Annotated in this window: 54 protein-coding genes (1 of these 54 running past the window's edge); 29 read left to right on the top strand and 25 right to left on the bottom strand. The window is 33.2% G+C overall.

Annotated features, from left to right (window positions below):
- The 5 genes from V6M85_RS01985 to V6M85_RS02005 form a co-directional block, all read right to left on the bottom strand.
- Positions 1–730, bottom strand: the 5' portion of a protein-coding gene (locus tag V6M85_RS01985) for a CoA ester lyase (RefSeq protein ID WP_338602327.1). The gene continues 89 nt to the left of window position 1, outside the view; only the first 730 of its 819 coding nucleotides appear in the window; it begins with the start codon at positions 728–730; its stop codon lies off the left edge, out of view.
- A gap of 30 nt (positions 731–760) precedes the next feature.
- Entirely contained in the window at positions 761–1,399 is a 639-nt protein-coding gene (locus V6M85_RS01990; RefSeq protein ID WP_338602329.1) for a GntR family transcriptional regulator, read from the bottom strand.
- Positions 1,400–1,557: 158 nt separating this feature from the next.
- Positions 1,558–2,691 (bottom strand): mandelate racemase/muconate lactonizing enzyme family protein, encoded by a 1,134-nt coding sequence (locus V6M85_RS01995; protein WP_338602332.1) that lies wholly within the window; start codon positions 2,689–2,691, stop codon positions 1,558–1,560.
- A gap of 1 nt (position 2,692) precedes the next feature.
- The gene (locus V6M85_RS02000; RefSeq protein WP_338602334.1) at positions 2,693–3,856 is read right to left on the bottom strand and encodes a UxaA family hydrolase; all 1,164 of its coding nucleotides are present in this window, start codon (positions 3,854–3,856) and stop codon (positions 2,693–2,695) included.
- Positions 3,841–4,140: a UxaA family hydrolase gene (locus V6M85_RS02005; RefSeq protein WP_338602337.1), complete on the bottom strand. Its 300-nt coding sequence runs from the start codon at positions 4,138–4,140 to the stop codon at positions 3,841–3,843. Before V6M85_RS02005 ends, V6M85_RS02000 begins: the two co-directional genes overlap by 16 nt.
- A 92-nt stretch (positions 4,141–4,232) precedes the next feature.
- Between V6M85_RS02005 and V6M85_RS02010 the strand changes: the two genes are divergently transcribed.
- Positions 4,233–4,760: an LOG family protein gene (locus tag V6M85_RS02010; protein ID WP_338602339.1), complete on the top strand. Its 528-nt coding sequence runs from the start codon at positions 4,233–4,235 to the stop codon at positions 4,758–4,760.
- A 46-nt stretch (positions 4,761–4,806) separates the two neighbouring features.
- Here V6M85_RS02010 and V6M85_RS02015 read toward each other — a convergent pair whose 3' ends face one another.
- On the bottom strand, positions 4,807–5,814 hold the full coding sequence (locus V6M85_RS02015) for a MupG family TIM beta-alpha barrel fold protein (RefSeq protein WP_338602341.1): 1,008 nt from the start codon (positions 5,812–5,814) through the stop codon (positions 4,807–4,809).
- Positions 5,815–5,850: 36 nt separating this feature from the next.
- Here V6M85_RS02015 and V6M85_RS02020 point away from each other — a divergent pair, with 36 nt between their 5' ends.
- The 9 genes from V6M85_RS02020 (at position 5,851) to V6M85_RS02060 (ending at position 17,515) form a co-directional block, all read left to right on the top strand.
- Complete coding sequence (locus V6M85_RS02020) at positions 5,851–6,297, top strand: alanyl-tRNA editing protein (RefSeq protein WP_338602344.1); 447 nt, start codon at positions 5,851–5,853, stop codon at positions 6,295–6,297.
- Positions 6,298–6,319: 22 nt separating this feature from the next.
- Positions 6,320–7,822: an RNA helicase gene (locus V6M85_RS02025; RefSeq protein WP_338602347.1), complete on the top strand. Its 1,503-nt coding sequence runs from the start codon at positions 6,320–6,322 to the stop codon at positions 7,820–7,822.
- A complete protein-coding gene (locus V6M85_RS02030; RefSeq protein WP_338602350.1) occupies positions 7,819–8,316 on the top strand; it encodes a hypothetical protein in 498 nt (165 codons plus the stop codon). Before V6M85_RS02025 ends, V6M85_RS02030 begins: the two co-directional genes overlap by 4 nt.
- Before the next feature lie 132 nt (positions 8,317–8,448).
- Positions 8,449–10,206, top strand: a complete 1,758-nt coding sequence (glmS, locus tag V6M85_RS02035; protein ID WP_338602352.1) for a glutamine--fructose-6-phosphate transaminase (isomerizing) — start codon at positions 8,449–8,451, stop codon at positions 10,204–10,206.
- Positions 10,207–10,499: 293 nt separating this feature from the next.
- Positions 10,500–13,214: an ABC transporter substrate-binding protein gene (locus V6M85_RS02040; RefSeq protein WP_422398112.1), complete on the top strand. Its 2,715-nt coding sequence runs from the start codon at positions 10,500–10,502 to the stop codon at positions 13,212–13,214.
- Between the two features lie 11 nt (positions 13,215–13,225).
- Complete coding sequence (locus V6M85_RS02045; protein ID WP_338602355.1) at positions 13,226–14,272, top strand: ABC transporter permease; 1,047 nt, start codon at positions 13,226–13,228, stop codon at positions 14,270–14,272.
- 2 nt (positions 14,273–14,274) lie between these two features.
- The gene (locus V6M85_RS02050; RefSeq protein WP_338602357.1) at positions 14,275–15,627 is read left to right on the top strand and encodes an ABC transporter permease; all 1,353 of its coding nucleotides are present in this window, start codon (positions 14,275–14,277) and stop codon (positions 15,625–15,627) included.
- Positions 15,628–16,566 carry an ABC transporter ATP-binding protein gene (locus V6M85_RS02055; RefSeq protein ID WP_338602360.1) on the top strand — a complete coding sequence of 313 codons (939 nt, stop codon included), beginning with the start codon at positions 15,628–15,630 and terminating at the stop codon, positions 16,564–16,566.
- Complete coding sequence (locus V6M85_RS02060) at positions 16,535–17,515, top strand: ABC transporter ATP-binding protein (RefSeq protein WP_338602363.1); 981 nt, start codon at positions 16,535–16,537, stop codon at positions 17,513–17,515. The genes V6M85_RS02055 and V6M85_RS02060 overlap by 32 nt, the downstream gene beginning before the upstream one ends.
- 19 nt (positions 17,516–17,534) lie before the next feature.
- On the opposite strand, the gene V6M85_RS02065 is transcribed toward V6M85_RS02060, so the two are convergent.
- The 3 genes from V6M85_RS02065 to V6M85_RS02075 all read right to left on the bottom strand — a co-directional run bounded on the left by V6M85_RS02065 (position 17,535) and on the right by V6M85_RS02075 (position 20,033).
- Complete coding sequence (locus V6M85_RS02065; protein ID WP_338602366.1) at positions 17,535–17,720, bottom strand: hypothetical protein; 186 nt, start codon at positions 17,718–17,720, stop codon at positions 17,535–17,537.
- Between the two features lie 336 nt (positions 17,721–18,056).
- Complete coding sequence (locus V6M85_RS02070) at positions 18,057–18,650, bottom strand: PIG-L family deacetylase (protein WP_338602368.1); 594 nt, start codon at positions 18,648–18,650, stop codon at positions 18,057–18,059.
- Positions 18,651–18,878: 228 nt separating this feature from the next.
- Entirely contained in the window at positions 18,879–20,033 is a 1,155-nt protein-coding gene (locus tag V6M85_RS02075) for a glycosyltransferase (RefSeq protein WP_338602370.1), read from the bottom strand.
- 513 nt (positions 20,034–20,546) lie between these two features.
- On the opposite strand from V6M85_RS02075, the gene V6M85_RS02080 reads away from it, so the two are divergent.
- Together V6M85_RS02080 and V6M85_RS02085 are read left to right on the top strand one after the other, a co-directional pair.
- Positions 20,547–21,827: an APC family permease gene (locus tag V6M85_RS02080; protein WP_338602373.1), complete on the top strand. Its 1,281-nt coding sequence runs from the start codon at positions 20,547–20,549 to the stop codon at positions 21,825–21,827.
- Positions 21,828–21,931: 104 nt separating this feature from the next.
- On the top strand, positions 21,932–22,507 hold the full coding sequence (locus tag V6M85_RS02085; protein WP_338602375.1) for an XdhC family protein: 576 nt from the start codon (positions 21,932–21,934) through the stop codon (positions 22,505–22,507).
- Positions 22,508–22,761: 254 nt separating this feature from the next.
- On the opposite strand, the gene V6M85_RS02090 is transcribed toward V6M85_RS02085, so the two are convergent.
- Complete coding sequence (locus V6M85_RS02090; protein ID WP_338602377.1) at positions 22,762–23,889, bottom strand: MFS transporter; 1,128 nt, start codon at positions 23,887–23,889, stop codon at positions 22,762–22,764.
- 172 nt (positions 23,890–24,061) lie between these two features.
- Between V6M85_RS02090 and V6M85_RS02095 the strand changes: the two genes are divergently transcribed.
- The 4 genes from V6M85_RS02095 (at position 24,062) to V6M85_RS02110 (ending at position 26,889) form a co-directional block, all read left to right on the top strand.
- Positions 24,062–24,538 (top strand): hypothetical protein, encoded by a 477-nt coding sequence (locus V6M85_RS02095; RefSeq protein WP_338602379.1) that lies wholly within the window; start codon positions 24,062–24,064, stop codon positions 24,536–24,538.
- Positions 24,539–24,581: 43 nt separating this feature from the next.
- Positions 24,582–25,448, top strand: a complete 867-nt coding sequence (locus V6M85_RS02100) for an SPFH domain-containing protein (RefSeq protein ID WP_338602381.1) — start codon at positions 24,582–24,584, stop codon at positions 25,446–25,448.
- Positions 25,429–25,848, top strand: coding sequence for a hypothetical protein (locus tag V6M85_RS02105; protein ID WP_338602384.1), 420 nt, complete (start codon positions 25,429–25,431; stop codon positions 25,846–25,848). Before V6M85_RS02100 ends, V6M85_RS02105 begins: the two co-directional genes overlap by 20 nt.
- Before the next feature lie 309 nt (positions 25,849–26,157).
- On the top strand, positions 26,158–26,889 hold the full coding sequence (locus V6M85_RS02110) for a DUF973 family protein (RefSeq protein ID WP_338602386.1): 732 nt from the start codon (positions 26,158–26,160) through the stop codon (positions 26,887–26,889).
- A gap of 120 nt (positions 26,890–27,009) precedes the next feature.
- Here the strand turns inward: V6M85_RS02110 and V6M85_RS02115 are convergent, their stop codons facing one another.
- Positions 27,010–27,138, bottom strand: coding sequence for a hypothetical protein (locus V6M85_RS02115; RefSeq protein WP_338602388.1), 129 nt, complete (start codon positions 27,136–27,138; stop codon positions 27,010–27,012).
- A gap of 450 nt (positions 27,139–27,588) precedes the next feature.
- Between V6M85_RS02115 and V6M85_RS02120 the strand changes: the two genes are divergently transcribed.
- From V6M85_RS02120 to V6M85_RS02130, 3 genes are read left to right on the top strand one after another with little or no spacing between them, the layout of a single operon-like run.
- A complete protein-coding gene (locus V6M85_RS02120; protein WP_338602391.1) occupies positions 27,589–27,711 on the top strand; it encodes a hypothetical protein in 123 nt (40 codons plus the stop codon).
- A 35-nt stretch (positions 27,712–27,746) separates the two neighbouring features.
- Complete coding sequence (locus V6M85_RS02125) at positions 27,747–28,175, top strand: hypothetical protein (RefSeq protein ID WP_338602393.1); 429 nt, start codon at positions 27,747–27,749, stop codon at positions 28,173–28,175.
- On the top strand, positions 28,172–28,678 hold the full coding sequence (locus V6M85_RS02130) for a hypothetical protein (RefSeq protein WP_338602396.1): 507 nt from the start codon (positions 28,172–28,174) through the stop codon (positions 28,676–28,678). The genes V6M85_RS02125 and V6M85_RS02130 overlap by 4 nt, the downstream gene beginning before the upstream one ends.
- A gap of 328 nt (positions 28,679–29,006) precedes the next feature.
- Here V6M85_RS02130 and V6M85_RS02135 read toward each other — a convergent pair whose 3' ends face one another.
- Together V6M85_RS02135 and cpsA are read right to left on the bottom strand one after the other, a co-directional pair.
- Positions 29,007–29,738 carry a glycosyltransferase gene (locus V6M85_RS02135; protein WP_338602399.1) on the bottom strand — a complete coding sequence of 244 codons (732 nt, stop codon included), beginning with the start codon at positions 29,736–29,738 and terminating at the stop codon, positions 29,007–29,009.
- A 663-nt stretch (positions 29,739–30,401) separates the two neighbouring features.
- Positions 30,402–31,583 carry a carboxypeptidase CpsA gene (gene cpsA, locus V6M85_RS02140; protein ID WP_338602402.1) on the bottom strand — a complete coding sequence of 394 codons (1,182 nt, stop codon included), beginning with the start codon at positions 31,581–31,583 and terminating at the stop codon, positions 30,402–30,404.
- Between the two features lie 374 nt (positions 31,584–31,957).
- Here cpsA and V6M85_RS02145 point away from each other — a divergent pair, with 374 nt between their 5' ends.
- Positions 31,958–32,956, top strand: coding sequence for a GH12 family glycosyl hydrolase domain-containing protein (locus V6M85_RS02145; protein WP_338602405.1), 999 nt, complete (start codon positions 31,958–31,960; stop codon positions 32,954–32,956).
- A 385-nt stretch (positions 32,957–33,341) separates the two neighbouring features.
- Entirely contained in the window at positions 33,342–35,342 is a 2,001-nt protein-coding gene (locus V6M85_RS02150) for a GH116 family glycosyl hydrolase (RefSeq protein ID WP_338602407.1), read from the top strand.
- Here V6M85_RS02150 and V6M85_RS02155 read toward each other — a convergent pair.
- The 4 genes from V6M85_RS02155 to V6M85_RS02170 all read right to left on the bottom strand — a co-directional run bounded on the left by V6M85_RS02155 (position 35,317) and on the right by V6M85_RS02170 (position 39,172).
- A complete protein-coding gene (locus tag V6M85_RS02155) occupies positions 35,317–35,754 on the bottom strand; it encodes a MarR family transcriptional regulator (protein ID WP_338602409.1) in 438 nt (145 codons plus the stop codon). The two genes, V6M85_RS02150 and V6M85_RS02155, sit on opposite strands and share 26 nt — an antisense overlap.
- Complete coding sequence (locus V6M85_RS02160) at positions 35,738–37,414, bottom strand: MFS transporter (RefSeq protein WP_338602412.1); 1,677 nt, start codon at positions 37,412–37,414, stop codon at positions 35,738–35,740. The genes V6M85_RS02155 and V6M85_RS02160 overlap by 17 nt, the downstream gene beginning before the upstream one ends.
- Before the next feature lie 70 nt (positions 37,415–37,484).
- Positions 37,485–38,294 (bottom strand): DUF1028 domain-containing protein, encoded by an 810-nt coding sequence (locus V6M85_RS02165; RefSeq protein WP_338602415.1) that lies wholly within the window; start codon positions 38,292–38,294, stop codon positions 37,485–37,487.
- 101 nt (positions 38,295–38,395) lie between these two features.
- Positions 38,396–39,172 (bottom strand): Zn-dependent hydrolase, encoded by a 777-nt coding sequence (locus V6M85_RS02170; protein ID WP_338602418.1) that lies wholly within the window; start codon positions 39,170–39,172, stop codon positions 38,396–38,398.
- Between the two features lie 224 nt (positions 39,173–39,396).
- Here V6M85_RS02170 and thiC point away from each other — a divergent pair, with 224 nt between their 5' ends.
- Entirely contained in the window at positions 39,397–40,686 is a 1,290-nt protein-coding gene (thiC, locus tag V6M85_RS02175; protein ID WP_338602421.1) for a phosphomethylpyrimidine synthase ThiC, read from the top strand.
- A 68-nt stretch (positions 40,687–40,754) separates the two neighbouring features.
- Here thiC and V6M85_RS02180 read toward each other — a convergent pair whose 3' ends face one another.
- Positions 40,755–40,946 (bottom strand): hypothetical protein, encoded by a 192-nt coding sequence (locus V6M85_RS02180; RefSeq protein WP_338602423.1) that lies wholly within the window; start codon positions 40,944–40,946, stop codon positions 40,755–40,757.
- Positions 40,947–41,141: 195 nt separating this feature from the next.
- On the opposite strand from V6M85_RS02180, the gene ilvC reads away from it, so the two are divergent.
- Positions 41,142–42,155 carry a ketol-acid reductoisomerase gene (gene ilvC / locus V6M85_RS02185; RefSeq protein WP_338602426.1) on the top strand — a complete coding sequence of 338 codons (1,014 nt, stop codon included), beginning with the start codon at positions 41,142–41,144 and terminating at the stop codon, positions 42,153–42,155.
- A 188-nt stretch (positions 42,156–42,343) separates the two neighbouring features.
- Positions 42,344–43,399 carry an ATP-binding protein gene (locus V6M85_RS02190; RefSeq protein ID WP_338602429.1) on the top strand — a complete coding sequence of 352 codons (1,056 nt, stop codon included), beginning with the start codon at positions 42,344–42,346 and terminating at the stop codon, positions 43,397–43,399.
- Between the two features lie 262 nt (positions 43,400–43,661).
- On the opposite strand, the gene V6M85_RS02195 is transcribed toward V6M85_RS02190, so the two are convergent.
- On the bottom strand, positions 43,662–44,273 hold the full coding sequence (locus V6M85_RS02195) for a hypothetical protein (protein ID WP_338602432.1): 612 nt from the start codon (positions 44,271–44,273) through the stop codon (positions 43,662–43,664).
- A gap of 350 nt (positions 44,274–44,623) precedes the next feature.
- Complete coding sequence (locus V6M85_RS02200) at positions 44,624–45,508, bottom strand: hypothetical protein (RefSeq protein ID WP_338602434.1); 885 nt, start codon at positions 45,506–45,508, stop codon at positions 44,624–44,626.
- A 63-nt stretch (positions 45,509–45,571) separates the two neighbouring features.
- Between V6M85_RS02200 and V6M85_RS02205 the strand changes: the two genes are divergently transcribed.
- The 4 genes from V6M85_RS02205 to V6M85_RS02220 all read left to right on the top strand — a co-directional run bounded on the left by V6M85_RS02205 (position 45,572) and on the right by V6M85_RS02220 (position 49,818).
- Positions 45,572–46,465, top strand: a complete 894-nt coding sequence (locus V6M85_RS02205; protein WP_338602437.1) for an ABC transporter ATP-binding protein — start codon at positions 45,572–45,574, stop codon at positions 46,463–46,465.
- Positions 46,458–47,291, top strand: a complete 834-nt coding sequence (locus V6M85_RS02210; protein WP_338602439.1) for an ABC transporter permease — start codon at positions 46,458–46,460, stop codon at positions 47,289–47,291. The genes V6M85_RS02205 and V6M85_RS02210 overlap by 8 nt, the downstream gene beginning before the upstream one ends.
- A 967-nt stretch (positions 47,292–48,258) precedes the next feature.
- Positions 48,259–48,543 carry a winged helix-turn-helix domain-containing protein gene (locus tag V6M85_RS02215; RefSeq protein ID WP_338602442.1) on the top strand — a complete coding sequence of 95 codons (285 nt, stop codon included), beginning with the start codon at positions 48,259–48,261 and terminating at the stop codon, positions 48,541–48,543.
- A gap of 342 nt (positions 48,544–48,885) precedes the next feature.
- Positions 48,886–49,818: a glycosyltransferase gene (locus V6M85_RS02220; RefSeq protein WP_338602444.1), complete on the top strand. Its 933-nt coding sequence runs from the start codon at positions 48,886–48,888 to the stop codon at positions 49,816–49,818.
- Between the two features lie 136 nt (positions 49,819–49,954).
- On the opposite strand, the gene V6M85_RS02225 is transcribed toward V6M85_RS02220, so the two are convergent.
- The gene (locus V6M85_RS02225; protein WP_338602446.1) at positions 49,955–51,067 is read right to left on the bottom strand and encodes a LamG-like jellyroll fold domain-containing protein; all 1,113 of its coding nucleotides are present in this window, start codon (positions 51,065–51,067) and stop codon (positions 49,955–49,957) included.
- A gap of 436 nt (positions 51,068–51,503) precedes the next feature.
- Positions 51,504–52,478 carry a glycosyltransferase family A protein gene (locus V6M85_RS02230; protein WP_338602448.1) on the bottom strand — a complete coding sequence of 325 codons (975 nt, stop codon included), beginning with the start codon at positions 52,476–52,478 and terminating at the stop codon, positions 51,504–51,506.
- A 364-nt stretch (positions 52,479–52,842) separates the two neighbouring features.
- On the opposite strand from V6M85_RS02230, the gene V6M85_RS02235 reads away from it, so the two are divergent.
- Positions 52,843–53,889, top strand: coding sequence for a hypothetical protein (locus V6M85_RS02235; RefSeq protein WP_338602450.1), 1,047 nt, complete (start codon positions 52,843–52,845; stop codon positions 53,887–53,889).
- 504 nt (positions 53,890–54,393) lie between these two features.
- On the opposite strand, the gene V6M85_RS02240 is transcribed toward V6M85_RS02235, so the two are convergent.
- From V6M85_RS02240 to V6M85_RS02250, 3 genes are read right to left on the bottom strand one after another with little or no spacing between them, the layout of a single operon-like run.
- Positions 54,394–55,152, bottom strand: coding sequence for a sugar phosphate nucleotidyltransferase (locus tag V6M85_RS02240; RefSeq protein WP_338602452.1), 759 nt, complete (start codon positions 55,150–55,152; stop codon positions 54,394–54,396).
- A 3-nt stretch (positions 55,153–55,155) separates the two neighbouring features.
- Entirely contained in the window at positions 55,156–56,373 is a 1,218-nt protein-coding gene (locus tag V6M85_RS02245) for a UDP-glucose/GDP-mannose dehydrogenase family protein (RefSeq protein WP_338602455.1), read from the bottom strand.
- Positions 56,370–57,287 (bottom strand): NAD-dependent epimerase/dehydratase family protein, encoded by a 918-nt coding sequence (locus V6M85_RS02250; RefSeq protein WP_338602457.1) that lies wholly within the window; start codon positions 57,285–57,287, stop codon positions 56,370–56,372. Before V6M85_RS02250 ends, V6M85_RS02245 begins: the two co-directional genes overlap by 4 nt.
- Between the last annotated feature and the right edge of the window lie 384 nt (positions 57,288–57,671).

Genomic DNA, 57,671 nt, shown 5'->3' on the forward strand with positions numbered 1-57,671 from the left:
CTCTTCCCTCTTTTTTAGCCATTTCGTACGCCTCTATTACCTTTTTAGCCCACTCTATTTCTTCTCTAGTCGGTGAGAAAACTTCATTTGCTATTTCAACTTGAGATGGATGAATAACTTGCTTTCCAACATAACCCAATTTTTTAGCTTCTTCACATTCTCTTCTAAATCCATCTACGTTCTTCAAGTCAAAATATACTTTATCAATGGCATCTACATCATACGCCTTAGCATTACTAACTATAAGAGTCTTAATGTACTCATTCCTCTCGTAAAAACTATAATCTCCGCCTAAAGATAAGGCTAAGTCTGCAGCCCCATAGCTTATACCAACTACCCCTTCTGATCTAATTACATCCTCTATCTTAACTATTCCCTTAGCGGTTTCTATTAATGGGATCAGAGACTTTCCAGTAGCCTTATAAAGAAATGATAGATCGTTCTCGGCCTTAGGGACAACAATACACGTTATCTTATCTTCTCTGGAGATTGCTACAATATCCTTGTAAGAATCTAATAATTGTAACGAATTTATTCTGACGCATAGTTCCCTTTTTCCCCAATCCAATTCCTTTAATATCTTACTCAATAGCTCCCTAGCTTTCTCCTTATCCTCTGGGGGAACTGCGTCTTCAAAGTCGAAAATAATCGAGTCAGCCTTTAACTCAACTGATTTCCTAATCATTTTTTCTGATATAGAGGGTACGTATAATTGAGACCTCCTAATCATAAGTTATTAATGAAAGTATAGGATAAAATTTTATCTAAATAATATAGGTAGGACGTTCTGTCTAACGTATTCTAATACTTTCTCCTCATGCATCTTCATCATATCGTAAGCCAAATCTGGGCTTCTATTTTTTATAGCGATTACAATACTCTCATGTTCTCTTAGCTCATCATCTCTCCTTTGGAAGCTAGTAAATAACGTCACTCTAATTATTTTTAGCTTTAATCTAATATTATCCAATATCTCTATTAAGTATCTATTGTGTGATGCTTCTGCAATCGCCCTATGAAGATTACCATTAAGGTTGGCTAAAGTCAAAGGATCTGTTACCGTAGTATCCTTTATCTCTTTCATAATCTTTAAGATCTTTTCCACTTCTTCATTCGTTGCTCTCATAGCAGCTAATCTTGCAGATTGTGATTCTAACGTTATCCTAACTTCGTAGAGTTGAAGTATATCATTCTCTGTTAGCGGTATAACCGTGAAAGATTTTCCATTCTTTGTCACTATCCCCTCTTTTTCCAACCTAACTAGTGCCTCTCTAATTGGCGTTCTACTGATCTTAAGGAGTGATGCGAGTTCCTCTTCTTTTAAAGTACTACCTGGTTTATATTTACCAGTGATAATGTATTCCAGAATTTTCTCATATGCTGTTTGTGATAATGACATGTGAAAATATCTTTTAGTGAACTTAAAAACATTACTACTACGCGATTATAATGCTAGTTGTTCCTTCCAATTTTATATATGAGTTTAAACCGTTGGTAGTTTGTTCTCCTACGAATTCATAAAGAATAGTTGTAAAAGATATAGATAGAAATATTTATCTATAGTATTTTTTCAGTAAGATCGCTGAACTTTAATAATCTCAGTTTTTTATCCTTTAATGAGTATTTATTTTTTAGTAGTTCTTTATCAATTGATATGTCATCTGGAACATTTACCATTCCATTAAATATCTTGAATTCAACTCCAAATAAGTCTTTAGGAATTTCAGCTAATGGAAACTCAACTTGTATTATATTATTCCTTGCTGAAGCTACTTGTAAAGTGTGATATAACGCTATAGCAGATCTTTGTGGTCTTAGATGTGGCATTATCTTAATGTTGTAAACCTCTGCCAAGTCTATAACCTTCAAGAACTTACTTATTCCACCTATTTTGGCTATATCTGGCTGTATATATAATACTCCGGTTTCTAATAATTTCTTAAATCCATGAAGAGTATACTCATTTTCACCACATGCTATTGGAAAGTCTTTCGTTAGTCTCTTAATGGTATCGTAATCATTAGGGGGATAAATAGGCTCTTCTACCCATTCAATATCATATCGTGAGATTTCCTCAAGAAATTTTAGAGCAGAGGCGTAATCAAATGGCGAATTTAAATCTACTGCTACCTTAATCTGATCGCCAAATGTATCTTTTATCTTCTTTAGGCTCTCAATTACCATATTTGGAGGTTGATGAAGCTTTATCAATTTAAAACCTCTTTTAATTGCTTTTTCTACTGCACTAACTACGTCTTCTAAAGTCTTGTATCTAGGGAAGCTAGCGTAAACTGGTACCGTATCCCTAATTTTACCTCCTAATAAATAATGTACTGGCTTATTAATTACCTTAGAATAGACGTGCCACAATGCAGTTTCAATACCACTTATTGAGCCTAAGGTTATGCTACATAATCCAGCTGAAAACAATAATTTCTCAAGAGTTTCATAAACTTCACTTATCGACCTTATTTCTTTTCCTTCTAAAAAGGGAATTATTAGATCGTTAAAAATTCCAATGTAAGCTGAAATTACTCCACTTCCGGCCACTAATACCTCTCCTAATCCTTCCTTATCTTCAACATTCACATTTATAAATAATTGTATTCCCCACTGTTCTACCCATTCTGGCATTGGATCATCTATATATGGAATTGACGCCGGTAATAACGTTATTTTATCTACCTTCATTTTAGGCACTTATGTAAAGTTTTGTTGGCGAGAACTCATCGTGTTGCAGTATCTCAGCAGAAGTTAGTCTACCGTTAGCAACTCTGATAGTGTAATTAAATATTCTCTCTCCAGCCTCCCTTAAGCTAACCTTTAGCTGAAGCAGATCAGACACATCCACGTCTATATGTTCACTCATGCTCGCTATCGTCTTTGGATTTGCAGATATTTTGACTACTGGAATTATTGGATTTCCAATAACATTACCCTGACCCGTAGTGAATAAGTGAAGTACTGAGCCTTTAGCTGCAAATAGCGTTACTGCTTCAGCAGCCGCTGATGAAGTATTCACAAAGCATAATCTAGATGATCCCTTAGGTAATAGATCTAAATAATCTAGAACACATGTAATTGGTTTTGTACCTAACTTCTGGATATTCCCTAATGCCTTCTCTTCAATGGTAGATAGTCCTCCCTTAATATTACCCTCTGTCGGTTGCGAACCCAATAAATCAACTCCTTGACTTTCAATAAAACTTACATACTCCTTGTAGATTTTCATGAATTTCTCTCTTAATAAAGGATCTATTATTTTGCTAGCTACTATATCTTCAGCTCCGGTCAGTTCTGAGGTCTCACCGAAAAGTACCGTTGCACCATAGTCTATTAGTCTATCAACAGCGTATCCCGTAGCTGGATTAGAAGCTAAACCGGAAGTAGTATCACTTTCACCGCACTTTATGCTTAAGACCAAAGATGAAAGGTCTACCTCAGTTCTCTGCTTCTCACTGGCCTCTTGAACAAATTCCTTAGCTTTTCTACTAGCTTTTTCAATTACTTTTAAATCTCCATTTCCCTCAATTGGGAAAACTTCTACGCTTTTACCGGTTTCAGCTATTTTATCCGCTATCCTATTAGCCCAATTTTCCTCAATACCAATAACTATTGCAGATGCCACATTAGGATTAGATCCAATACCAGAAAGAATATGAAAGAGTAATTCGAGATCTTTACCAAATTGAAGCCTACCATAAGGATGAGGAATTGGTACAGTACCCCTTATAAGTTTGGAAACACCTAAAACTGCGGTGTTAGATAAATCATCTACGGGAATTAAAGCAACGTAATTTCTTACACCAACGCTACCGTTCTCTCTAATGTAACCTTTTATCACGGGTTTTTCCATTTACTCCACCTGTTAGACTTTACGTTATGCACATGAACGTGTTCTCCCATCCTAATATCCCTAATTGCTGATCCTATCGGTCTGCCATACTTTATTACAAACTCGCCTTGTCTAATATCCTTTAGGGCGATTTTATGTCCCAACGGAATTTCGTCTAAAGCTTTTAGTTTAGGACCTTGTGACATATCTTCAATATAAACACCCTCAATTTCCTCTCCTCGCCTAATGTCAGTTATGGCTACACCAACGTTATCTTGCTTATTGTGAATTAGAAAATGAGGCATAAATTATTCTCTGAAAAAAAGTATATATACTTAACCGCATACAAAAACTATGTTGGCACTTATTTTATTAACTTGATTAATGAGAACAATTTATGATCATATCTGTAGCAGCTCATAGTGAGGAGCCAAGCAGGGAAATCGCAGAGAAAGCTAGATCTTTCGTCAGAAAAGTAAGTCCTTGTAATCCCACATTGCTTCTAGGAGGATATTGGGGATTGATGAAAACTGTGGTGGATGAGGCTATTAAACAAGGGCTTACAGTAGTTCTAATATTACCAATAGAAAGGGAAAATATAGATTTGCCAGCTCAAGTGATTCCTATTAGATCAGGTTGCGAGTTTAGATGCAGATCTGTAATTTTGGTTAGATCAGGAGACGTATTAGTATCTTTAGGTGGTGGGGTTGGTACTGAAATCGAAATAATGCTCGCCTATGCAATGGGTAAGCCCATATACGCAATTACTGAGACTGGTTTAAGTACTGACCATTTCGCAAGAGCGTTCCCAGAGTATATAGATGATAGGAGAGTAGTCAAAATAAGATATTTTAATGATCCCGGTGAAGTTGCAGAAGAAATTTGCAGAGGTAATATGAAAAGTGTCGAGACTAGGTTTGGATAGCTAGTGCCTATGTCTTCATTATGAGCTATGGTTATTATAATCGCCATCATTTTTTATCCATAAAAGTGACAGACTTTGACATTCTAAGTATCTCTAAATTGATATCATCGATTTCACCAATTAATGTATAGGGACCTATTCCTAAATCCTTAGTGAATATCCACAACTCCCTTCCCCTCACAGTCACAGCGTTCTTAAATATCTTTGTATAACATTGGCTTGTTACATTCCCACTATCCTTAGTGTAGCATACTACTGCATATTCTCTATAATTCTCCACGTGGAAGACTTTGTTTATAAAATCCTTAAATGCGTCATTATATAAAGTAATCCTTATTTTAGTAATCTCAGAGTTAGCGACATTAGCAACTTGCCTCAAAGTTTTCTCATCTGGAATGGGATCGCCTATAAGAACCCTATCCACAAAATTGAATAAGTAATTTGTGGAATCGAACGGTTCAGTAAATCTCAAAATCTCCAATGTTGTTCTTAAATTAAACTTTGGATTAGAGATAAAAGCTCCTATTTCAATTCCTCTTTCCTTGAAAAGTTTAGTCTTTTCTAGAAAAACCTCTTTTGATATTCCACTATAAAGTATTGGATAATAATTGTGTGTAGCCTTAATTCTCTCTGGATTTGAGAACTTTGTTACGTAATCTAGCTCATCAACGCTTATTTCAAACGGATTAAGTTCTACTATTACTTGCTTACTCATTTCTACTATTTCCTCTTTACTAAATCCATAATCTGCTCTGACTCCTCTGAAACCCACTTCCAGAAAGCGTGATAGATTCTTAGGTGAGGAATTCAGCTCTTTAAGTATTTCAGGGTTTATGTCAACGAAAGTGTAGTAATCTAATCTGTTTGCCTCTTTTAAAATCTCCTTAGCTATCTCGAAAGCGTCTTTAATTCCGGTTCTCCAATGAGTTCCAGGGCCAATACCCATAAAGATTTCTGAAAATCCTAGCTCCCTAGCTTTTCTCATTACTTGAATTTGCTCGTCTTTTATTTCCTTCCATCCTGGAAAGACCGATAAGCCTATTTTCCTTTTCATGTTAAAATATAAATAATCAAGATTAAAATTTTTCTTGTGATTGAGATAAGGACTCATACTGCCCTACATGTAGTTAAAGGTGCCGTGAGAAAAGTCCTAGGTGCAAAATGGACTGCAAGCACTTATGTCAGTAATGATCATGGGAGATTAACAGTGAAACTTGAAAGAAAGCCATCTGATGATGAAATGAAAAGGGTTTTTGAACTTGCAAACAACAAGATTAAAGAGAACGCTCCAATTTTAGTTGAAGTTTTACCTAGAGAAAATGCAGAGAAAAAGTACGGAGATGAGATCTACGACTTATTTCCAATACCCCCGGAAGTTAAGGAATTATACATTGTAATCATACCGGACTGGAATATTAACGCTTGCAATAAGCAACATACTAGGACAACTGGTGAAATAGGAGAAATAGTAGAGGATTATTGGAGATATAGGAATTCTAAACAAATATTAGAAATTGCGTTTAACGTTAAATATTAATTTTTAAATCAAATCTACAAATGTGTTAAGGAAGGGAATAAGCAAGGTCTTAGAGATTCTTAATTGTAAAGAAACAGAGAGAGAAATAAGTGGAAAGAAATTCTCTACGTGCGATGATGTCAATTTCATTCTTAACTTCCCAACTGTTTATGGAAAAACTGAACTAGCGTTGATTTTAGCTAATTATCTATCCAATCACGTAACTAATAATTTCGTCAGAGTCTCTCATGTAGTTCCCAATATAGTTGAACGGGGTGATGAAAAAGAGATCCTATCAACTAGAGTTCAATTAAAGTTCAGTAAATTCTTTTTTAACTTATACGACAGTTCTATAAGTGATCCCAGTTCTGAGTTACTAAAATTCTCAATACTTACGTCAATAGTAATTTTCGACGAATACCAACTAATGCCAGATCTTGGATTAGTCGCATCTGCTCACGAATTGGCTAAAGCTGGGGTAACTACCATATTCTCCACTTCGACCCCATCAACTCTTTTTGAAGAAGAGATCATAAGGAGATTTAGGAATTATGGTAAAAGGATGGTAGTAGTTTCAATTGTCAATAAGTATGGCCAAGGAATTCAGGGTAGAGAGTGCGTTAAAAAAGAAGAAGGTTATTATAATTGTAAATTAGGAGGAGTTTCTTATGAGACAGTGGAGGTTATAGATGATAACTTTAAAGTGCCAGATCTGGAATATGAACTTACAAAGGATGATATTCTTGAAATAATTAACAAAATTAATGATAGAGTTCTAGTTTTCTTAAACTCTGAGGATAAAGCAGTTGAGATATATGAAAAATTAAAGAAAAAAGAGGAAAATGTGTGTATATTTACGTCATTACGCTTTATAGAGAATTTCGATAATTGTAAGGTTCTTATAACTACAAAGCTTTTAGATGTAAACTATCCATACGTGATTAGTGAGATAGCACCTTTACCGTTAATAGTGGAAAGAGCAGGAAGAGCTTTAAGATTTTGGAAAGAGGGAGAAGAAGGTAAATTATACGTATGGATAAGTAAAGTGAACTATGATTCATTAACTGAACGCACTTATAACTTGCTCTCAAATATTAAAATATGTTTAAGACATCCCTTTGGGTGTTACAATAAAGAAGGATATGCCAACAAAATGGTCTTAAAGCCAAGTATTGATGAGGGATTAATAAGGAAATTAAGTGGTATAAATCATTTGATGGATAGAAGGGATTTAGAAAAAGCCTTTGAAGCTTTAGCAGACTTCGTGATGGCAGATTTACTAATTTCAGATCGAATAGTTAGTGTTACACCGGAGTTCCTTTATGAAAATAAGAGAAAATTATTGGAATATGGAAATGAATGTGTAAAGGTATATTTTAGGAAAGGTAATGAAATTATTGAAAAGTGTTCAAGAATAGCATATGATTGGTTAGAAAATGGTGGGATTTTAAGGTTTAAGAGGAGTTTAGCTAAGGGATACAAGAGTGAAATTGAGGAAGATGGAGAGAAACTAGTCTTTTTAGCCTTTAAGGTGAAAAATGAATGAGCATAGAGAACTTAAAACTATTTAGAGAAAGATACTCGTACATTATTCCAATAATTGCAAATAGAATGAAAAGAGATGAGAAACTTGTAAAAAAATATATTGAGCTAGCAATTGGATTACATGATTTATTAAGTAATGAGCTCCATGCAGGATATTTACTTTATTCTATCTATAGAGAGTTAGGTGATGAGGAACTAGGAAATCCTATTGTATTTGCAGTAATCAATAATAAGGATTTAACAAAAGCTAGAGCTCTTAAAAGTGTCTCGAATTATAATTTGTTAAAGAGCGTTGAGATAAATAAGATCGAAATTGAAAGAGTCATTAAAGAGATAGACGTGGATCTGTTGCCAAGAATTATAAAAGTTTTGGAAAATAATCCAGAACCAATGCAGATCAGAAAATTTCTTTCTACTCTATCTCTGATTAATCCTGAAGTTTATATCCTAGTGCTAATCGCGCTAAATCTGACGCAAAAAGAAGTTAAGAGATAAAAATTTCCATCCTTAGGAATTAATAAGTTTCAATACTAGAACTGGAAGTGATTTAGAATAGCTTACAAATGACCTTATGTGATCACTTTAATACTATTAAATATTTAAATGTTTACAAAAATTAGAAAAACGATGGGAGGAATTTTCGGATATGTGTGTAAGAGTCCCATTGATGTCTCTATTGTGAATAGAGGTTTAAGAAGACTAGTATACAGAGGGTATGATAGTGCCGGCATTGCTTATCTTTATGGAGGTTCATTAGTAGTTAAGAAGATATTAGGTAGTATTTCAAGACAGGAAATTGAAGTAAATGATATTTCAAAGATCGCTATAGGGCATACAAGATATGCTAGTAGAGGATGGCCGACATTAGAAAACGCACATCCAATATTGGACTGTAAGGGTAGATTAGCAGTTGTAATGGATGGGGTTATAGATGATTATGAGAGAATCAGAGAAAAATTACAAAAGGATGGACACAGATTTGTATCCACTACGGATACTGAGATTATATCTCATATTTTGGAGAACTCATCAGATTACTTCCAAGCATCACTAAACATTTTAAAAAGTATTAAAGGAGTTTTCTCTTTAGCCTTTATTGTTGAAGGTTTAGATAAGATATTTACTCTTAATAATGGTCAACCCTTAATGATAGGCTTAGCTCAAGAATGTAAATACATTTCAAGCGATTTACCCTCATTAAGTGGATTTTCTGAGAACGCTATGATATTGCCAGAGGGCTCAGTTGCAATAATTTCTTGGGATGATGTCAGAGTATATAATAGTGAAGGAATTGAAATAAAGCCAGAAATAAAAAGGGTTAAATATAAAGAGGAAATAGTCGAAAAGGGAGGATTTCCTCACTTCATGTTAAAAGAAATTTACGATATACCCTTAGCCTTAGTGAATTCCTTTACCTCACTGATGGAAAAATACCTTTCTTTAGCTTCTATGATAATTTATGGGGCAAAGAACGTTTATATTATAGGTAATGGTACGAGCCTTCATGCCGGCTTAATTTCCTCTTATTACTTTTCTGAGATCGGTATAAATGTAAATGTGGTTAGTGCAGCAGAATTTCCCTACTATGCTTTAGATAATATTTCAACTGGATCGGTAATTGTTGCAATTAGTCAAAGTGGGGAGACGAGCGATGTCATAAGAAGCGTTAAAATGGCTAAGCAAAGAGGAGCAGTAATTTTAGGAGTAACAAATTCAGTGGGTTCCAGATTAGCCTTAGAATCTAATGTGTATTTGCCAATAACAGCGGGGCCTGAAATGGCTGTTCCCGCAACTAAGACTTTTACATCCACGATAATTGTGTTAAAAACTTTATCAGTATATACAGGATTGCATTCTGGAAAAAACGATAAAAATGATTTAATAAATTTAAAAAGCGAAATCGAGAAACTATCTAAGCAACTCTCTACCAGATTGCAAGAAATGGAAAAAGAGGCTGAAAATTCAGTGGAGAAACTAGATAAGGAAAGTTTATATGTTTCAAGCAGTGGCATAAATTATCCTATAGCGTTAGAAGGTGCCTTAAAGTTTAAGGAAGCCTCAATGACTCATGCTGAGGGCATGCAATTGGGAGAATTGCTTCACGGACCTATAGTTTTAGCAAATAAAGGATATCCGATCATTTTGATTAAACCAGCAGAAGCTGAGGATCTATATAATAAGGTAGTTAAGGCTGTAAGAGATAGAGGGAGTATCATAATAACTATTTCCGATAATGATGGTGATATAAGGACTGTGAAGACAAGCAGAGATTTAAGCCCTATAAGTAATATAATTCCTTTACAACTTATGGCATATAAGTTAGGAGTCAGAAGAGGATTACCAATAGATACTCCACCGGGTTTGGTAAAAGCTGTGATAATTTAATGCAATGTGGAGTTAAGGAGGTAGAAGTCTCCATCCGTAACGACAGTCCCTAAAATCACCTCCTTAAAAATAAGTTAAGATTGCTAAAAGGAGTTTCCATAATTTTAATTCATCTCGGTATAAACTCATCTTATATCTTATTTACAAAAAGTAAGTAAAGCAAGAAAAGTTTGAAATCCATCTCTTAAAACCTTCATATACTGTTTAATTTTTATGAATCTAGCTATAATTAAATATCCATATAAACATTGTTATTCGCATAAACTTTATATTAAGGATACTAGAAACTATATATGGTGGATAGTGTGGGTAAAATATTAAATAATAGAAATATAAAGGTCATCTCTCTACTAATACTATTTGTAATGATGTCTAGTTCGGTTTATGTAATTTCACAGAGTGCTAATTCATATCCGGCTTCTACGAGTATAACGATAATTTCATATAATGGAAATGATGCCAATGGTATATTAGCATTTGAGCATGGTCAGGTAGCTTTTTACGCATATGCTGTACCTCCTTCTGAATATACTGCCTTACCTCCTGGGGCTAAAGCTTACTTAATGCCTTCTACATATTATGATGTATTGGTAAATCCTTTAAATACTACTTTTGGTTTTAATCCCTTCCAGTTTCAGCAAGTTAGATTCGCTCTCAATTTTATAGTTAATAGAACATACTTTGTAGATAACATACTTCATGGTTACGGAATACCATCAATTACGTTATATGCAGGAGAGCAATGTATACTTCATTTACAAAATACTTTAGCAAAATATGCTTATATACATTACAACTTTACCTATGCAAACGAAACCATTTATAAAGTACTAACTGCACATGGAGCCCAATATATAAATGGAAAATGGTACTATAATGGAAAACCAATAACCGTTTACGTATTTGTAAGGACTGATGCAACTGTGAGACGAGAATATGCAGAATACTTCATTACCCAGTTGGAGAGATTAGGTTTTACAGTGCAACAAGTCCAAGGTAATCTTCAAAAAGAAATTTCATTTGTATATGGTAGTGATCCAGCAAATACTACTTGGGATATATTAATTGAGGCGTGGGGTGGCACATATGGCTATTATGACGCAGGACTGCCAGAAGGACTTTATTCTACTCTTGCCGGCGATGCTCCATTTTCTTCATATTATGGTTTAACCTTTGGAACTTATAATGATACTAAATACGAATCCCCATTATTGCTTAGTGAGGCTAATGAGCTTGATAACTGGTCTTTAACTTTAATTCAAAGCAAATTTACTAGTGCCCAACAGTATTATCAACTAGTTAATGATCTAGTTAATGTTGGAATAAATATGTCAGTTAGAATAGGTTTAGGAATGAGTCTTACTCCAGAGTATGTATTGCCAAATATTAATGGTGTCTATCCTAACTACGCTCAAGGAACCTTATTAAACTTCCAGACCTATCTTTCTATAATAAATGGGACCTATCCTAACATTACAATAGGTGTGAGATATTTAAGCCAAGGATCAGCAAATCCTGGTGTAGGTTTTACAGATTCATATACTGATGAAATAGCAAACGGTTTATTTACTCCACAATACTTAACTATACCTGGTTCTGGATATCCAGTACCGTATATATATACTTATAAAATAGTTAATTTAACTCCTAACGCAGTAGTTCCTGTTCCCTCAAATGCCTTGTGGTGGAATCCTGTAAAACAAGAAATAACCAAAGTACCTCCTAACACTACTGCTCAAATGGCGGTAATATATAATTTAGCTCCATTAATCAACAATGATAAATGGGCAGACGGCCAAAACATAACCCTTGCTGATATTATTTATCAATACATCGTAGCATCTGAAATGTCATTAAACTCAAGTAACCCAATATACGATTCAGAAGCATCTTCGGCGTATGGCCCGAGTTTACAGACGATTAAGGGATTTAAGATAATTAACTCTACTGCAATAGAAATATGGGGTAATGATTGGTTCTTTGATCCCACTGAGGCTGTTACGAGTTTATTCTTAGCATTTAATCCATTAGGTTATGCTGAGGAACCTGCTGGAGGATACTTCCCATGGCAAGTATATGTTGGCATGAAGACTGTGGTTGCAGAAGGTAAGGCTGCATGGTCTGAGGGAACTGCACAATCAAAAGGAATTGATTGGCTAAATTTAGTTAGTCCAACTGATGTAGGGTATATAATCTCCGCTTTGCAAAACGTTTCCACAAATGGGTATATACCTAAGAGTTTAATAGAAGTAGAGAATCTAAGTAATATAACGCTGGTTACTCCACAACAGGCTATCGCTGGTTATCAAGCAGCAATTAACTTTATGAAAAGTTATGGTAATGCAATGATAGGTGACGGTCCCTTTATCTTAGTAGCATGGAATCCTAGTGCATCTCCACCATATGCGAAATTGGTAAAGAATCCCTATTTCCACTTAATGCCACCCTCAATAGCCTTATCAATGCCTGCAATCTACTCTGTGTCACTCAGTGTTCCATCTACTGTAACTGCTGGTGAGGTTCTTAATGGTACTGTAATGGGTACTACTGCTGGAAGTACTTTAGCTCAACCAGCACCTAATGTCGTGGTTCATCTAGAATTACTGTATACTAATGGTTCAGTTATAGCTAGCTATCAAGAGACTACTGGTACTAATGGTCAATTTAGTTTCATGATACCACCTAATTTATCGCCTGGATCCTATGTAGTTACAGTATCAGCTTATCAGAACACATCTATATTAATAAATCCAGTAACTTATACTCTTATAGTATTACCCGCGATAACTACCACAACTAGTACAACCACTTCTACTACTACCACAACTAGTACATCCACCTCTATCATAACTTCTACAACTACCTCTGTCTCTACTGTCATTAGTACTTTAATTAGTACTATAACAATAACAAAGAGCACCTCAACTATTGGTTATTTAGCAGGTATAATAGTATTAGTGATAATAGTAATAATATTGCTGGTACTTCTGCTTATGAGAAGAAGATGAGGTAAAAATATATGGGATATGGCACTTACGTGGCCAAAAAGGTACTTATCTATTTTTCGGTTTTAATCGCCACTTTAACAATTCTTTACATTTTTACTTTCCCAGTTTTGCAAGAAGTTATAGCTAAGAGTATTAATTTTCAAGTTTCTCAATTTGCCCAATCTTTATTAAAAAACTCCCATAATTTGAACACTACGCAAGTACAACTTTCTATAGAAAAGTATAGAGAAACTCTAATAGCTGCATATGGTCTTAATGAGCCTATTATTAATAAATATTTCATTCAAATGTATAATTTGTTACGTTTCGATTTTGGTACTGCATATTTCATTCAAGCTCCATCTGGTTCTAGAGAAGTTAGTGCGATTATTGCGTACTATTTACCAAATACAATACTTCTATTCACTACAGCTACAATTATATTCATATTAATAGGAACTATCATAGGCTTATTATCTGCGAAGTCAAGGTTCTGGGAAAAAGTAATAGCAATAATTGCGGTTATACATTCTAGTATTCCAACATGGTGGTTAGGTTTTGTATTAATTGCAGCTTTAGCCTATGCCGTTAGAATATTTCCATCTGGTGGGATGACTTCAGTACCTCCACCTAAAAATCCTTTCGACTATGGTCTAAGCGTTCTTTATCATATGTCTTTACCATTGATTACGATTTTTATTGTGAATGTTGGTGGTTTTGCATATATTGTTAGAAGTTTAGTTTCTTCTATTATGAAAGAGGATTTTGTGATTACGGCTAAGGCTAGGGGTCTTCCGGATTCAAGAATACTGTATAGACATGTTTTGCGTACTGCTTCACCATCAATAGCTACTCAAGCTATTCTAGCCATTGCGGGTTCATTAGGTGGTAGTTTAACTACGGAAGTAGTTTTTGAATGGCCGGGTGTAGGTTTATTAACTTATATTGCAATAACATTGAATGATTTGCCGGTAATATTAGGAGTAACTTATGTTTTGACAATAGTTTTGCTCATTGGGTTATTTTTAGGCGAGTTAATATATGGTATATTAGATCCAAGGATAAAAGTTGGTGAATAAATATGAGTAAAAGAGATATTGGCTTTTCTTCTTATTTAAAAGATTTTTTACACAATAAAATTGGATTAGCAGGTTTAATAATTCTTGTTGTCTTGCTCATATTCACTGGGATTGCTTTATCAGTTCCCTCACATGTATACGCCTCATGGAATAACCCTGCAGCATGGAGTGAGTACCCTGAACATGTTCCTCCTGCATGGTTATCTATTTTTTATCCTAACAAATATTTTACTACAGTAAAACTTTCACCTACAAATGTCTCTTTGTATTCACCAGCTAAGAATCTTTATATTTCTTCAATTACATTTGAATTTAACTGGTCAAAAACGTTACCTGCATACAACGTGTACTTCATTATATCAACTAATGCTAGTCCTATAGAGGAAGTATTATATTGGACTAAGCCCGATGGGAATACCTTACAAATAAACATACCAAGTGAGGAGTTTAATGTGCCATTTGATTTAACTAGTATTAGAAATAATATCTTGAGCTACATATCCTCGATAACTGGTAAGACTCCTAATATAGTAAATAGCACTGTCCTTTCGTCTGCATTGTTTAACTCACCTAAGTCTAATTTAACTTTGACGGAAGAAGGAAAATATATAGTTAAAGTAGAAATAGTATCCTCTAAACAAATTAATGTGTCTAAAGCAAATATATTATTACTGGGGAATTCCTATGGTTTAATGGGTACTGATTATTTTGGAAGACCATTAGATTTAGGAGTTCTTTTAGGTTTACCAAATGCATTAGAGATAGGTGCTTTAACTTCATTAGTATCGGTAGTTGTGGGGATAATTGTTGGGGGGATATCTGGTTATCTAGGCGGAAATAAGGACTCATTGATTCAATGGGTTACTTTAGTTTTTTTGGCTTTGCCAGCTCTCCCATTTTTAGTTGCAGTTTCCTTTGTAACACAACCAAGCCTTGAATTAGAAGCGTTATTAATAGCATTTTTGTCATGGCCATTTTATGCCATAATAGCTAGATCTATGGCATTATCAATTAAGTCTAATAGTTATGTTGAAGCTGATAAGTTATTAGGAATACCGTCATATAGAGTTTTCTTTACTCATTTTATGCCGAGGCTAATACCGATTACCGTTGCATATATGGCACTAGGTGTACCTGCGGGAATTCTTCTCGCGCAGACGCTAGCGTTTTTAGGGATCGCTCCTGCAAATATAGTAACTTGGGGCGGAATCTTAGATGCAGCTGAAACTTATCAAGCTCAAGTTAATGGCTGGTGGTGGTGGGTAGTGTTTCCGGGAGCTATGATCGTAATAGTCGCAATTCCATTTGTGTTAATAGGATTTGCAGTAGAAAGAATTACATTAGGTGAGAGGTAAATGTTGCTAGAAGTAAGGAATTTGAAAGTATATTTCTATACAAAAAGAGGTGTTGTTAAAGCTGTAGACGGAGTTAACTTATATTTAGACAAAGGTGAAATAGTGGGTCTAGCTGGCGAGAGTGGTTCTGGAAAAAGTACTATAGGTTACGCAATAATGAGGCTGATTCCTTTTCCAGGCAAAATTGAAGGAGGAGAGATATTATTTAAGGGGGAGAATATTCTAAAACTTGATGAAGAATCTTTTAGGAAGAATTATAGATGGAAGAAAATAGCAATGATATTTCAAGGGTCAATGTCCGGATTTACACCAGTATTTAAGATAAGGGATCAGATAACCGAAGTTTTACGTATACATGATTGGAATGGCGATTATGATGAAAGGATTAAAGAACTATTTAAGATGGTCAATATGGATCCTTCATTAGCTGATAAGTATCCTCATGAACTATCTGGAGGACAGAAGCAAAGAGCCTTCATAGCAATGGCGTTATCTTTAAACCCAGATGTTTTAATAGCGGATGAACCTACGACTGCTCTAGATGTTATGGTGCAAGAAAACATCCTTAACTTACTGAAAAAACTCAGAAAAGAATTAAACTTATCTATAATTTTCATAACACATGATTTGGCATTATTATCTGAAATTTCAGATCGAGATTACATTCTTTATGCAGGTAAAGTGATGGAGAACGGACCATCTGAGGTAATATTCAAAAAACCTAGGCATCCATATACAATGTTACTGGTTGAGTCTATAGCTACCTTAGATAAGGATGTTATAAAGGGGATTCCAGGCTCAATGCCAGATCTTTCAAATCCTCCGGTAGGATGCAGATTTAATACAAGATGTCCTTTTGCTAAAGATATTTGCTTTAAAGAAGAACCTAAACTAAAAACGTTTTCAGATGGTGATGAGGTTGGCTGTTGGCTTTACTGATGATTATATAATTAAAGTAAATAACTTGAAAGTGTATTTTACTAAAGGTAATTCTTTATTTGGAAAGAAAAACGTAACAAAGGCGTTAGATGGAGTAACGTTAACGATAAAGAATAGAGAAATCATGGGCATAGTAGGGGAAAGTGGTTCAGGCAAGACTACCTTAGGTAGAGTTACAATTGGTCTTCAAAAGCCTACTGAAGGTGATGTTTACCTTAAGGTTGGACAAGAAGAAATTAACGTAAGTAAAGCTAAGTTAAAGACTATTAGCAAATATGTGCAGATGATCTATCAAGATCCTTACTCATCTATAGACCCTATTATGAGAGTTTATGACGTTTTAGCAATGCCTCTGAAATATAGAAAAGAGAGGGAAATTGAAAAGAGAATTGAAGATGCTATGAGGCTAGTCGATCTCCCAATTGAGTTACTAGAAAATAGGGTTTATCAGCTATCTGGAGGTCAGAGACAGAGACTGAGCATAGCGCGTGCAGTAATAGTTGATCCAAAATACATAGTTGCTGATGAACCTACAACAATGCTAGATGCGTCACTAAAAGGTGAAATCTTAAAGATAATAAAAGATGCTAGGGAGGCTAAGGGAATCTCATTTATGCTTATTACTCATGAACTACCAATTGCTAAAATAATTTCCGATAGAATAACCGTGATGTATCTAGGGAAGATAGTAGAATTAGGTAAATCTAGCGACGTTATTAAAAAACCGCTTCATCCGTATACTCAAGGTTTAATTGATGCTTATCCTAGGATCGATCCTTCATTAAAAGATAAATTGAAGGAAATTAAGATTAAGGTTGATGTAATAAGACCAAATAAAGGCTGTGTATTTCATCCTAGATGTCCTTTCGCTATGGCTAAATGCAAAGAGGAAGAACCACAACTAAAAGAAGTTTATCAAGATCACTATGTAGCTTGCTGGCTTTATTAATTTTTTCTCTTTCCTATTTTTAATGTCCAAATTTTTCTCCTAGAAACTCTATTAGTCCTCTTATGCCTACTAACGCTCCAGCTATTGCAATTATCATGGAAATTATTAAAATTTGCAGACTTTGAAGAGATGCTCCAAAGTAATCTAATCCTATAGCACTCACTAGCATCAAAAGTCCAACCAATACCTTTATCAGCGATCCCATGCGTATTTTTGTCTCTTAAAAGCTTAAAAATTTTTCCCAACTAACTATATTTATTCTCATAATATATATTTATCTTATTTTCAAGATGTTCTCTATATACTAATTGTTGATTAGCTCAGTTTAACTGAATAAAATTATTTAAATCTATATTGAGCTATAAATTACCCAAATTATTATCAGAGTACTTTATAATACTTTAGAGATTTTAATGACTTAGGTTTATTTCGATATATATGTAATCACAGATATTATAAATTTTTAAATGTAAAAATATCATTTGGAAATAATTCTATAGGTGAAGTTTAATATTAATTTGAAGAGAAATGTTTATAGTATTTAAATGATACGTTTATAAAAGATCTCGTATTCTCCGGTAAGCCTCTTAAGGAATTCTTCAGAAAAACCTCCTAGTTGACTCTTATACTCCATAATAGCTTCAATTTTTAACTGCCTATATTCTCTAATATCAAATTTTATCTCGTCCCATCCTTCTAGCCTTAACTTTTCCGGCATCCAAATTAGGTAGAAATATGACGAGGGTGCGAGTTTGAGCATTATTTTGCCTAGACCAGCGTGATCTGGATGATTATCAAGCGGAATTGGAGAGAATGTTATATCTGGTTTGTAGTCTCTTAGGATAGCACGTATAGAGTTTTCTATTTCTGTATTTTTCTCATTAACTTTACTATCTTCAAAATCCAGGAAAATAATATCATCAACTCCTAATTTTTTAACAGCTCTTAAAGCCTCTTTACGTCTGATTTCTATTAACTCCTTAGTTCCTTTTAATTCATCTTTTGGTGCTCCATATCTTCCATCAGTTACAATAATAATTCTAACTTCATATCCCTTCTTCTTTAAGTTAATTATTGTACCTCCACAGCATAAGGTCTCGTCATCTGGGTGTGGCGATATCACCAAAACTTTCATACTTTATATACAGATGATGGAATAATATAATTTTTAGAATTTAACAGTGGTTGGACATCCTTAGTGTTAAAGAATTATTATTAGTATAATTTATTGTTATTATATAATATAGTAAATTGTGTAAAATTGACCTCACAGTGGGCACTATGTGAGGGTTTCACATTAGCTTCTTTTTATATCTAAGAAACTTTCCGATATAAACCCTAAATGTTTATATAATTTCCCTATCTATGCTATCGCTATCCCTTTTTTAATATCTTCAAATTCGGCATCTGTAACTCTCTCCCATGATGAGTAAAATTCTGGTACGGGGACATAGGTTTTCTTCTGAAAGGCATGATTGGATATTAATTCAGCTAAACCTTTGATATCATCTTCTTTAGCTAAGTAAACACCCCTTATATTATTGTAAATTTCCTTTATAGCAGGCGTATCGTAAGCAAATACTGGAGTTCCGAGAGCAAGTGATTCTAAAATTACAAGGGAAAAACTATCGTAATGAGAGGGATATATGGTAAACATAGCTTTTGCTACAGACCTATATAATTCCTCTCCCTCCTTAAAACCTATATATTCAATATTAACATTTAATCTTTTAATTAGAAGTTGAAAGTCCACCATGTCGTTTTCATCTAAAAAGCTTCCCATCACGTAAAGTTTAATATCTCTTTTCAACTTTTTCCATATCAATGGAACTTCAAATAATCCCTTCTCTGGCATCAGTCTAGTAAAATACACTGCATAATCTCCGTCCTTTTCCTCTTCTCTAAACTTCAATAGTTGTGTATCAAAGGCATTACCGGGTTTTGTTACGAAACTAGGTATCATCTCATCCAGTCCAGAATTCGTTAATGGCGTTTTACTCACTGATGTTGCAAAATTTAAAGTACCTTCTCTGATTAACTTTTTCCACTTTTCTTCCTCTTCCTTGGAACGTTTAACGGCTTCTTTAAAGTTTACGATAGCTCTTCCAGTTATTCCTCTGAACTTTATTCTAAACAGAGTAGTTAAGTTTTTGTAAAACGGTTCAAGTTGTAATTGGACCCCAACTGGTGCAGATGTGATCTTTCTGGCTAATTCAATATTTTCAGACGAATTGCTATAGACCATTGCTACGTCATATCTATCTCTCTTTAATCCATTTTCAAATTCTTCTACTGTATTTGTATTTTCTAACAAATCTAGAATATAGGATGGAGTAGAGTTCAAGCTCTTTAATAATGATACCAATTCTTTTCTGTAAGAGACCAATCTCACGTTTCTTATCGAAGGTATTATATCTACTTTTGCCTTCTTCGGAAGTCTCTTCATTATCTCGAGGTTTCTCTTATAACCACCAGTTTTTTCATTAAGCCCAAAGTCGACAACTGCTAAAATTCTCATTAAATAGGTTTTCAGCCTTAAGGCTTTAAATTAATTAGTAAAGAACTTGTTGCAAATTGTTCTTAACTATGCTATGTTTTCAGCCTACATTTTAACTGAAATCTAATGATTTAACTTAAGTTCATGTCTTGTCTCTTTTTCTTAAATTTTATTCTTATCTTCTTGAGGGAATTAACTTGTAAAGTATTTCTCCAATAATAATTCGTCAACTTCAAGTTAATACACATCAGATGCGGTAAGAAATTTCATAATATTCATTATTTATCTAAGTTAAAAATTTAAACTGATATTGAGGAAAGTTACTTTCTAGATAATATATTTTATATAAGTTTTTCCAAAATTAGTTAATTTTTCTCCATTCTCTTTATGAGGAGGTTACGTTTTAAATCTAAATATTTTGCAAAATACTTAACGAGGCAAAGGAAAACAAAGAATAGTAGAAGAAGAGAAGATGGTCTAAAGGTTAGTATTAGAAACAAATCTTTATTTGACTAAACTTCTTATTAATCTTCAATGGATAAACAAAATGGAACAAAACTTACCTTTAAAGATCTTTTCTTCATTTCGTTTGGTGGCCAAGCACCATTCATTTCTTTGTTAACATTTGGAACTGTGATGATATCCGAAGTAGGGACTAAAGCTCCTTTGGCAATGTTGACGGCTACTATTGTAGTACTATTTAATGGTTTGGTTATATATTTTCTATCTAAAAGGTTCAAAAGGGGAGGTGGATATTATACATATGCATTTTACTCATTGACGTCTAGGCTAGGGATAAATACTGGGTGGAATTATTTGTTGTATGCATTATCGTATGGAGGTACACTACTAACTGGTGGAGCTTATGTATTGTATACAGTCATGGGAAAAGTTATCCCTAACTTTTGGTTACTTCAAGAACAATGGTTTTACACTCTTATAATTTCAGTAATCGCAATGGGAATAGTATTAGCTGGGGTTCAAGTCTCAGCAAAGTACGCAATAGGTGCCTCAACAATTGAGATAATTATCATATTAGGTTTATCTATACTTTTTCTTTACTATTCTAGATGGAATTTTTACAATCCAATTCCCTCTTACTTCCCTACAAGTATAATTCCCGCTGTAATATTTGGATTAGGTATACCTACTGGTTATGGCTCAATAGCTCCATTAGGTGGAGAAGCTGATTCTAAAACCATAGGTAAAGTTGCGATAAGTGTTTTGCTATTTGGAGGATTACTGGCAACTTTCTTCTTTTATTCTTTAGCAGCAATGGACTTCACTGGGAATTTGGTAGACTTTCTTCTGTTTAAATTTGGAGTAGTAAGTATAATAGTAATATCAATAATAGCACTAAGTGATGGCATATTAGGAGGAATGGCTTACATTTTAGCTGATTCCAGAACGTTAAAGGCAATGGCTGAGGATAAGGTGATGATACATCTGTTTTCTAGGCAAAAAGTGGCTGAGGCTGTTATAGGAGTAGCTTTCGTAATTGTATTAACTATTATGACTTATTATTTTGGTTTATTCTATACATTTTCAATTCTAGGAGCAATGGCTGGATTAAATAACTTATTTGTTCATATTTCAGCTAACTTCTCTTTAATAAGGACAGCATCTAAGAGAGCTTTAAAACATATACATGAGATATTAATAGGAATTATTGCAATACTGATAAGTGCATCAGTGTTCCTATACTCTTTGCCCAGTTTCAACAAATATATTGTTTATTTATTCTTTGGTTGGATAATTTTGGGATTCATATATGCCGAAACTTTAGAAATTCTCAGAGAATCTTCGGAAGAATAACACTATTTAAAAAGAGATCAAAGAGTACTAAAAGTATGGGGGTAATTTGATTCATGTTTCTTTTTAAACAAGATATTTTAACTGCTAAGAGGGAGAAATAACTTATGAAAGTTGTTATTTTTGCGTCAAGTAGAGAAGCGGAAATGGAAGAACCAGTATTTTGTGATAGAAATACAGTGAAAGTTGACGCTAGTAAATGTGTTGGTAAGGGAATTAATGTAGCCCCATATATCGCTAGATATCTAAAGGATTTGGGCTTTAACGTCATAATAGTTGATCCCTTTGCTGAGGAAAGTAATTATGAGGCTGATGAGGTAATAAAGGGGACAACATTTCAAATTCCAGATGAGATAGTAAGGGATAATTATGTAATTGTCGCAACTAGGCATGTTTATGATACATGGGCTATTATGAAATCCATATTAGGTGGAGCTAAGGAGATTGCAGTAATAATGAGCTTAAAGAGAGCAGAGGTCATATTAAAGCGTCTAATCCAAGCCGGTATTGATAAGGAAAAGTTAAAGAAATTAAGACTTCCTGCAGGATTAGATATTGGGGCAAAAAGTGAAAAAGAGATAGCGTTGTCAATAGTAGCTGAAGTTCTTGCTGTTATGAGGAAAGGTACCGGTTATCCTTTAAGGGATGTTAAAGGATTTGACAAGCTTTTAGAGGGAATTTAGAAAAGGGAAATCCAGTTTAAGGGGTTTTTGATTTCATTGAATTTCATAATATTGCTAAGTAAATATAATGTATAAGGTTATGAATGAAAATCGAAGTCTCTTTGAATTTATAACTTCATGACGACATTATGAAACTTTCCTTGAAAACTCCTTATTGCTGGAGTACAATTTTTACATCTTATGTACAGTACCGTTCAGAAGTTAACTAAAGCGTCTCCAAGCATATGATATCCGCTCAAGAAATATAAATGGGGTTAAGCTGTCTCTTTAGCTCGAAGAGTTAGAAGTGATAAAATCGATATTAAACATCCTAAATCTAATGATAGCATTGAGAAGAAGAAACTATGCGTAAAATAAAGAACAGCTCCCACAAAACTTGGAGCTATCATCGTACCTATTTGAGATACTGCGTTAGCGTAACCAATTGAAGTACCAGCCTTTGATTGTCCTGCTAGTCTCATAATTAGCGAATCAGTAGGTGGCCTATATGAAAATGAGAAAACCCCCAGTATAAACGCCTCTGGCAAGATTACGAGATTATTGGACTCAATTATTAGTAATGTGGTTAAAATGAATCCTAATAGATTAAGTAAGATTACTTTCTCCTCTCCTAACCTTTTTACTAACTTCTCAACATTTAATATACCTACCAATTGACCTATTCCAAATAAAAATAAAAATAAAGCTGAGAGGGAAGGGAGTATATGCCTATAGAGCACTAACATGGAGAAAATCCAAGTTGTAGTCCCCCAAGTAGCCCATAACTCTCCTAGTCTAATTAAAGTGGCTATAGTTATTTTCTTATCAAGAACAATTTTGAATGATTTTTTAATTTCAGTTGATTGGACATTAATCCTTGTCCTTAAACTTAAAATACCTATAACTCCGAAGCTTATTGCCATCATGAGATAAAGAAATCTCCAAAAATCAAGAAGTATACTAGCTATTAATCCTAAAAATATGATAGTAATTGGACCCGCACTCTCTACTAATGCTACGTAATATGTGGACCTAGAGGTATATGTTACAGCGACAATTTTCATAGCAGAGGGAAAGATCGCTGCTGTTATTAAACCCTCAAGTAAATACACCATTACTAGAATAACGTAATTAGAAAAGAGAAAAAATAGGATCAAATTTAGTATTATTAAAGGATATGAGGCAAATGCGATTGCCTTACTTGGACCAATTTTATCTATAATTAAACCCCATGGTACAGATGATATAACGTAACCTATATAGAATGCTGTAGCTACAAATCCGACTTGAACTGAATTAAGGTGCATTAGAATGGTAATCGGTAGGGAAATAACTCCCCAACTTAATCTTAATAGCAGTTGTAAGAAAGTTCCAAACCAGCCTATTAGGATACTCTTTCGCACATGGACACATTTTACGGTTGGAGTATTTATTGTTAACTGTTTAACTTTTGAGTTCTAAAAATTTTAAATATAGTTTAGATTTTAAGATCATTCTGTAATAAAAAAGAAGATACTCCAAATTATGATTCAACTTTGTAGAAAAATTTAAAGCTTTAATATATTATACTCATTCATGCCTAAAGAATTAACTCCAATAGAGCAACTGCAATTACTAATTCCAGGGTATAGAGGCTATAAGGCGAAGGATCTAATTAGGCAAGACGACTTTCTAGTTAGGAGAGCTGTAGCGGATAGATTAGAACAAACTATAAGGATAATTTCTGAAAAGGAAAGTTACACTGCGTCAATTGATCCATTTTCACCTCAACTAAAGGTTATGGAATTCCTCCTATCTAAAATAAGAGAAATAATAAACGAGATAATGTCCGGCCAGGGAGGAGGTGCTGATATCTATGCCAGATGGAAAATCACCACGGAGGAATTAGATCAGATAGTAAATCATGATATGCAAATGATAAACATCGCTTCCCAAATTGTTGAATTGGCTAAAGCAAATAGAATTTCTGAAATCGATCCACTACTCTCCGATTTAAGGAATTTGTATTATGAAAGGATGAAATTATTCTTTCCTCCTGAACTTAGAAAATAAGGATTTAAAAAAATTTAAATAGTCATAGTATGATTTTTAATATATGTCTATGACAATTAGAGGACAAGTTGTCTCAACAGAAAAGGAAGATGGATCAAGTTTTATGAGTGCTGATACAATAATTTTTAAGTATCCTAAAGAAGCTATAACTTCAAAATCATTGATTATAGTACAACCAACTGAAAGGGCAATTGTAGTAATTCAAGGTCAAATTGTAGCTGACTTACCACCTGGGAGTCACAATATTCAAACTCCAGGTAATCCAGTCTCAGCTTTCTTATCTAAGTTTAGATATAATACTTTACCATATGATACAGTAGTTTATTTTGTATCTACAACTAGACACGAGGTTAGAGTGAGTGGAATAAGCCAGACAGATGATTTAGTTCCTCTAGAATATGAGACTGCAGTGTATTTCAGAGTTCAAAATCCATCAGCATTAGTAACCAGTGTTCAGTTTAGTTCACTCTACTTTAAGGATGCTGATTTAGTACATTATATCTCCCCAATAGTAGATCAAGAAGTTAGCTCAATTTTAAATAGGGTATCATTAACAGACGTATTTAAGAAATTCTCTGATGTTTCCACAGCTGTTACTGGAGCTTTAAAACAATTTTTGAGCGAGATAGGTATCGATTTAATATCGGTGAGAATAACTAGACTATTACCTCAAGACCCAGAGTTAAGAAGAATAATACAGCTTAGAGATTTGGGTATACCACTATCTGATGCTGTAAGAATGGGATTAGCTAGGATATTAGCAGAAAATCAGAATCCAGCCTCAGTTAATATGGCAATTGGAGTACCCTACTATCCTAATCTCTCCACTATAGTTAACTTACCGGATGGCCTAATAAGAGTAAGTATGGGTAGAAGGGGGCAACAAAGTAGTGGTGGAGGTCAACAGTAGAATTTTAGCTTATAATATTGCTACGTCCGTTGGCTACTCTTTTATATTAACCATTGTAATGGCCATAATATCATTAATAGTTAAGGCTTTTTATCCTCCGAGTCCATTTGAAATTTCCCCTATTGAAGCACTAATACATTCACCAGCAGAAGGAATAGTACAAATATTAATATTAATATTGCTAGTTGGTTTCGCCTTCCCTGCTAGAACTCAACTTGAAAGATTATCCCTAATTCAGGTTAGAAAGATCGCAATAATCACTGCAATTTCATATTTAGCCTTCTCATTATTACCTTATGCCTTTATAGTATCCTATCCACAAACATATGTGGGACTAACTATAGCTTATAACATATTAAATGGCGTATTTTCTGGTTTCATAAGTATAATATTACCATAAGTAAATTAACTATCCACTAAGTTATTGAGATTAGTTTCAGATTTTTATGGTCATTTTTATTTTACTGGACTAATGTAATTTCCTTTATTGCACAAGTATCGATTCACGATATCAAAGTTTATTCAGCTCATTGAATCGATTCCTTAGCTTAGATTATCAGTATTTATAATAGGTTAGTAAAAATTTTCCTTTCTCCAACATCTATAGATAGATATAAAAATTAATCCAAATGGTATAAATTAACAGTTACCAAATTAATAAATTCGCATTTGTAAAAACGTTTTATATTTGTTTGATATTATTTTCTATATGGATCAGCAAGTATATAACGGCTTAGCTAAAGTAAGAGAAGGTTTACTATTTGGAATAATAATAGCTTTGCTCGCATTTATAGGTTTAGTAGGACTATTCGCCTCCGTGATTTTAGGAGTAGTTATCCTTTTACTATCGTTTTTACTTGGCATACTAGCTTTGATGCGACTTTATACCGGTTTCTCGACACTACAACCATATGTACCAAATATGAACTTAGGAAAGATAGGCTCGATATTATTAATAATTCCTTTCCTTGATATTATTGGGATTATATTTGTTGGTATAGCAATCTACTCTATAGGGGATAAATTCAATGAAGCGAATATCAAAATAGGCGGAATACTAGGAGCAATCCCCATAGGTATAATAGCGTTTATAGGCTACATATTGGCATATGTTGGACTAGGAAATTTATTAAATAGACAAATACCATTGCCATCACAATTTCAACAACCAATTCAGCAATATCAAGGTATCTTAAGAGGAAATGTAGCTAATATTACATTACCCTATAACAGCCAAGTGATAATATTGAGAGCGGTACTTGAAGAATTTAACTTACAAGCAATAAATATACAACCTACGCTACTAAACCCTGGTGATAACTACTTAACTATAACCTTTCCAATGTTACCATCCAATTTATTGCCAGGGTCTATATATAGAATAAGAATTGAGCTGAACAATGGTCAAGTGATTTATGTTAATGTAACATATCAAGCTTAAACGTTTTTAAAAAATGTATTTATTTTCTAACATCAAAGTTCTATAAAGTACGCGCTTAACTTAGATCCTTTAAATTCTCTTCAATCAATTTACCAACTTTTCGCAAATCTTCATCTTTGTTCAAATTTCTAAAACTGAAGTTAAATTATCTTTAAAGGGAATTGTGGCTATTTCACATTTTAGCTTGCTATGAATTTCCTTAATCTTTTCATTAAACTCTCTCTTAATATCTGCAATTTTAGGTACCATACTAATCATGAAAATTAAGGGTTAGTTTTAATTTTTGTCATTATGTCACAACTAAATAATTTATAGAATTTTGCAAATCATCGCTAACAACATCGGATATTCCGGTTGAGGAAATAAGGTAATCTCCATAATTATTCCTGAACATTTCCTATTCTGACTTCCTTCCCCGTGCTTATTGGTAGTCCCTAAAATCACCTCCTTAAAAATAAAAAACAGTTCCATAACTTTGGTCAATCGTGACAAAAATCACATTCTCCATCTCATTTACAAAAAGTAAGGCAAGAAAAAGCTTGAGAGATCAAAAACCCTCTTAACCTTAAAAAACAAGAACAAAGAGTACAAAAACATAGCTAAATCAAAAAATTTCTTAAGTTTTAATTCAAATTACTTTCTATTATTCTAAAATAAAGTTAAAGTAATATTCTCATAAGTTGAATTTAGGGACTACCGATGAAGGACGAGAGTTCCCTTAGAGCAATTTATAGGTTTGCGGTTTATTACCTTCATCACTTCATTACTAGTGAAGGACAAACTCCTCCACTCAATTTATCCAGTGGCTGGAGAAAGTTATGAAAAACTTATAATTTAGAAATACACTCTTTTACTATATGGATTATGGTAAAATCATAGGGCTCGTTGTTTTTATAATAATTTTAATTGCAGAGTTCTATATTTTATCAAATGGACATTTTCAAGATATAACTGAAGTTCTCAATCAAGCCTCGACTCAAATATACACCAACATCGGTAATTTGTTTTCAGCTCAACCAAAGATACTCATTTCCATAACGAGAAATAATGAGTTACTTATAACAATTAATAATACTCTCTATTTCCCGATAACAGTAGTTAACGTAACCGGAAAATATACCTATTTGCAAAGGGAAACAACTGTTTATCCTCACGAAATAAAAAATATCTCCGTAATAATAACTAACTTTGCTATGTTCATTAAGGATGTTGAGGCTCATTCGTATAATTTGACATTAACCCTTAGAATATATAACACTACTTTTTCTCAGAGTGAGGTAATATGAAATATTATTTAACTATAATTGGAATGGCATTAAACATATTAGTAGCTTTAATTCCTCAATATTGGTGGTATTATTCAGCAGGTGGTATAATTATAATAAAGGACAGCTTGTTCTTTATAGGTTTAGAACTTTTAGGTAAGGAGTACTTGATAGTGACACTAATAAACTACTTCTTGTTTGCATTCAGATTCTATGTCGTCTCAGTAGCTCTATATTACATTTATCTGGCTATAAAGGGAATTAAACGTAGTTATTTATTAATAGCGTGGGTGAGTTATCTATATATCTTAGATCCTTTAATATTTTACATAGTCTTCAATTATGTTATTAACATTTTCGTACCCGCTCGTTATCCCCTTTTCATAATAGGAAGTGAAAATATGAGCATAAATTACCAAGGAGTCAAAATAATGATGCTTATTGAAAGTTATCCTACCTTAACTTATTGGATTGCTCTTGCAACCGGTACGATAAATCTCATAGCTAGATACTTGAAATTATAAAAATAATGATGCTTAGAATATTATTTTCGTTTATGAATATTAAATGTAGTCTCTAACTTGCTTTATATGAATTCATTAATGGATTTATAACGCGAAGCTCTCGGGCGTTTGAGTTACGTAATAGAGTATTTGTGGAACGGATTAGTTAATTTGAATATTATATTAATAGAAATAATTTATAATTTATCCTTCCTTCAAAGTTTAGGAATTTTTATAGATATTTGTCAGAGTTTATCACTTCATCCGATTAATTATCATATACATAACAAACCATGATGAACGAGACTTTCTTTCCATTCTGTCAGAAAAATCTACAACACTAATCAAGCTATCTAAGCTTTCTTAAGATATAATCTTGTAATTTTAGATAAGTTTTAGTGTATAGAATTTTTCTAAATGGAGAGTAGTAGACTCTAAGTTTTATTAATGAGAAAAACATCAATAAAATGACTTTTAGAAGCTTTTTAGATATTTTACTATCACTTTCATCATGAATGTAACTGATTTCGATTTCCTTTATACTATATTTATGTCTTTTAAAAGCGTAAATTAAGTTAACGTCAAATAAGAGGTCGTTAATTATTAGTTCATTTGCAACTCTTAGGGCTTTTTCTCTATTGATTATCTTAACTCCAGACTGAAAGTCGGAGAAACTAGCTAATGAGGGAAAGAACATCTTAGTTAAGAGTATAAAAGCATTATGTAAGAATCTTCTCTTGAATGGCATCCCTATAATTTTTCTTTTGGGTACTACTAAATCTGCATCAGTATTTAATAAGAGCTCTAAGTCCTTTTCAGTTACTGGAAAATCAGCATCAAGTAAAAGAACTTTTTGAAAGTTGCTTTCATAAATTCCCTTTTTTAATGCACCCCCTTTGCCTAGCCTCTCTCTGCTCTGATAAAACTTAACTGGAAAGTTCCTAACCACATGCGGTGTGCTATCATTACCATCAAATATAACTAATATTTCCGCTCTTGGGAGTGTCTGAATCAATCTATTTAAGGTTTTGCCAATCCTGTTAGCCTCATTATATGCTGGAATTACAACTGAAATATTCATTGCGTAATGCTATAAGTTCTAAAATATAAGGATTTGGATACATTTAATCGTAATACTTATATGCAATTTAAGTAACAGTAAAAAGAAAAGAATAGGTATTAAACTATAGATTAAATATACCATTTACTATAGCTTTCATATAAAATAGATGAGTTACAACAATATAACTGTACACGCATAAAATTCTATTTTATTTTGACTTAGTTATATATAGTTATATTATGCATAGTATATATTGTCTCATATATTGTCTCTAAGTTAGTTTATAACATTATCTAGTCGGGGTTTTAGGTCTCATTGAATTTCATATATTTTGTATTCAACTCTCAACCCTCATATAAAACCAGAAGCTTAGACTTTACCGAAGTCACGTATGCAATCTTACCTCAGATGTAGATTGGAAATTCCTGAATTAGGTAAGGATAGTTACAAGATGTGGGGGTTTCCTCACCTTAAAAGGGTGAGTGGGGTTATCCCCCTAATGGGATGGAGAAGAATGAGGATTGCTTTTCGGATTGTGTGCAAATTATATAAATTTTACGCTGACACAGAAATAGTTTTCTACGACTAATTTCTTTATGTATCATTATCAGTAATATTCGTAATAAAGAAAAGTGAAGGAAAAAAGACTATTGTAACAGTGTTGTGGAGAATTTTCCCTAATCATTTATTGCTAAAATGTATTGCCAGTAAAGCGTGTGCTAAAGCTCCTAGCTTTAAGACATCTTCATCTACACAGAACTTTGAACTGTGATTAGGATATACACAACCCTTTTCCTCATTTCTAGTTCCTAAGAAGAAATAAGTCCCTGGAGCTTTTTGCAGGAATCTAGAGAAATCTTCTGCACCTAAGACTGGATCAGTTTCAGTAACTGTAGATATTGATGAAAGTAACCTCATCACCTCTTCAGTGACTTCTGGATTATTAACGGTAATTGGATATACATCTTCCATGAATTTAACCTCACAACTAGCTCCATAGATCCCACAAATAGATGAAACTATTCTCCTCATGTATTCCTTAGCCTTACTTCTAACGTTTTCATCTAAACTCCTTATAGTTCCTTGCATTTCGGCATCGTCGGGTATTATGTTATCTTTAGTTCCAGAGTGTATTGTGGTAATTGAGATAATAAAAGGTTGTACGGGATCTATTTGCCTGGCTGTAATTCCATAAATTGCGTTAGCTATTTGCAAGGAAATGAAAATTGGATCTATAGTCTCATGAGGTGCGGAACCATGTCCACCTTTGCCGTGAACTATTATTTTAAAGGCATCCGGTGTAGCCATTATTGGACCTTTCCTCGTAGCAAATACTCCTTTAGGATAAGCGGATGAAATATGAATACCGAAAACGTAATCTACGCCGTTCATTACTCCTGCCTCAATCATTGGTTTAGCTCCACCTAATCCTCCATCTTCCTCAGCTGGTTGAAAGATTAGTCTAACTTCACCGCTGATGAGATCCTTATTTTTAACTAAAAGATACGCTCCGCCTAGTAGCATGGCGACATGAGTATCATGTCCGCACGCATGCATTACCCCTTTAACTTTAGACTTGAAAGGTAAATCCGTCATCTCTTCTACTGGTAAGGCATCCATATCAGCTCTTAAAGCTACAGTTTTTCCCGGTCTATTACCTCTTATTTTTCCAACAACGGCTGTAGGTAAACCTACTCCTTCTTCTACTTCTATTCCTAATTTTCTCAGAGTTTCAGCCACTAGTTTAGCTGTATTATATTCCTTGTAAGAAAGTTCTGGATATTCATGAATTTTTCTTCTAATCTGTATAATCCACTCCTCTATCTCACTTGCATCCCTTTTTAATTTCTCAACATCTATCATAGTTTATTATTTACTTCTAGAGGTAAAAAACTAATTGTGCCCTAGGCTCTAGTTAGGTTTCCATTAAGAAACATCTGTAGTATAGCAATAATAGAGAATTGACATCCGAGAGCATTTAATATAAAAATGACGTTTATGTCATTGATCTCCGTATATTAGGTCTATTTAATACGTTAGTAACTAAGGATAGCACTTAGACCAGTTCTTATGTAAAATTACACTTTCCATTTATAATAGGTAAAAGAAAATGTTGGACACAATCGCCACTCTAGTAGTTAATAAAGGACTTATTAATAATGATCTTACACCATGGCACTTTTATTAATAAAGGTTAGCCATAAAACATTTTTTCTAGATTATAGGAAAAAGTAGTAATGAATAGGACGTCTGCAATAATTATTGCACTAATATTAATAGTAATAGCTTTAGCAGGATCACTTGGATACGTAATAACACATAAGCAATTGACAACAATAACTAAAACCTACTATACTACATCAACGATATACACTACATCAACAATTTACTATTCTTCTACAGTTTCTACGACTACAAACGCGCAAAGTAATTCACAATATCTAATTTACGTAACATCTCCTGCGAGTTCTCCTACCTCAATATATCTCAATAATAATTATTCTAAACCAGCGTTTTATATTGAAGTAAATATGTGGAATGCGAAAACTTGGAATGGCAATTTCACAATGTACTACAATATGCTTACTCGATCAGTTTCTGTAAGTTTTAACTTAACTCAAGTAAGTCCATTAGAATGGACTAACGGATACCCGGAAATCTACGTGGGTAGAAAACCTTGGGATACTGCTTATGCTGGTAATATTTTCCCCATGAGAATAGGGAATATGAGTCCATTTGTTGTTTCGTTTTACATAAATTTAACTAAATTGGATCCATCAATTAACTTTGACATAGCCTCAGATGCTTGGATCGTTAGACCTCAGGTGGCATTTAGTCCAGGAACTGGAGCTAGTAATGGAGATGTTGAAATCATGGTTTGGCTTTTTAGCCAAAATCTACAACCTGCAGGTCAGCCAGTTGGAAAAGTGATAATACCCATCGACATTAATCATACTTTAGTTAACGCCACTTTTACTGTTTGGGAAATGAAAAGCGTACCATGGGGAGGTTGGGAATATATTGCATTTAAACCCAGTGGTTGGGAAGTTACTAATGGGTATGTGGAATACGAACCTAATCTTTTCATTAAAGCTGCTGAAAATTATATTAACTTCTCCATTACAGACTACTATTTGCTTGATTGGGAACTAGGTACGGAATGGGGTACCATGAGTTCTAATGGTACTGCCTATTTCTCATGGACCATATCTAACTTTTCTGAAACGCTAATCTAAATAGTTTCTTTTTTCTTTCATTAAAGTAATTAATATGTTTATTATGGTATTTGAACTAAAAAGAAAAAGTAATAAAAGTCCCTATGAAACGTCTATCCTTTAATGGAAGTTTTGGGAAATTGCGAACTAACTTTAACTGTTAAAATCGTCATTGACGATAATGCCTCCTAAAAAATCTAGCCTTCATGTAGATTGAATGCTGAGACCTTGCACAATTCAAGAAATAGTAGTTTGATTTCCTTACATTCAATTAACGTTGCGTTTATCTAAACTATAATGTCTGAGTAAGAGAATTTAAAATCTCTTAAATAAGGGATTTTATAATCAACGCGATATCTTATTTACATATAAAAGGTCAATATTAACTAGATATAGGGATGGTTAAATGGTAGTATACAAGGACACGAATAGAATTGTTGCAGGTGTCCCATTAGGTGGAATTGGTACTGGGAAATTGGAAATTGACAATAAGGTTAGAATAGTTAACGTTACCATAGCTAACAATTGGGGAAATCCCATAAAAAGGCTAATTGGTTTTCACGTCTTTGTAAAACCTAATGATGAGAGCGGATTTTTAGTTCAAAAGGATAGCGGTTTAACCAGAATAAGAGAATTTAGAGGTGAAATAATATATGATGGTCGTTATCCATTTGTATTCATAACAGCAAAGAACGAGAAGATGAAAATTAATATAGAGGCTTTTTCTCCATTGATACCTCATGATTTGAAAAATTCTTCTTTACCAGTAGTAGGTATCAGTATTAGAATTGAGGGGAGTAAGAATGGCATAATAGCAATATCGATGCCGAATATCGTTGGAAGCGTGAACATTGGTAGAGTTAATGAAAAAGTTAAGGATGGTGTAGTTCATAAAAACGTAAAGGCTAATGATTACGATCCTGCCAAAGGTAACACTACTTTCATAAGCGATCATGTAAAGAATACAGTAACGCAATATAATCTAAAGAAAAGACCAAGCGAGACTTATAATTATTGGATAAATCAGTACGAGAACGAAGACCCATGGGTTAAACTCAATAATGGTGAGAACATAAGTGATGATCCTCATGAGGTCACTGGACAACGAGATGACCCTGCAAGCATTATAGTCTCTGAGTATACTGAAGGAGAGGAGATAAGATACATTTATTCTTGGTACTTTACTGGCAAGCATGTATTTTATCCATATTCTCATTATTATGAAAATTTCTTTAAAAATTCAACTGAGATAGCCTATTATTTCATGGACAACTTCGATGAGCTTAGGAAAAAGAGTAAGGCGTGGCATGAGGAAATAAAAGGAGAAGAATGGCTAAAGGATGCCATAATAAATAGTGCTTACATTTTATCCTCAAATACTTGGTTAGATGAAAAGGGAAGGTTTTCCATTTATGAGGCTCCACAGAACTGCCCTCTTATGGGTACTATAGGTACTTGTTACGAATTTGGATCATTACCAGTAATTTTAATGTTTCCAGAACTTGAAAAATCGTTCTTAAAATTACTGTTAAGTTATATTAGAGATGATGGTTATGTTCCGCATGATTTAGGATATCACTCTTTAGACTCACCTATAGATGGCACAACTGCACCACCTAAGTGGAAGGATATGAACCCAACGTTTATCCTTTTAGTTTACAGATATTTCAAATTTACTAGAGATATTGAATTCCTTAAGGAAGCTTATCCAGTACTGGTTAAAGTTATGGATTGGGAGTTAAAACAATGTAAAGATGGTCTCCCATTTCTTGAAGGAGAAATGGATAACGCATTTGACGCTACAATAATTAAGGGTCATGATAGTTATACATCCTCAGTATTCATAGCCTCCCTAATTGCAATGAAGGAAATAAGTAGAATTGTGAATGACAATAAATATATTTCATTAATTGAAGGCAAATTAAGAGAAGCAAGAGAGAGCTTTAAGCGGATGTTTAATGGAAAACACTTTAAAGCTTGGGATGGTTTGGAAAACGCCTCATTCATTGCTCAGATTTTCGGTGAGTGGTGGACTACTTTACTAGAATTAGAGCCAATTACAGATGAAGATATCATAAAGAAGGCTTTAGAGAGTATTGTGAAACTTAATGGTAATGCTTCCCCATATTGCGTTCCAAACTTAGTTAATGATAACGGTAAGATAATTGATATTAGTGTCCAAACCTACTCCTCTTGGCCCAGAATGACATTTGCCATGTGTTGGTTAGCATATAAGAAAGGAATTGATAAGTCTTTATCGCTTTGTAGGAAGGAATGGGAAAATATAGTTAAAAATGGGCTAGTTTGGGATCAACCGTCAAGGATTAACGCAAGAACAGGAAAACCAGAACCAAATTATTTAGACCATTATATAGGAAGTCCTAGTCTATGGAGCTTTCTATTTTAGATAGTATTTTTGTCAACTTATCAATTAACTCATTAACTTCATTGTCATGAACATCACTTAGTATTTCTGCGACTAACTTTTTATAAATTTCATTTCCTTCCTTTAATATTTCTCTTCCCTTTTCAGTTATCTCTACCACCACAACTCTCCTATCCTTAGAATCTCTTATCCTTCTCACTAGACCATTGCTCTCTAATCTGTCAACTGCCACAGTTATAGCTGATTGAGTTACGAAGTATCTGTTTGCTAGATAGACCATTGATCTTGGCTCTTCACTAGTTGCTCTAAGAATTGAAAAATCCAAATAAGATAGTCCTAATTCACCTAATCTCTTATTTAATTCCCTCTGGAGACCTCTAAAAATTCTCGCTATTAGGCCTATTACTTGAAGTTTCTCATCTACCCTTTGCATTTATTTCACCACCATCCTGTTCAGCTATGACTCTCCTTCCTCTTAATGCTGAAGCTAAAGCCGCTATAAATGTCATTGCTGAACTAATATAAAATGCCTCTCTTAAGGCTATCATAAATGATGGTGCAATCGCAGTGGGGAACCACGTGTGCTGTTCCATTATGGCTACTGCTTGTGCTGGTACTGATATTTGCGGTGGCAATGATGAAATGATCGTCTTTACTGGATCATATCCTAGAAAAGCAGCAAATAGAGCGCCTGTAACTGGTATTTTCTGCATGTATACTGCCAGTTGTGGTGCTCCTGCTTGAGTTACCGCATTAGCTAATGCAGTTGGTAATGTAGATGCTAAAGATATTATTACTATAGTGAAGAACAAAGCCATGCTTAAGGTCTGTCCGGTGTTTTGAATTGTAGCTCTCATTCCAGACGCCACTCCTCTATATTTAGGTGGAACGGAATTCATTATTGAGGCTGTATTTGGTGATGCGAACATTCCATTTCCCAATCCCATTAGGAATATGATTAAGGCAAATTCAACATAATTAAAATCATATGGTAATGTTGTTAACAGTAGAAAACCTATACCAACTATAATCATCCCTAAGGTTGAAAGTACTCTAGCTCCATATCTATCTGATAGCCAACCACTAATTGGGCCCATTGACACAAAGCCTATCATGAGAGGGATGGTGTAAATTCCAGCCCAAAACGGTGTTTCCTCATAGCTATAACCGTGTAAAGGAAGCCATATACCTTGTAGAAAAATTATTAACATTATCATTAAACCGCCATAAGCTACCGATCTTAAGAAACTTGCTAAATTCCCTGCAGCGAACATCCTTATCTTGAATAACTCCAATTTAAACATTGGATACTCAACTTTAGTTTCGACGTAAATAAATGCCCCTATCAATCCAATACCAGCTATCATTGAGCCAATGACAAATGGATTACTCCAACCCAGCTGAGAGTCACCATAAGGTAATAAACCATAAGTAACTGCTACCAATATAAGAATTAAACCTAAGCCAAATGTAGTATTTCCAATCCAGTCTATCTTCTCATTTCTATTTGGTTTTGAGATCTCCTTTAACTTAGTGTAACTCCATATTGTTCCTAAAATGCCCACTGGAACGCTAACTAGAAATACATATCTCCAATTTATCGTAGATAAGATACCTCCCAATATTAAACCAACTAGCGATCCAGCTAACGCAGCTATTTGATTTATACCTAAAGCCTTGCCTCTTTCATTGAAAGGAAAAGCATCAGTAATTATTGCTGCACTATTAGCAAAGAGAAAAGCTCCTCCTATACCTTGGACTATTCTAAATATTACTAATTCCAACGCACCGAGATTACCGGTATTAGGAGTCAAGAACAAGAGAATCGATCCAATAGTGAAGATAAGAAAACCTAAATTGTAAAGTCTAACTCTACCATAAATATCAGATAGTCTACCGAAAGAGACTAATAAGGTTGCAGTAACTACGTTGTAGCCCATCAGTATCCATAAGAGATATTGGAATGAAGTAAAGGGATTTATATCAATTCCTCTAAATATAGCGGGAAGAGATATCAACGTTATAGTTCCATTTATTGAAGCCATAAGTACTCCTATTGTAGTGTTGCTTAAGGCAATCCATTTATACTGCATAATTAAAAGGTAAATGTTTAACTATTTAATTTTTTGCTTCTCATTCAATAATAGATTGATTTTTAAACCACTAACCATTATGTGAGAGTAGTATTTTAAGAACGCTCCTACCTATCTTATCGCCAGTGTACTTTCCCTCGAAATTATTTATTTCCACCCACGTTCTTAGATCATTATACCCTAATCTCCTTAGTGCTTCATTAATTTCCTTCTCGTAATCTTTAACGTTAACCATTTCCTCCTCAACGAAAGTTGCAATCCATAGGTTAAGCAACTTTTCTAAGTCTCTTAAAGGATCAACACTGTCATCTACCCTTATATCTATGACTTTTCCAACTACTAAGGGATCTATTCCTTTATCACTTTCAATGGGCTTTTTAACTACTATGATCGAGGCACTCTGTTTCCCTCTTTTATCACCACCTTTATTCTCACCTGCTTTTAATGCTCTCATAATCTTCTCGTAAATTTTACCTTTTCCTTCAGCCTCCTTAGCCATGGCTTCTAATACCTCTTGCCCAGCCAATATATTGCCTTGAACTGTGAAGTTACTTCCAGTAATGTGACCAGCATATGCGTAACATTCCTTACCGGTAAACGCGTACGCATTTCCCTTAGAGTCGACAATGCCTAATTGCCTTTTTTCCCTTAACGGATCTGATGACGTCAGTGTTTTAACTACCTCCTCCGCTGTATATCCCTTTTCCAATAAGGCTAATCCATTTATACCGTAAGTTAAATTAGCTAAAGCTTGTGTAGCTATTGCACCAACTCCAGGCTTTAACCAAGGTACAAATGCTCCAACTGCTAAAAATTTGCTAGCAACTCCTACTCCCCATTCTTCTTCATTCGGGTCGTAAATAACAATTGAGAAGGTCATATAGAATGATACGTTAATTAAATATTAAATTTTAATTCTAATAAGGATTAAGGTGCGCAAAATTAGTATGATTATACTGTGTTATGAGTCAGTCTATAATTTCAAGTCAAACTATATTCTCTAAAACGATTAATATTCTCAGGGTCATAAGCTGGTATAACTACATTACACTCTTTTCTCATGTAGTCATATGCCCTAATGCACTCGTAAATGTCCTCTGCAATGCCTATAGGTATATTTTTCTCGTAGTTACCCATTAGGAAAGCTGAATCACTTATGCATATTCTCCTTTTTTGATATTCGAACTTGACCAACATTGAGCTCCTATGATGACAGCCTGTCCACCTTACTTCAATACCCTTAATTACCTCCTCATTCTCCACTAATCTAATTCTATTCCACGCCTCTTCGAACAAGTAGTTTCTGATACGTTTGGGTAAATACACATCTCTATTTAAGAAAGGTGAGGGAGTAGGATTTACAACGTCATGAAACCATCCCTTTCTAGAGAAATAAAACATAGCGTTTTTAAATAGATAAATCCTACCTATGGTATAATCTTGAACTGGAGTAATAATAACATGAGAAATATCACCAGTGCTTAAACCTAGCTTAGAAAGAGCGTTCTCTATTTTCTCATCCTCTGTAAATGAGAACTTGCACTTATCGCTCTTAGCCCATTCTCGCAAAAAGGCGTTTCTTAAGGTTAAATCATCTGGTAAACCAGTGTTTATCAACACATAACCTTCTTCAGTATTTAAGAGAAAAGAGTAAAAAGTTAGCCTATACCATTTATCAAAATCCCTCATCCAATAAACTTCTGGTCCCGGTACTTCACCGTGATCTCCCACCTTTATTATCTTAAATAGAGAAACCATAATTATGACTCTTCCTTAAACTTATTAATATGCATTCATACTAGTTAGGATCCAATTGCAATTTTCTGATAGTTATGGAAGGTTCTCTAGTCGCCTTATATATACGATTGTTGATATTTTCGGAAAATCCTATCCACATAAATTACTTACTTAATGATAAAAACGACATGAGAAGTTAAATACATTATAATAATCTTTATAACCTAGTTAAGTGAATATATCTTATGGCCATAATAGATGATGCGAGAAATGGTATTATAACAGATGAAATGAAAAGAATAAGTAAGATTGAAGGAGTTCCACCAGAAAAGATCAGAAAGAGAATTAGTGAAGGAAAGATCATGTTAATTAGAAACTTACGATATCCCAGCAAAAAGTTAATAGCTATTGGAAAAGGTCTAACGACTAAGATAAACGTAAATATAGGGACTTCAAGCGAAGTTGTCAACTTACAAATGGAATTAGAAAAAGTAAAGGTTGCAAATAAGTGGGGAGATACTTTAATGGACTTATCTACTGGAGGGGATTTGGATCAGATTAGAAGAGAGATTATTAGAGCATCTGAGTTACCTGTGGGAACAGTTCCAGTTTATCAGATCTTCATAGAGTCGTTCAAAAGAAAATCTGGAGGAGCTTATTTCACAGAAGATGAGTTGTTGAGCACTGTAGAAAAACACCTAAAGGATGGTGTAGCCTTTATGACGATACATGCAGGAATAACAAAGGATTTGGCAATAAGGGCGTTGAAGAGCAATAGAATAATTCCAATAGTGTCAAGAGGAGGTGATATGATAGCAGGATGGATGATACATAATAAATCTGAGAATCCCTATAGGAAAAACTGGGATTATTTGCTGGAGATGTTTAAAGAATATGATGCAGTGATCTCTCTCGGAGATGCGTTAAGACCCGGTGCTACTGGAGACGCACATGACGAATTTCAAATAGGAGAACTGCTAGAGACTGCTAGGTTAGTAAAAAGTGCTTTAGAGAAAGGAGTTCAAGTAATGGTAGAAGGTCCCGGACATGTGCCTTTAAATGAAATTGCTTGGGATGTTAAGTTAATGAAGAAATTAACTGGTGGAGTTCCATATTACGTACTAGGTCCATTACCCATCGATGTCGGAGCACCTTATGATCATATAGCTTCAGCTATTGGTGCTGCAATAGCTTCAGCCAGTGGTGCAGACTTATTATGCTATTTAACACCTGCAGAACATTTAGGATTGCCTACAGTAAGGCAAGTGGAAGAAGGAGCAATAGCTTATAGAATAGCAGCTCATGCAGGTGATGTAGTAAAGTTGGGCAGAAAGGTTAGGAAATGGGACGATGAAGTTAGCTATTATCGAGGGAAGCTAGATTGGGAAAATATGATATCCAGATTGATAGATCCTGAGAAAGCTTATCAAGTTTATACTCAGTTCGGAAAACCTAAAGTAAGAGCATGCACCATGTGTGGAGGATATTGCCCGATGATGTGGGCCATGGATCAAGTTAGAAGTATCAACTCATGATTTAAGTGAACTTACGAAACGTTAAGGGAATACCAATTAATAAGTACGCATAGGAGTTGGTTTTAGACTCAAAAATATTTCTTAAAGTTCTTTCTTTTTCTATCTAATTGATCATAAGGATTTAATAAGTATGTTAGCAGTTTGTAAAGGTCTTTAGACCAGTTTTTATATAGAAATACTAGATTAAATGCAACATCAAATAAAGAAGACTTTACTGAGATAGTAGTGAACAAACTCTTATTTTGAGGAATTTTGCTCATCAGCTAGTTTAGGTAGGGTTTGAGTTCATATGGGTTTGTCTAATTAGTGTTTAAGACCAAGATTTCCAACTATTTAATGTTTATAAGTAAAATTATAGAATCAACTATAGTTAAGAGTGAGCTTAACTAATTATAAAGTGTAAATACAGACAAATATGGAACCATATTTATAAACCTAAACTAAAACATGATTTTATGGAAAAATTAATTTTGGATGCAAGTTTAGAACCATTAAAGAATAAAACAATAGCCGTAATTGGTTATGGAAATCAAGGTAGAGTTCAGGCTACTATTATGAGGGAAAACGGTCTTAACGTTATTATAGGAAATGTGAGGGATAAATATTATGAATTGGCCAGAAAAGAAGGGTTTGAGGTTTATGAAATTGATGAGGCGATAAAGAGGGCCGATGTGGGATTACTATTAATTCCAGATGAGGTAATGAAGGAAGTTTATGAGAAGAAAATACATACAGTTCTAGAGACTAAGAAGGAGTTCGTTTTAGACTTCGCTAGCGGATATAATATAGCTTTTGGCCTTATAAGACCTCCTAGAAGTGTTGATGTTGTAATGGTAGCTCCCAGAATGGTTGGAGAGGGTATCATGGATTTACATAAACAAGGAAAGGGATATCCAGTGTTATTAGGAGTTAAGCAGGATGCTTCTGGAAAAGCTTGGGAATACGCTAAGGCAATAGCTAAGGGAATAGGCGCTATTCCGGGCGGAATCGCAGTAAGGTCATCGTTTGAGGAAGAGGCGTTACTGGACTTAATGAGCGAACATACTTGGGTACCCATACTTTTCGCCACAATAAAGGCATGTTTTGACATTGCAGTCAAAGAGTATGGAGTTTCACCAGAAGCTGCGTTATTGGAATTCTATGCTTCTGGAGAATTAGCTGAGATAGCTAGATTAATTGCAGAAGAAGGGATATTTGATCAAATGGTTCATCATAGTACAACTAGTCAATACGGTACGTTAACTAGGATGTTCAAATATTATGATAACGTAAAGAAGATAGTTGAAGACGAAGCTAGGTACATTTGGGATGGGAATTTCGCTAAGGAATGGGTATTGGAACAACAAGCTGGTTATCCAGTTTTCTATAGGTTATGGGAATTGGCAAAACAGAGCGAAATGGCTAAGGCTGAGAAGGAGCTATATAAAGTTCTTGGAAGAATAAAGGAGGAAGAAGAAAAGAAGCAATAGTTAGGTATCGTCTTTTTCCATTGAAACCACAACTGATGAATTTTCGATCATACAACTCTCTTCCTTTAAACCTGAAGTGTGAAATAGTTCAACTATTAGAGACTATGACGTTTGATGTACAAGAAGTCCTAATCAAAAAGAATAAGTTTAAGTACTTCAATGATTGAATAGGTATTCAGGGGTTGAAGTTGTTATTTGACGAAAGACCAAAAATGAAAAGAGAAGAATTATTTGATAGAGAGAAGGAGCTCAATGAACTTCTCTCTAACTTACATAGACCACTTATTCTTCTTACTGGAGTGAGGAGGATTGGTAAAACTTCTCTTCTACTAGTAGCCTTGAACGAGAGTAAAATCCCATACATTTTGATTGATGCTAGAAAGCTTAAGGAAAATTACGGATTCAAGGATTTATACTACCTGCTTTCTACATCCCTTTCCTCCTCCCTAGATAGATTAGGTGAAGTATTAAAGAAAATTAAAGGTGTAAATATCTTAGGAATGTCAGTAGAGCTCTCATGGAAAGGAAGAAATTACATTTCTTTAGCAGACCTCTTTGATCATTTGAACGAAAAGAGAGTGATAATAGCAATAGATGAAGCTCAAAGGCTAAGAGGTCCTCTGTCAAAAGAGATCAGAGACGCTATAGCTCACGCTTATGATTATGATAGAAACTTAACATTTATATTGACTGGGTCTGAAATCGGCTTGCTTTATGACTTTCTCGGTATCGAAGATCAAACTTCCCCTTTATATGGTAGATACTATTATGAATTAAATCTCAATAGATTTTCAAGGAGTGAAAGTGAGGGATTTCTAGAGAAAGGATTTGAAGAATATAATGTGAAAGTGGAGAAAAACATAATTGATGATATAGTGAACTTTCTAGATGGAATTCCTGGATGGCTGACATTAGCAGGTAATTATTTAGTTTCTGGGAAGAGTTTAGAAGATGTTAAAAAAATTAGTATTGAAATAGCGTTAAACGAGATTTTCAACCTGCTTGAAAGCAAGAGAAAGGTTTCTGAGATTGTAAGTAGAAGATATAGATACGTGCTTAAATGTATTTCAGAAGGAAAAAATACTTGGAGCAAATTATTTGAGTGTGTCAGTGAAAAGGAGGGGACTGCAATATCTTCAAATACGTTGAGTAACGTTTTACATCAGCTTGAAGGAATGAGTATAATCCAAAATTATGAGTTTTTAGACCCGGTTTATAAGGAGGCTTGTAAAAGATTATTGTAATCAGAAGCTAAATAGTTGGAGAGGGTAAGCGTTAACATTTCTAATTCATCAAATAAATTCGAGGGAGAGCAAGTAAATTCTCTTCTAGATGACGTATCTAGATAAATATAATTGTTTTAAATAAAAAAATACATATTTAATACTGAGTTGAACAGTTTGCTTCATAATCATAATCTCACCAGTTTTTAATTGCCATAATAAGTTGACGTACTGTCAGCCGTTATAACATCAGCAGTAGCTTTTCATTGGTACGCAATGTGAACTAAATCTTTTTTCCAAACAATTTACTACTAGTAGCTACGTATAAGATCTTAAGTTTAGTATCGACACGATTTACAATACTATCGTAATCGCCTTTTAGGTATAATTGTTTTATCTCATTTCCCTCTGTTTTAATTTTAGGTACCTTATATCCTAATCTCCTAAGTATCTCCACGAATCCATTCCAGGTAAGTCCCTTATATTTCATTTTATTGTAAGGTAGCATCAACTGAAGATAGTCTGTTACTATAAGCCCTCCCCACATTAAATTCAAATCAGGTAAATTTCCTATCGAGTATTCAACTCCTTTTTGAATTAAGATGGGAATATCGAATCGTAATATGTTAAATCCATAAACGAATATCCTTTCCAACGCATCCTTTTCTCCAGTAAAGAACTTTAAATTACTAGCAGAAATTTGATTTATCCTAGCCTTTAAATACTCATAAAACTTAGAGACTAACTCCTTTTCTCCACCCGAGTCCCACTCGGTGAGAATAAAGGTACTCCTATTTTTATTATTAGTAATTTCCATCACTCCAATTGTTATAATTTTCTCGTTATGAAAAGCAATATTTGGTCGAAAACTTTCTAAAGTAAGTAGTATATCCATCTATTTCTTAAATAATATGCTAATAAAAGTATATAAGTATTACGAAAGGGTCTATAAGTTAAGTACAGAAGTGGTCTGATTATCAATAAATTCTTCTTAGGAATAACCTTATGGGTTTTCCAAACGACTTACGTTACTTTTATATTCTCTATAAATAGTAACGGCAACGTGCTAAACTACAATACTTCACAAAACACTCAGCAACCTCCTTTGACTGAACTTTACGTCATGTTCAATATGATGGGTTTCTCTTAGATATTAGTGTTGCAGTTATTAAGAAGATGATATAATTACCCGAATATTTTATTATATGTGAACCTAAAAATAATTTTTCTTAAAAAAAAAGAAGACTATAATTCATTTAATACTTCGTTCAAGCTTATCTTTTCCTGCGATAGGATAATCACATCCGACATCCTATTATTGCCATCATTTTTAATTCCCATCATTGCGTAAAGCTCCTTTCCATCATATGTTGCGTTGACTGAGTAAATCACAATATTAGAAGTCTTAAGCACTACCTTGCCTGCTACTGAGAAATTACCTATAGTTATGTTAAAGTACTTTAAGAAGTGCGTTATATTATAATAGCTTGTGTTAGCTTTCAATATTAATTGATTGGGCATCGAAACTAAAGTAAAGTTACTTCCATTAACATACCCATACATCACTACGTTCTGAGAGGGTTGTGGTGTAAATACTTTTTCCGATGTGTATAGGTACTTCAATAGGAAAATAGTAGTATTTCTACTCGTGTTATCCTTAACTACGTAAAAATAGTAACCATCAAATCCAAAGGCTGTATTATTCTTATAATCGTAAAGTAGCGAGTTATATTGAGAAAAGTTAAATCCATGCTTTACTAACGTTTCATTTATCACCGAAAATGCAAAGGAAGATAAGGGACTCGAGGCTTTGAAGTAGCCTAGGAGTGCGTAATATGAATTGTCAACCTTAACCACTTTAACTGTTCCATTTCCAATTATCTGTGATGCTAAGGAAAGCACCAATGATACGTTACTGTTATTAGTGTAATAGGCTATGAAGTTAGTTATTGGAGAGATATTATAAGTATGTATGATACCCAGCGTAGTATATTGTGATAAAGTGTAAGGGGAGTCGGTGCTATTGTTACTATTATTTGCTTTCATTGCGTTTTGAGTAGTCGCAAACACTATCACAACAGCTGAAATCACAATAATAATTGTTAAAATTATTGGTAGTTTCGCATTCATAGTCAAACTCTCATCTCATTAGCAAATAAGTTTTTTGATAAGCATTACATATCTCATTATATAATGATCAGTGTAAATGGCGTAGTGAAAAGATACGGTAACAAATTAGCGTTAGATGATGTTTCCTTACATGTGGATAGGGGTACTTTCGTCTCTTTAATAGGTCCTAACGGGGCTGGAAAAACCACTTTAATTAGAATTTTACTCACTCTGATGAAACCAGATAAAGGAGATGTTCAAATTCTTGGTTACAATCCTTTCCATAATAAGAAGGTTTTAAGGGAAGTTGGGTACGTACAAGAAATACCAACTTACCCTCCATTTTTATCCGGAAGACAAATATTAGAACTCTCAGCTAAGGTAAAGGGAATTGATAAAAGTGAGGTAAAAAGGGTTTTAGAATTCGTAGAAATGGACAGCCTTGCTAATTTTCCGATAATAAAATATAGTAAAGGATTGGTTCAAAGAATAGCTATTGCTGAAGCGCTTTTAGGTAATCCTATGGTTCTAATTTTGGATGAACCCAATATGGGAATAGACCCGATTTTTTCTCTAAAAACTAGAGAAATTCTAACTAAGTTAAAGAGAAAATATAATGTTACTATTCTAATGACCTCTCATGAGATGGAAGATGTGAAGAAATTGTCAGATACGATATATATGCTCTATAAAGGTAAGGTAGTCTTTAAAGGAAGTGTTGAGGATATGATAAGGAAATTCCTAGGTATTCAAGTTGTAATTGAAACTGATAATATAAGTGAAACTGAAAAACTCTTGAAAGAGATTGAGTATGTAAACGGTGTATTTAATGAGGGTAATAAAATCGTAGCTAAATTAGCTGAAGACAAAAGAGAGGATTTGTTAAAGGTATTGGTAGCAAATGGTATAAGGGTTAAGGGTTTTTACATGGATTTAAATTTGGAAGAAGCTTATGCGAGGGCATTGAAAAATGTTTGAAATTCTCCTTTATGAGTGGAGAAGAGGAATAGCCAGGAAAAAAGTAATTGTATTAACACTCATTTCATTCATATTTGAGTTAGGGATCTACTTCGCAATATATTTTGCTCCATCTAAATCATTAAAAACCCTAATAATCCCCTTATCTCCCTATTTATGGGCTTTAGGAGTCCTATTACCTCAAGCAATTCTGATACATTTCTTAGCCATATCGATAGCATCTGGCTCTATGGCTGAGGAATATGAACAAGGAACTGTGGACTACTTTATATCTAAACCTTTGACGAGATTCAGATTTATAATGGAGAAATGGTTAGGATCTTTTACTCTTCTTTTCGTCATATATATGGCAATGGTTATAATAGCACTAATAATGTCCTTCTCATTATTTGGAATTCAGAACGATCTAGTACTTTTACCAGAGATTGTGGGGTCAGTATTATTCTCAACTCTTGTTTTCTTAAATATCGCCTTTGCTATTGGCGAAATACTCAGAAGAAGCAATTTATCATTCACAATAAGTGGATTCGTTCTCATAGCTTCAATAATTATCTCATTCGTACTAGTATTTGTCTCGCAATTAACGCATAGCAGTAGTTACGAATACATTTCAGAGTACTTGCCTACCTGGGGTTCAACGGAGCTTCCTTTCATGCTTTTACAATCATCTCCGTTTAGCGAAATTGTAAGAGGACTAAATATAATACCCACAATAAGCAACAATGTGGTAATGGCTACTGTCTCGATCTTAGTATACTCTATAATACCTCTCATCTTATCCCTATTAAGCTTCTTAATGAGGGATATTCCTAAGAAGATAAGCTGATTAGTTAGTAAAGTGAAGTTAGCGGAAGAGGTTAATGATAAAAGCTAAGGCAAACCTACCTCTTTACGGTAGATCTAAAATTACCTTATAAAAATTAGTGTGTGTACCATTTGAATACTTAACGCTTATTTACGAACCGTTCTGATCAAGAGAATAACCTTAATTTTCAGATACCCCACAAACTATATAAAAATAAATCTAACAGTTAAAATATGGTTCAGAATTTTACTGTAATTAACAGCTAATTATGTAACTCCTTCTATTAGCAGTTAATTGGGGCATGGCTTACAGAGCATAGTTGAATCTTTTATAACTATTATGGCTAATAATACTCCGAATTTTAAAAACAAATCTCTTCTCTATCTAGATTATAGATATAGATTTAAATCCCCCTCTGAAATTGTATAGAAGCTTTTGGGGCTTGATATTATTTAGCGTTGCCTCATTGTAATGAAATGACATTTTTGATAAACGTTATTTATAGGAACTCTTACGAATTCATAGCATAAGCTATTAGAAATGTGAGTATGTAGAGAATCTAAAAACATTACAAAGTTAAATTTGACTTCTCGTATTAGTTTTGTGGAATCCTTGTGAATTTGCGTTCTTCGTTTAGTTAACCATCCTATAAAGCTGGTGGTAATTATAAGATAGAATCTTATACATATTATAAACGTAACTTTTCGTTACTGGAGTAAAGTTTGAAATCACATTTCGAAGTATTTTGTATAATTTTCACTTTTCTAACAAGCTTAATCATATAGTTTCCAAAAAATGCTAAGTATATATCCTAATTTCTCTACAGTTGCGTATATTTATAGAGAATTAGTAGCTAATTTTATATTTATGTCATGTAAATGGTATATACCATTATGTTAAAAGAGTTTTACAATCTACATAAATTAGTTAGAATTTCTCAGGAAACTCTAGAGTAAAGCTTATTTTAATTACTTCCATGATATATATTATGGAAGAAAGGAAAAGAAGGAGTAATACTGAGATAATTTATGCAATATTAAAGGGATGTGTGGAAGGAAGCGGAAAGACTAAACTAATGTATATGGCGAGATTAAATTACCCCGTATTCATGAAGTATATTTCTAAATTAGAGAGATTAAATCTTGTATACTTTGATGGAAAAAAGTATGTAATAACTGAAAAAGGAGAAAAAGTCCTTGGGTTACTAGATAAGTATATGGAAACTTATATTAGGTTAAGCGAGATAAGAAAAGAATTGGAAGAATTACTGTAAAAATAAAAAAGATATAACACTAAATGGTTTTCAAAGAAATACAAAAAGATATCAATACTCATCTATTTTAATTTCTAGAAAATTACGTCATGAGCTAATCTTTATATCAGTCACGTTAATAATCCCCCTTCTTGTATATTAATAAGAGGGATGAACATAAGTTATGAAGATATTGCCAAGCGCTTATACCTTCTGTTGTAAATATACTATTAACTGGGCATAGTTATTATGAAATATTCCAGAGTATACTCTAGTATCAAATGATATACAGTGAAAATAATGAATCAATATTGTATTTGAAAAATGGTAATTTTTAAAATAGTATTGAGCAATTATAGGATTATGAGATTAAATATACTAGTGTTGATTGTGACTCATAATCCGAAGATTGAAATCATATTGCATAATATATATTGTCTAAGAATAACTTCTTCAGATATAAAAATTCTAATTATTGATAATAATTCAGACATACCAATTGATTTGATAGATTCTATAGACTTCTTTTTGAAATTTAGAAAAAATACTGGACTTGCATATGCATATAATATTGGACTGGAAATTGCAAGAACATTAGGTATAAAATGGTTGCTAATATTGGATCAAGATTCCAAATTACATGGCAAAATTGATTTTGATAAAATATTTCAAAATTATAATAATTTATTAATAAAAGATCATGTAGCGATAATTTCATTAAATAAGATGTTTTGTTATACAACCGATCAACGTATAGGAAATTTCATTGTTTGTAAGTCAGCTGTGAATAGTGGGAGTATACTAAATGTTGATATATGTCATAAAATCCCTTATAATACCAAGTTATTTCTAGATAGAATAGATAATGAATATTGCTATCGATTAAGAAGAAACGGATATTTTGTTTTGGCATATAATGAGCAGTTGCTCACTCATACCATAGGTGATAAAATTTTACCTTATAGAAAACTGCTATCTAGATCAGTTTTATTTTTGTTTAAACTTAGAAGAATAAGATATGGTATCAAGAGTTTTATTGCTAGCTCTCGTAATAATGACGTTTACGTTTATTATAACAATTATTTACGATACTATTTCATTATCAGAAATACAATTTATTTAATCCTTAGAAGAATGATAGATTCTTTCTACGCCTCCACTTTGATTACATGGTCTCTTTCGCTATATGAAAGAACTAATATTATAATATTCATTAAGTTTATGATATTAGCTATACTACATGGAATTATTGGAGATCTGGAGAAAGATAATAAGAAACTTACTAGATATTTATAGAATAGTTCCTTAATCTCTATTCAGAGGTGATAGTCTCAATAATTTTTATCCATTTGAATATAATATATTGATTATATGATACATATTATATAACTGCTAATCTAACTTACTTAAAAAAACAGTAAAATATTCTTTTTTATATTGATCCTCCGTATAGAAGTCCACCCATTCTTTGAAATCCTTTACCGGTTATTAGATCTCCTAAATAAAATATATATCTATAGAGAGCCCAGAAGATTATTGATTCATCTACAGGGTCATGAACCGGAGAAGTGGCTAATTGTGATATCTGAGAAGAAGATAGTGGAGAGTTATATATTTGAACATTCTCCACATATGATTTCCATGATACTAAATTAAGGCCACCTTGTTGGGAATTAATTGGAAAATTATTTATCCATATATATGCAGGGCTGATATAGTTTATCTTGATAAGATTAGAATCCATATTAATTCCATTAATATATAAATCACATTCGTCACCCTTACATACTACTGCTACGTGAAAAGGAGTATTTGGAGAAGAAGCGAAAACACTCCCTGAAGCTCCACTAAATTTTACTAGATTATTTTGATTTTGTAATGTCCAAATTTTACCATTTTCCACAGAGCCATATGATAAAATATATCCGCCGTATGGATTTGGATTTCCATTAACCCATATGGAAATAGTAAAAGAACTAGGTGCACCAATAGCTTGATCTCCATTAGCAAACAAGAGTGTATCTGATGTGGTCGTAAAAATCACGTATGGACTTAGGGAGAAAGAGCCTCTTTTTTCAAGAATATAATTTATAATACCTATATTTTTATACCATAGAATTTTTATATTGCCCTCCCTTGCTAATGAAACTATAAATGGTAAAGTATTCGGATTAACGTATAAAATTGCATTTCCACCTATTTTTATATTGGAACTTATCGAAGGCGATTTAGTAGGGAAAAAAACTCCAAATAGTCCAATCTTTCCATATCCATAGACCTTTTGAACATACTCAATGGTCTCGTAAATACCACAAGTTCCGGAGCCTTCATTACAGTTTCCTTTAAATAATATTTCTCCGTTGTTTGTAACTGCTGTGTATTGCGTACTAGGATTACCAAAAACTATCGCTGAATACTCATTAAAGATATGAGGGAAATAGCTATTTTCCTTAAGTCGTTGCTCTTCTATAAATGTAATTAAGCTCATCGCTGTCAGAGCGGAAGCTGATAATCCTAGAAACTTTCTTCTTCCAAGCTTAACCACATATTAACTCTATCACATTCAACTATTTATACATTTCTTAATGGTGATTAAATATAGCTGATATACTTATATTACATACTTCGATATCACTTACAGACATAGAGAAAAACAAACTCATTTATTTGTATTCAGAAAAATAAATAAAAGTCAATAGTATATTATAAATAAAAATATATTCCCATAAGTAGGAAAAAATAGATTTAGAGTGATATTGATTTTAAGAAAAACAAAACTACGCAATAAAATAGATTGAGACCCACTTCGAGTAAGTATTTAATAGAGATATGTATTTCGTAATAGATACCAATTAAAAGATCTGACATAGATCCAGCTTCGAGTAATTTATGATGCTGTTACGAGTTGAATCAATCTGAGAGGTAGGTGAATTAATCAAAATAGATAAATAATACAAAAAATGCACAGTATAATCATGGAGCTATAAATTTTTAAGTCGACTTCTTATCCAATTAGCATCCTTGTTATGCTTAATCGCAATAAGCGCGATATTTAAACCTTTTCTAATCCCATCAATTTTGGCTTTCTCCTCGGGGCTATTAGCGCGTAAATTCCACATCAATCCTTTAAGAAATATATCAATCTTTAATTTAGATAGAGATAATCGGTAGATTTTACTTAAATAATATACTGAAAGCATGTATTCAGCAAAACGTTCTCTGATCCCTGAAATAGACTTAGGTCTACTTAAGGAGTCTCTATCAATATGATCTGTTTTACAACAATTATTGACCAATGCACAAGGGAGGTTCTTTCTATATGCGTGTAAGCAAAGATAAGGCTCATTCCCTATTCCTCTAATTGTAAAACAAGGTAACTTGAAATCTTCATATACTTCTCTTTTTATACTCATATTGAAGCCTATTGGATTAAATGTCTTTACAATATTATATTTATTTGATATAAACGGATTTTTTACCAAAATACCAGTGATTGCAAAATAATTATTAAAACTTAACATCTTTTGCTCTAATGGACTTTCCATAATTTTAGAATATGCTAATTTAAATAAATTATAATCAGTATCTTTAATATTTCCTTCTAGAGGACCTATAACTCCATATTCACTAAAATTTTGATGCAATTTAACATGATCTTCAATCCAAATACTAGAAGGTATTGCATCATCATCAGTAGTGATTAATATATCTGAATCAGCTTCACTATATAAAATATTCATTGCTTCTTCAAAATATCCTTCTTTCTGGAATTTTATTTCTATATCAAGTTTGTTTTGAAATTGTGATATTACATCTAATGTCTTATCTCCCTCAGATTCCTTATAAACTATCAAAATCTTAAATCTTTTAAATGATTGTTTTGTTAATGCATCAAGCAGTCTACCTATAGTTTCACCGTTGTTTTTATATGTGGGTATGCCAACAGTTACCTCCATACTAACATTAACCAGATTTTCTAAGTTATAAACATTGTAGTAAAATAGTGTATACAGGTAATTCATGGTGTAATTCTGAATATCGAATTTATTGTAATATATTAAGCTTATTTGGAACCATTTTTATCATTTAAGCAATGCGAATAGAGATCTATGTACTAGATATAAGAATCAAATCACGAGCGCAAAACACTATAGGTTTAAATTATGAAGTAGAAATTTACCATATACGAGGCTCATTATTGAATTCAAAATAATGTGGTATAACGAGTAAAAAATAAATTACAGAACCATAAGATTAAATCTCATCTTGAAGTAAAACTGTAGAATAATTTATATTTCCTTAAATATAATATTCAGTTTAATGTATGCGAGTAACCTCAGTGCCGATGACTTATTTTACTCCGATAATCCGAATGATGTGTTACACTTTTATAATTTCTTTGAGTCAGCAGAGGATTTAATAGAATGGATGAGAAGCAGGCCTAGAGCCGAAGTAAAAATAAAGGAAGTAGAAGGAGATACAAGTATTATAATAGTAATTCCGACAGCAAATGTGAATGGTATATATGCTAAGAACGATATAGAAATATATAAAGGTTTACACATAATTTTTTGTGAAAGCTCAGGGAGATATTTCAATTATGCTCATAGTATAAATATATGCGTAAAAGAAGCAATGAAATATGACCCAGAATGGATATTATTTTCAAATGATGATATGTATAAGGTGGATGAGCCCTATGTCCTAAAAAATGAGTTACAACAATTAAATTATAAAAAAGTCTTAGCTGTATTACCAATTGATAAGCAATATAGATTTAATTATAACGAGATAAGAGTTTTAAGACCATCAATTATTAAAGGTTACAGAAATTTTTCCTTTGGAATGCTATCATTGTTATATGATAATCTGATTAGACGAAGAAATACAAAAATAAATATAAATTTAATATTATTACTTAGTATTGCCCAAATTCATTATAATAATATTCTTAGAAAATTTAATTTGCCATTTGTAGATCTTAGGATAGCAGAGAATAGAAAAATTACATTTAAAATAAGAAATATGATGGAAAAAATCTTTAATGAGTACATAAATAGTTTTTACATTAAAAAATTTGGAGACTTTGGTGGGTTTAGTAGGGCGTTCTTACAAACGAGAAATGGTATAATTTTTGATGAAACATATATTAATGGTGTAGAGAATTACGATTTATCATTCGAACTCATGTTAGAAAATGTACCAATAAATATTATAAAATATAGAAAAGGTTCTTATAAAGGTAGAAGTTTAGGTACTGGCATAACACAAAAAGGTGTATCTAGAAGTATAAGACAGTTTGCAAATTATATTTACTTCAGCTATAAATATCTTAATATCTTAACTAATAAAAATAACCATAAATAATAATTAGATCATTATTTCATGTAATTTGTGAAGTACTTGGAGTGTGTCGATAATGTTCTCATGAAGGTATAAATTCCGGTACGAGGAAAGTATTAGAATGCAGACATGAAAATTAGTATGTAATACGAAAAGATAAAAACTTAATAAAGTCCCATTATATGAAAATTCTAACATAAAACCTTAGTGAAAAACACATTGGAAAAGAACTGATTTAGTATCATATCACATGCTAATTTTCATAACTGCAATGCAACACTCCTTGTTTATTATCATAATAAGCCTTTTAATGCCTAACCTCTCCTTGCCTTAAGAACACTAGGAAAGTAGGTCCTCGTGTTCAACGTTAGCCGTGAAAATATAAAATTTTCCGACTAAAAGATTCATACTGAATATTAATAGTTTATACATTTTAAGACGGAAAGCATCTTCTTATTGAATTTATAAGAAAGATTTGAAATTTCACAGTTACAATAAACACAGCTTATATTACCATAAATACCCTAACTACATGTTCACAATAATTTTCCTCATTGACAATATGTAGTTTTCTATATTGCCTAGGTCATAAACGTCATCAACCTTTATTCCAGTAAACTGTACTCCACGTTTTAAAAGCCTTTTTATCCCATCAGTTAACTGTAGCTCACCATCATAAGTAATTTCTTTTAGTGCAGAAAATAGTTCCCTAGTAAACATATAGTATGGTACTATTACAAAATTAGATTTTGGATTCTTAGGTTTTTCTTCTACATCTATCACCTTATTGCCATCTAGTATAACAACTCCATAAGGCCGCGGATCCTTTACTTGTGTTATTAAAAAAGAATTAGGAACTAAATCAGGTATATGTTTTAATAAAGTATCTGCAGCAACAACAATAAATTTATCATCCACAAAAGGTTCTGCTCTAAGTACGGCATCCCCAAATCCTTTAGGCTCAGGTTGATTAACAAATGCTATATTGCTTTTCTCCACTTTGGAGTAAAAGTCTGTTAATTCTTTAGCTTGCTTTTCCTTTCCCATTTTTTCTAAAAACGAAATGAAGTCATAATCAGGCGTAAAATGATCTTCAATAACTCTCTTACCTCTTCCTACTACTATTATGAAATCTCTTATACCCTTATTGAAAAATTGCTCGAAAATTATTTGTATTATAGGTTTAAAACCACCATTAAATGGGATAGGAAACATCTCTTTTGGGATCTCTTTTGAAGCAGGCAACATTCTAGTACCTAAACCAGCTGCAGTTATTACAACATGCAAACATTACTCACCTAACCCTATTGCTCTAAATTTATTTCTATCTAAAAGCTTATAATTCAAAACCCTTCTTCCATCCACTACATATTTATCCCTTAGTTTTTCTTCTATCCCTCTGAATTCATCCCATTCTGTTGAAATTATTATACCTTGGCTATATTGAATACATTCGTCCAAACTACTAATTTTAATATCTTTAACCTTTGCCTTCGGATCATAAGCTAAAATATTAGCCCCCTTTTCTTGTAGTAATCTAATTATTTTTAAGCCTACACTTTCTCTGGTATCATCAGTATTAGGCTTAAATGCTAATCCAAGCACACAAATAGTTTTACCTTTAAGCTCTCCAATTAGCTCTTCCATCATTTTCACTGCTCTAAAAGGTCTTTCATTGTTAACTTCTATGGCAGCTTCTACTATTTTCAAACGTTCCCCTAGATCCCTTGCAAAAGAGGTAATAGCAGCAGTATCTTTAGGAAAGCAAGAGCCACCAAACCCTAATCCTGCATTAAGGAAATATGGGGAGATTCTCTTGTCCATACCTATTGCCTTTGCTATAACATTTACATCACAGTTTGGTATTTTTTCACATAAGTTAGCTATTTCGTTTATAAATGAGATCTTCACTGCAAGAAATGAGTTAGCAGCATACTTTATCATTTCAGCTTCTTCCATGGAAGTTCTTATTATAGGAGAATTCGTAAATGACCATAAATCTTCTAAAAATTTAATTGTCTCCTCACTATCCCCTCCTATTATAATTCTATCAGGCTTAATTGTATCCATAATAGCACTTCCTTCTTTCAAAAATTCCGGGTTCACTAGAACTTCTCGATTCAACATTTTCTTAATTTTTCTTGAAGTCCCTGGAATAACTGTACTTTTAATTACTATTACTGAGTCTTTATTTATCTTTGATAATGACGTAGCAGCAGAAAAGACATTATCTAAGTATATTTTCCCATTAACGGTAGGGGTAGAAACGGTGATAAAGACAAATTGCGAATCTAATAATTCACCATAATCTTTGGTAAATATCAGCTTATCTTTATTTTTATCTACTAATTCCTGTAATCCCGGTTCATAAAAAGGTATTCTGCCAGAGTTAAGCTCATTAATCTTCATTTCATCTATATCTACACCTACTATATAATGACCTCTATCAGCCAAAACTGATGCTGTTACCAAACCTACATATCCTAATCCCACAATCCCAATTTTCAACTTATCACGCTCCTAAACCAATTTATTGTCCTAGTTAATCCTTCTTCTAAACTTATCTTTGGTTCCCATTTTAATAACTCTTTCGCTTTTTTTATATCTGCAGCTCTTCTACGTGGATCATCTTCTCTAGGTGGAAGAAATACTATGTTAGATTTACTACCCGTAATTTTAAGAATCATTCTAGCTAAATCAATTATCTTTGTCTCTTTATCAGAACCTATATTAAATACTTGCCCCTTTATGCCATTAGTATATATCATTTTTAGGGTAGCTTCCACCCAATCCGATACGTACAAGAAAGATCTAGTCTGATTCCCATCGCCATATATAGTTATATTTTCTCCTCTTAATGCTTGTACTATAAATCTAGATATTACTCTTCCATAACTTCCATCTTCTCTTAATCTAGGACCATAGACGTTAAATGGTCTTTGAATCCTTACATCTAATCCGTATTCTCTATAATATGACATTGCTAATGCTTCTGAAAATCGTTTACTTTCGTCATAACAACTTCTCATTCCTATTGGATTTACTTTTCCCCAATAGTCCTCTGGAGTAGGTATTATTTCAGCATCTCCATAAATTTCTGAACTGGAACTGTATATAAAGATAGCATCGCTTTTTCTTGCAATTTCTAACATTCTATATGTGCCCAACGAGTTAGAAAGTGCCGTTTCAACAGGATATTGCATATAATCTTCTGGAGAAGGCCTTGATGCTAAATGAATTACTACATCATATTTTTCAGTTGTATCAAATCTCTCTATTTTTTCTCTAATTACCTTAATATTACTTTTAGCCTGAAAGTACTTAGCGGTAGAGAAATCATCAACTATAACTATCTCACCATTTATTGAATCTATCAGATGAGAGCCTAAGAACCCTGCTCCACCACTTATAAGAAATCTCATTAGAAGTGTATATATAGAATGCAAAGATAAAGTTTACCTTGAATTTTATACATAATTATGAGTATTTCTTAAAATCTATACTATGGATATCAATATATAAAAAATTATTATAATCGTTTTATTAAAATATTTCAGTTACTTTTAATATTTTATGTGATTTTGGAAATAAGATTGAAAGATTATGTACATATCTCGGGAGCGTTAGAGGAGGTGTTGGAACGCAGTCATGAAAATTAGTATGTAATATGAACTAAATTAAACTCTCTCTAACCCTCTCCATATTTTCAAACCACACCTGATTAAAGGAAGCAACAACACTAGAAAACACCTTACCCTTCATGACAATAAGCAAACTCAAACTATAATCAACCATACTAAAACTCC

Origin of the sequence: Sulfolobus tengchongensis, assembly GCF_036967215.1 — an archaeon.
GTDB classification, from domain to species: Archaea; Thermoproteota; Thermoprotei_A; order Sulfolobales; family Sulfolobaceae; genus Saccharolobus; species Saccharolobus tengchongensis_A.

Coding starts and splice junctions, on each gene's coding strand:
- V6M85_RS02120 (WP_338602391.1), top strand. CDS start 27,589: ATGAAGGACGAGAGTTCCCTTAGAGCAATTTATAGGTTTGCGGTTTAT.
- V6M85_RS02100 (WP_338602381.1), top strand. CDS start 24,582: ATGTCTATGACAATTAGAGGACAAGTTGTCTCAACAGAAAAGGAAGAT.
- thiC (WP_338602421.1), top strand. CDS start 39,397: ATGGCCATAATAGATGATGCGAGAAATGGTATTATAACAGATGAAATG.
- cpsA (WP_338602402.1), bottom strand. CDS start 31,583: ATGATAGATGTTGAGAAATTAAAAAGGGATGCAAGTGAGATAGAGGAG.
- V6M85_RS02200 (WP_338602434.1), bottom strand. CDS start 45,508: ATGAATGCGAAACTACCAATAATTTTAACAATTATTATTGTGATTTCA.
- V6M85_RS02070 (WP_338602368.1), bottom strand. CDS start 18,650: ATGAAAGTTTTGGTGATATCGCCACACCCAGATGACGAGACCTTATGC.
- V6M85_RS02110 (WP_338602386.1), top strand. CDS start 26,158: ATGGATCAGCAAGTATATAACGGCTTAGCTAAAGTAAGAGAAGGTTTA.
- V6M85_RS02215 (WP_338602442.1), top strand. CDS start 48,259: ATGGAAGAAAGGAAAAGAAGGAGTAATACTGAGATAATTTATGCAATA.
- V6M85_RS02130 (WP_338602396.1), top strand. CDS start 28,172: ATGAAATATTATTTAACTATAATTGGAATGGCATTAAACATATTAGTA.
- V6M85_RS02195 (WP_338602432.1), bottom strand. CDS start 44,273: ATGGATATACTACTTACTTTAGAAAGTTTTCGACCAAATATTGCTTTT.
- V6M85_RS02145 (WP_338602405.1), top strand. CDS start 31,958: ATGAATAGGACGTCTGCAATAATTATTGCACTAATATTAATAGTAATA.
- V6M85_RS02075 (WP_338602370.1), bottom strand. CDS start 20,033: ATGAGAATTTTAGCAGTTGTCGACTTTGGGCTTAATGAAAAAACTGGT.
- V6M85_RS02085 (WP_338602375.1), top strand. CDS start 21,932: ATGAAAGTTGTTATTTTTGCGTCAAGTAGAGAAGCGGAAATGGAAGAA.
- V6M85_RS02160 (WP_338602412.1), bottom strand. CDS start 37,414: ATGCAGTATAAATGGATTGCCTTAAGCAACACTACAATAGGAGTACTT.
- V6M85_RS02150 (WP_338602407.1), top strand. CDS start 33,342: ATGGTAGTATACAAGGACACGAATAGAATTGTTGCAGGTGTCCCATTA.
- V6M85_RS02220 (WP_338602444.1), top strand. CDS start 48,886: ATGAGATTAAATATACTAGTGTTGATTGTGACTCATAATCCGAAGATT.
- V6M85_RS02235 (WP_338602450.1), top strand. CDS start 52,843: ATGTATGCGAGTAACCTCAGTGCCGATGACTTATTTTACTCCGATAAT.
- V6M85_RS02045 (WP_338602355.1), top strand. CDS start 13,226: ATGGGATATGGCACTTACGTGGCCAAAAAGGTACTTATCTATTTTTCG.
- V6M85_RS02000 (WP_338602334.1), bottom strand. CDS start 3,856: ATGGAAAAACCCGTGATAAAAGGTTACATTAGAGAGAACGGTAGCGTT.
- V6M85_RS02010 (WP_338602339.1), top strand. CDS start 4,233: ATGATCATATCTGTAGCAGCTCATAGTGAGGAGCCAAGCAGGGAAATC.
- V6M85_RS02040 (WP_422398112.1), top strand. CDS start 10,500: ATGGTGGATAGTGTGGGTAAAATATTAAATAATAGAAATATAAAGGTC.
- V6M85_RS02165 (WP_338602415.1), bottom strand. CDS start 38,294: ATGACCTTCTCAATTGTTATTTACGACCCGAATGAAGAAGAATGGGGA.
- V6M85_RS02230 (WP_338602448.1), bottom strand. CDS start 52,478: ATGGAGGTAACTGTTGGCATACCCACATATAAAAACAACGGTGAAACT.
- V6M85_RS02080 (WP_338602373.1), top strand. CDS start 20,547: ATGGATAAACAAAATGGAACAAAACTTACCTTTAAAGATCTTTTCTTC.
- V6M85_RS01990 (WP_338602329.1), bottom strand. CDS start 1,399: ATGTCATTATCACAAACAGCATATGAGAAAATTCTGGAATACATTATC.
- glmS (WP_338602352.1), top strand. CDS start 8,449: ATGGGAGGAATTTTCGGATATGTGTGTAAGAGTCCCATTGATGTCTCT.
- V6M85_RS02015 (WP_338602341.1), bottom strand. CDS start 5,814: ATGAAAAGGAAAATAGGCTTATCGGTCTTTCCAGGATGGAAGGAAATA.
- V6M85_RS02095 (WP_338602379.1), top strand. CDS start 24,062: ATGCCTAAAGAATTAACTCCAATAGAGCAACTGCAATTACTAATTCCA.
- V6M85_RS02005 (WP_338602337.1), bottom strand. CDS start 4,140: ATGCCTCATTTTCTAATTCACAATAAGCAAGATAACGTTGGTGTAGCC.
- V6M85_RS02115 (WP_338602388.1), bottom strand. CDS start 27,138: ATGGTACCTAAAATTGCAGATATTAAGAGAGAGTTTAATGAAAAGATT.
- V6M85_RS02135 (WP_338602399.1), bottom strand. CDS start 29,738: ATGAATATTTCAGTTGTAATTCCAGCATATAATGAGGCTAACAGGATT.
- V6M85_RS02065 (WP_338602366.1), bottom strand. CDS start 17,720: ATGGGATCGCTGATAAAGGTATTGGTTGGACTTTTGATGCTAGTGAGT.
- V6M85_RS02030 (WP_338602350.1), top strand. CDS start 7,819: ATGAGCATAGAGAACTTAAAACTATTTAGAGAAAGATACTCGTACATT.
- V6M85_RS02180 (WP_338602423.1), bottom strand. CDS start 40,946: ATGAGCAAAATTCCTCAAAATAAGAGTTTGTTCACTACTATCTCAGTA.
- ilvC (WP_338602426.1), top strand. CDS start 41,142: ATGGAAAAATTAATTTTGGATGCAAGTTTAGAACCATTAAAGAATAAA.
- V6M85_RS02250 (WP_338602457.1), bottom strand. CDS start 57,287: ATGAGATTTCTTATAAGTGGTGGAGCAGGGTTCTTAGGCTCTCATCTG.
- V6M85_RS02060 (WP_338602363.1), top strand. CDS start 16,535: ATGGTGATGAGGTTGGCTGTTGGCTTTACTGATGATTATATAATTAAA.
- V6M85_RS02205 (WP_338602437.1), top strand. CDS start 45,572: ATGATCAGTGTAAATGGCGTAGTGAAAAGATACGGTAACAAATTAGCG.
- V6M85_RS02155 (WP_338602409.1), bottom strand. CDS start 35,754: ATGCAAAGGGTAGATGAGAAACTTCAAGTAATAGGCCTAATAGCGAGA.
- V6M85_RS02170 (WP_338602418.1), bottom strand. CDS start 39,172: ATGGTTTCTCTATTTAAGATAATAAAGGTGGGAGATCACGGTGAAGTA.
- V6M85_RS01995 (WP_338602332.1), bottom strand. CDS start 2,691: ATGAAGGTAGATAAAATAACGTTATTACCGGCGTCAATTCCATATATA.
- V6M85_RS02125 (WP_338602393.1), top strand. CDS start 27,747: ATGGATTATGGTAAAATCATAGGGCTCGTTGTTTTTATAATAATTTTA.
- V6M85_RS02210 (WP_338602439.1), top strand. CDS start 46,458: ATGTTTGAAATTCTCCTTTATGAGTGGAGAAGAGGAATAGCCAGGAAA.
- V6M85_RS02050 (WP_338602357.1), top strand. CDS start 14,275: ATGAGTAAAAGAGATATTGGCTTTTCTTCTTATTTAAAAGATTTTTTA.
- V6M85_RS02055 (WP_338602360.1), top strand. CDS start 15,628: ATGTTGCTAGAAGTAAGGAATTTGAAAGTATATTTCTATACAAAAAGA.